Genomic DNA, 56,995 nt, shown 5'->3' with positions numbered 1-56,995 from the left:
AGATCAACACCGGTGGCTTGCTGGAATATCTCGGCGGACAGGTGCGGAGCGCCGCCGGTGCCCGAGCTGGCAAACGTGTGCTTGCCCGGTTCCGCGCGCGCCAGCGTCACCAGTCCGGCGACGTCCTTGGCGGGCAATCCCGTTGGCACGACCAACACGAAAGGCAGGTCTGAAAACAGCGAAACGGGCGCGAACGCGGTGGCGGGGTCCGAATGCAGCTTATAGATCCACGGGTTGATGGCAAGCATGCCGGAATTGGCGAACAGCAACGTGTAGCCGTCGGCCGGCGACCGCGCCACGAGGTCGGCGGCGATCTGCCCGCCCGCGCCCGGGCGGTTGTCGACCACCACCGAAGACGCCAGCTTGTCGCCCAACGCGGCGGCCAGCAGGCGAGCCGAAATGTCGGTGCCCCCGCCCGGTGAGAACGGGACGATCAGGTTGATCGGGCGCTCGGGATATCCGGCGGCGCTGGCGTTCCAGGGCAATGCGGCGGTGGCGGCCAGGGCCAGCGCCGCGGCGATGAGCCGGACGCGTTGTCGGGCGATGGGGGTTGTCTCCATGTCTCTCTTCTCTTTTTAGGCGTGGGGGCGGCAGCTGCCGCGAATGAAACGTGCTGCGAAAATGCTCCTTTTGATCCTGCGGGCCGGCTTTGCGGCCTTGTCGCCGAGTATAAAAACGGCTACCGATAGATAGCCGTTCGAGCTATAAATAGCATTGATCAATTCAAGGATTGAATCGATGGAATTTCGTCAGCTGGAGTGCTTCATCGCGGTGGCAGAAGAGCTGCATTTCGGCCGCGCGGCCGAACGGCTATGCATGACGCAGCCGCCCCTGTCTCGGCAGATCCAGTTGCTGGAGCAAGACCTGGGCGTGACGCTGTTTGAACGCAATAGCCGGCAGGTGCTGCTTAGCGCGGCGGGCAGGCGGTTCCTGCGCGACGCGCGCCATCTGCTGGAGTTCTCGGCGCGCGCGGCTGCGACGGCAAGGCGCACCTCGGGTGGCGATGCCGGCCATATCACGCTGGGTTTCACTGCCGTTGCATCCTATCGGCTGATGCCGTCGATGATCATGTTGGCGCGCAAGCTGCTGGCGGGCGTCGAGATCCAGCTTCGTGAAACGGTCAGCACCGATCTGGCGCGGCTGCTGCTGGCGCGCGAACTCGACGTCATCCTGGCGCGCAGCGTGCCGCAGCAGGCAGGAATCGAATCCCGGCTGATCGAACGCGAACCGCTGGTGCTGGCGTTGCCCGCGGGCTCCCCCTTGTGCGAACACGACACGGTGCCGCTGCGTCTATTGCAGGGGCAGCCTTTCGTGCTGTATTCGCCGCGCGAAGGGAAGTACTTCTATGACCGCATCGTGGGCGCCTTCGGGCTGGCCGATGTGCAGCCGGACTATGTGCAGCGGGCAGGGCAAACGCACACCTTGCTGGCGCTCGTGCGGGCGGGGTTGGGCGTGGGCATCGTGCCGGATTCGGCGCGGGAGCTGCGGTTTGAAGGCGTGGAGTTTCGTCCCATTGGTCAGCGCAATCTGTATGCCGACATGTATCTGGCCTGGCATGCGCAGCACGACAACCCGGCGCTGGACGCCTTTCTTCAACGGGTGGTGGATGCCCCGGCGAAGTGATTGCGCCTGGGGCGGCCGCCACGGCCGCGGCGGCATCACATCTGCATCTTCTTCTTGCCCAGCAAGGTCAGCGCCAGACTTCTGCCCGTGCGCATGAACGGGTAGAGCGCGTTCGACAGGCACGGGTTGCGGAAAACGGCGGCGTTGACGCTGTTGAACAGGTCGTTGCCGGTGCTGATCAACGCCAGCCGGTTGATGCAGTCGGCGCCCCAATAGTCCTGGCCGTCCAGATGCAGCAGCATGCCCTGGTTCAAGTCGTAGCCTTGCGCCTTGTAGGCCACCGCCATATCCGGGTGGTCGCGCATATTCAGCAGATCGATCGGGCCCACGGCTTTTTGCAGTTGCAGCATCCGCACGTAATTCGAGCAGAAGGGGCAGTCTCCGTCATACAGCAGGAAGTTCTTGGCGATGGACATGGCGCACCCTATAGATTGCGCGGGCGTGGAAAGCCCGCCCGTCTTTACCGATTAAAGCGCATTTCGCCCATCATAAAAAAGTGCCGGTGCGCCGTGTCCAGGGGCCAGGCCTCAGGCTTCGGGCCCCGGGCCGCGCAGGCCCTCGGCCGCTTGCGGGCGTTGGCCGCCAGCGCTACGGTCCTGGGCCCGCCAGCCTGCGCGAAGTTCGGCGATGTGGCGCAGCGCCCTCTGCGACATTTTCCACCAGCCGAACGGCCGCGGATCCGCCAACATGCTCATCGCGCGGGCATAGTCCAAGGTCAGTCCCGGCGTCCAGGCCATCGTGATGGCGCGCTTGCGGATCTGCGAGGCCACCCAAAGCTCGGGCGTCAGCAGTAGCCGGATCAGGACGCCCCATCCCGCGCGGCGGCCGTGCAGGCGTCCGACCACGCCATCCAGCGCGGCGTCAAGCGCGCGCGCCACCGAACTTGAGCAATTGCGGTGGGTCAGGTTGTACGTGCTGTCCTGCCGGTATTCCTCCCAGAACGCGGCCAGCTTTTCCGCGTCGTAATTCCGGATGCGCACGCGCGTCGTCGACGGGCACCAGGCCTTGGATTCGGTCGCGTAATCGGGCTGGTATACGCCGGGAATGTCGTTGTCGGGCGTCGCGCGCAGCAGGTTGCCGAACTCGTCGGGCGACCGGTCGATTTCTTCCTTGGGATACAGGCTGATGTAGATGCCTTCGGGGGACTCCATTGCCGCATGGCCGGTGGAGATCACGCCATTCACGTCGACGGCGGCGATATACCGGTCGACGAGCGGATAGTTGCGCGTTTGCGCCTTGGCCGACCCGGACGGCGTCCAGACGTGCACGGTAAGGGCACGTTCGGAATCGGCGGGCGGACCATCCCAGACAGGCGCTGGCGCCGCGGGTTCGGCGGGCAGATAGTCAGACGAGTCATTGGCGGCAAACGCCGGGTTGGAAGCCAGGTATTTGACGCGCCGCGCCAGCCACAGCAATTTCAACCCTGCAATGGCCAGGAACAGCCCCAGGCAATACGGCACCGTGCCCACGTAGTTCGTGGGGTAGGGCTGGAAGAAGAAAATAGCCAGCAGGATTTCCGCCACCCCGGCGCCGAAAGCGTAGCGCCAACGGTCGTATCGCACGACATAGGCGGCCAGGCATTGCAGCACGCCGTCCATCAGGAACAGCGCGCCGAAAATCATCGACAGCACAAAGTGCCCGTGATGGTGCCCGATCAGAATCAAGGTGCCCGCCAGCAGCACGAAAACGCCCTTGGTGTAGCGCAGGACGCGCTGGCCGCCCACGCCGGAAGAGGCGATCAACAGCGTCGCCAGCCCTTCAATGATGAAGAGGACGGCAAAGGCGTTCAGGGGAAAGTACAGGGCGTCATCAAGAGCATCGATAAAGACAGCGACGCCCGCCACCAGGAAGACGATGCCGAGGACGAAGAGCGCGCGCCAACGCTTGCGCAGATAGGGGACGCCCAAAAGCAGCAATACAAGTTGTGGCATGCCAGCGATCCAGAGAGTGGGAAAGTAAATACGAACTCAACGCAATGGTACCGAAACCCGCCGGATTATGAACACGTTAATGCGATCCTCCCTGTTTGGCATGGCATCCATTTGTGGCCACGGCAGGGCCGCCCAACGGCGCGGCCTGCAACGCTTCGGCTTAAGCCGAAGCTGCCCAGGCCAGGGTCATTGCGTAGGCCCGCACGTCCTGCGGCCACGTGGCAATGCACTGCGCAAAGCGTTCACGGTCTTCCGCATAGAGTGCGCGGGTCGCATCTTCGAAACCTGTCAGGTTGCCGGCAATGCTGGACATGAACCGATAAGCCGCTTCCTGTCGTTGGCGCTGTTGGTCGCGGGCGTCGTTCTCGCGGCGCGCCTGTTCCACCAGTTTGCGCAACGCCACGGACGCGCCGCCGGGCTGCGCGCCCAGCCAGTCCCAATGCCGAGGAAGTAGGGTCACTTCCCGGGGCACCACACCCAGTTTCGGCCGGCCCCGCCCGCGCGGCGCGGCGTCCGCCACATCGGCCGCGTCAGCGGCGTTGGGTTCGGCGGTCGGCGTGTCTGCATTCGGTGGCGGAGTGTGGCGCGCGATGATCTGCGCGTCGTCGCCGCTCAGGTCCAGGTCCGTTTGCAGGCCGGTGCCGTCTTGAAACACCAACAACCCGTGGCTGTTCTGGTGGGCCAGCGCGCGTTTGACGGCCAGCGCCACGTCGGCCAAAGACCCGGCGGCCAACATGCGGTGGCCTTCGAATGCCGTGTAGCGGGGAGAAGAGGCGATGACGTTCATGGTAATTAGGGGTCCGATGCTCAAGCCGAGAAAGAAGTAGGTGCGAAGAAGAGGAATGGATTATGATCCGGGTAAAAACATCTGTCAATATTACCCGGGTAAAATAATTTGTACCGCGCGCAAAGCGAGGCCCATAAAACGGGGTCGGATGGGCAGGCGATTTGCAGCTTTCTCCAGCGCGCCGGACTGCAAAAATTCCGTACAAACCTAGGGTGAACACCTAGTCAAAACATGCAGGCGGCGTATAATCTTGCTTTGCGCCCGGAGTTACCCATGCGTCTCGTTCAAAAAGCGCTCACCTTCGACGATGTGTTGTTGGTGCCTGCGTATTCCGAGGTGTTGCCGCGCGACACCTCCCTGGCCACGCGCCTGACTCGCAATATCAGCCTGAATATCCCCCTTGTGTCCGCCGCCATGGACACCGTCACCGAATCGCGTCTGGCCATCGCCATGGCGCAAGAGGGCGGCATCGGGATCATTCACAAGAATTTGTCCGCCGATGCCCAAGCCCGTGAAGTGGCTCGCGTCAAGCGCCACGAATTCGGCATCGTGATCGATCCGGTCACCGTCACCCCCCAGATGAAAGTGCGCGACGCCATTGCGTTGCAGCGCCAGCATGGCATCTCGGGTCTGCCGGTGGTCGAAGGCCGCAAGCTGGTCGGCATCGTGACCAACCGCGATCTGCGTTTTGAAGAAAACCTGGATCAGCCCCTGCGCAACATCATGACGCCGCAGGAACGCCTGGTCACCATGAAGGAAGGCGCCACGCTGGACGAAGCGCAGGCCCTGATGCACAAGCACCGTCTGGAACGCGTGCTGATCGTGAACGACGGCTTTGAACTGCGTGGCCTGGCCACCGTCAAGGACATCGTCAAGAACACCGAACACCCGATGGCCAGCAAAGACGGCCAAGGCCAGTTGCGTGTTGGCGCAGCGGTAGGCGTGGGCGCCGGCACCGAAGAGCGCGTGGAAAAGCTGGTTGCGGCAGGCGTCGACGTCCTGATCGTCGACACGGCCCACGGCCACTCCAAGGGCGTGCTCGAAGGCGTGCGCTGGGTCAAGCAGAACTATCCCAAGGTTGAAGTCATTGGCGGCAACATCGCCACCGCCGCCGCCGCGCGCGCGCTGGTCGAGTACGGCGCCGACGGCGTGAAGGTCGGTATTGGCCCCGGTTCCATCTGCACCACGCGCATCGTCGCGGGTGTGGGCGTGCCGCAGATCCATGCCATCTCCGAAGTCGCCAAGGCGCTGGAAGGCACGGGCGTTCCGCTGATTGCCGACGGCGGCATCCGCTATTCGGGCGACGTCGCCAAGGCGCTGGCCGCCGGCGCATTCGCCTGCATGATGGGCGGCATGTTCGCCGGCACGGAAGAAGCGCCGGGCGAAGTCGTGTTGTTCCAGGGCCGCTCGTACAAGTCGTACCGCGGCATGGGCAGCCTGGGCGCCATGACGGACGGCTCCGCCGACCGCTACTTCCAGGATCCGTCCAACAACGCCGACAAGCTGGTTCCGGAAGGCATCGAAGGCCGCGTCCCCTACAAGGGCAGCGTGCTGGCCATCATCTTCCAACTGGTCGGTGGCATCCGCGCCTCGATGGGCTATTGCGGCGCCGCAACCATCGATGACATGCGCACCAAGGCCGAATTCGTGGAGATCACCTCCGCCGGCGTGCGCGAGTCCCACGTACACGACGTGCAGATCACCAAGGAAGCGCCCAACTACCGCGCCGACTGATCCACACAGTCAACTACAATGTCATGCATTACGCACCGGCAGAATCGCAAAATCTTGTAGCGGTTCTGCCGGTGCGGTTTTATTTCCAACGGGTAGAGTCTCCATGCACCAGCGCATCCTCATTCTTGACTACGGTTCGCAAGTCACCCAGCTGATCGCCCGCCGCGTGCGCGAAGCTGGCGTCTATTCTGAAGTCCACCCCGGCGACGTCGACGACGCCTTCGTGCGTGAACAGATGGCGCAAGGCCTGAAGGGCATCATCCTGTCCGGCAGCCACGCTTCGGCCTACGAAGAAGGCTCCATGCGCGTGCCGCACGCCGTGTTCGAGCTGGGCGTGCCCGTGCTGGGCATCTGCTACGGCATGCAGTCCATGGCGCAGCAACTGGGCGGCGTGGTCAGCTTTTCCGACCACCGCGAATTCGGCTACGCCGAAGTGCGCGCCCACGGCCACACCAAGCTGCTGGAAGGCCTGGCAGACTTCGACACGCCTGAAGGCCACGGCATGCTGAAGGTCTGGATGAGCCACGGCGACAAGGTCACCGAGCTGCCCCCGGGCTTCAAGCTGATGGCGTCCACGCCGTCGTGTCCCATCGCCGGCATGGCCGACGAAGACCGCCGCTTCTACGCCGTTCAGTTCCACCCCGAAGTCACGCACACCGTCCAAGGCAAGGCCATGCTGGCCCGCTTCGTGAACGAGATCTGCGAATGCCAGGGCGACTGGAACATGCCCGACTACGTCTCCGAGGCCGTTGCCCGCATCCGCGAGCAAGTCGGCACCGACGAAGTCATCCTGGGCCTGTCCGGCGGCGTGGATTCGTCCGTTGCCGCCGCGCTGATCCACAAGGCCATCGGCGACCAGCTCACCTGCGTGTTCGTCGACCACGGCCTGTTGCGCCTGGACGAAGGCAAGCAGGTCATGCAGACCTTCGCTGAAAACATGGGCGTGAAGATCATTCACGTCGATGCCACCGCGCAATTCATGGGCAAGCTGGCCGGCGTTGCCGACCCCGAAGCCAAGCGCAAGATCATCGGCCGCGAATTCGTCGAAGTGTTCCAGGAACAAGCCGGCAAGCAGCAAAGCGCCAAGTGGCTGGCCCAGGGCACGATCTACCCCGACGTCATCGAATCTGCTGGCGCCAAGACGGGCAAGGCTACGTCGATCAAGTCGCACCACAACGTGGGCGGCCTGCCGGACACGCTGAACCTGCAACTGCTGGAACCCCTGCGCGAACTGTTCAAGGACGAAGTCCGCGAATTGGGTGTTGCGTTGGGCCTGCCGCCGCAGATGGTGTATCGCCATCCGTTCCCCGGTCCGGGTCTGGGCGTTCGGATTCTGGGCGAAGTGAAGCATGAATATGCTGAACTGCTGCGCCGTGCCGATGCGATCTTCATTGAAGAACTGCGCAATACCAAGGACGAGGCCAGCGGCCTGACCTGGTACGAGCTGACGTCGCAAGCGTTCGCCGTGTTCCTGCCGGTGAAGTCGGTGGGCGTGATGGGCGATGGGCGGACGTATGAGTACGTTGTTGCGCTGCGTGCCGTGCAGACGTTTGACTTCATGACGGCCGATTGGGCGCCGCTGCCGCACCCGCTGCTGGCTCGCGTTTCTTCGCGGATTATTAATGAAGTGCGCGGGATTAACCGCGTGGTTTATGACGTCTCGAGCAAGCCGCCGGCGACGATCGAGTGGGAGTGATCTGACGTCCTTCGATGACTATCGCCAGCTATCGAAAAATCGTCGTAACGTATTGATCCGTTAGGGAAAAACGTCACGGCATCTATCGGTGGCTATCGCCGGCTAGCAAAACAAGTTGACGGTAGCGCTGGCGGTAAGAATCGAGGCCGGATTAAGACACTCTCGTTCACTATTGAGATTTTTACCGTCCTTGACGGTAAAAATCTCGCCCAGCAGCTCTCTATCCCATCTCTCAACGAGCGCTATCGATTTATCGTCGCAGCGTACGCGGCCCAGTCAAGCCGCATCAACTGTCCCACGGCGCTTGATGCCAGCGATCAAACAAAAAGTCGCTGAACGCCGTTAGCCGACGAGGCACGGGCTCTCGCCGCGCCCTCACAATGCTGATCTTCGATGGCGTGGCTTCCCATTCCGGCAACACGCGCACCAGCCGGCCGTCGCGCAGTTCCTCGTGGATGTCCCAGCTCTCGCGCAGCGAGATACCCAACCCAGCCAGGCACCACGCGTGCAGCACGTCACCGCTGTCGCTGCACAGCGTGCCGCTGACTGCAATAGGCTTCTCCCGGCGGCCTTTCCGCAGCGGCCAGGTGCTTTGCAGCAGGCCCGGATACGCGAACACCAGACAGTTGTGCCGCTCCAGTTCTTCCGGTTGCGCGGGTTGTTCGTGCGCTTTCAGGTAGGCCGGAGAGGCAGCCAGGATGCGCCGGTTGTCGGCCACGCGCCGCGCCACCAGCCGCGAATCCGCCAACTCGCCCATGCGGATCGCCAGGTCGAGGTCGCCGCTATACAGATCCTGCACCTGATCGGACAGGCGCAGGTCGAAGCCGACGCGGGGATGCAGGCGGCAGAAATCGTGGATCGCCGGGGCGACGAACTTGCGCCCGAACGGCGTGGGCGCGGTCAGACGGATGGTGCCGCTCAGTTCCTGGCTTGCCCCGGTCGCCAGTTCCTGCACTTCTTCCAACACCGACAGGGCAACCCGTGCGCGCTCGGCGATGGCGCGGCCTTCGCCGGTGATTCGCAAGTTACGGGTGTTGCGCTCGAACAGCGTGGTGCCCAACGCCTGTTCAAGCCGGGCGATCTGCTTGCTGACCGTCTTAGGCGCGAGGTGCAGGTCGCGTGCGGTGGCGGAAAAGCTCTGGCGCTCCACCACGTGCACGAACACCACCAGGTCATCTAGGTTGCGCAGGGCCATTTGGGTCATTCCGGGGAAAGTGTTTGTCTATTTTGGTCATTTAAAGGATATACCCGATTCACCAGAATGAGGTTTCTTACCTCGCATGCCGCAACGCGCACGCCTCCGCCGGAGGCGCTCGGCGGTGTGCTTGACTCGCTTGCAGGAGCCTCCGATGACCCAACGCATCCTTTTCGTCCTGACCCGCCACGACCGCAAGGGACCGGCCGGCACCGCCGACGCCGCGCTCAGCGGTTCCTATCTGTCCGAGGTCACGCATCCGCATCGCGTGTTGGCCGAAAAGCGAGCCTGAACGATGAGTCCACGTATGCCGTTCGTCATCTACGTCTTCGCGCTTTGCGCGTTCGCCCTGGGCTTTACCGAGTTCGTCACCATCGGCCTGGTGTCCACTATTTCCGCCGATCTGCATGCCAGCGTTAGCCAGGTCGGCACGGCGGTTACGGCCTATGCGCTGGGTGCGGTGATTGGTGCGCCGGGCCTGACTGCGCTGGCGACCCGCTGGCCGCGCAAGCGGCTGCTGCTGGTGGCGATGGGGCTGTTCACGCTGGGCAATGCGGTGGTCAGCTTGTCGGATGCACTGACGCCCATGCTAATTGCCCGCTTTGCTTCGGGCCTGGGGCATGGGGTGTTTCTCGCCGTGGCATCCAGCGTGGCAACCCAACTGGCGGGGCGGCATCGTGCCGGTGCAGCGGTGGCCGTGGTGTTCGGCGGCCTGACGCTGGCCCTGGCGCTGGGGGTGCCACTTGGCACCTACCTGGGCAGCGTGTTGAGCTGGCAGGTGATCTTCATGGCAGTAGCCGCGAGCGGCCTGATTGGCTTTCTGGGTCTGCTGGCCCTGATGCCGACGGATCGGGACGACGCCTCAGCGCAGGCCAACGCGAAGGATGGCCTGATAGCGATGTTCAATCCGCGCCTGCTGGCCGGGGCCGGCATCACCGTGTTGGCGTATGCGGGGTCGTTCGCGCTCTACACCTACATTTCGCCGATTCTGCGGCAGGTGACGAACGTCAGCGAGGGCACGGCCAGCCTGTTGATGCTGAGCTACGGCGTGATGGCCGCTATCGGCAACATCTGGGGCGGACGCCTGACCGACCGCAAGGGCGCGGACTTCGCCGTGATGACCGTGCTGGTCGGCCTGGCTGTCGTGCTGTTGGCGATCTGGGCATCGGCGCCATCGTTGCCGTTGATGGTGTTGTTGACGGGCCTGTTGGGTGCGCTGACCTATGCGGCGGTGCCTGCCTTGCAGGCGCGGGTGATCGGGCTGTCGCACATCCACGCGCCGCGGGCACCGGCAGTGGCGGCTGGGCTAAACATCGCCGGCTTCAATGGCGGCATCGCGCTGGGGGCGCTGCTGGGTGGTGCCAGCCTGGAAGCGATGGGGCTGACCAGTACGGCCTGGGTCGGTGCGGTGGCCGTGGGGTTGGGGATTGTCTGGATGGGTTCATCGAAGGTCTGGACGAGTGAGTTGGGATGATCGCGCTGGGTACGCCATCAGATCGAGTCGTTGGGCGTGCTTATTGTTTGGGCCCGTTCACTCCTGTTCAGCCCCCTCAATCAGCATGGCTCGCAATCGCTGACGTTGTCTCTCCAGCGCCGCTATCTGTTTCTCCAATATCGCCAGCCGCTTGCGCTTCGCCTCCGTGATATCCGCGCATGCCTTCGCCCCTTCGATCAGCAACATGCAATCCGGAAAGCTGCGAATTTCTTCCAAGCTGAAGCCGGCGGCGATCAAACGCTGGATCTGTTTAACCTGCGTGACGGCCACCGCCTCGAATGCGCGGTATCCATTCTGGGCACGCGTCGACGCAAGTAAGCCGTGCTGATCGTAGTGACGAATCGCGCGTACGCTGACGCCGGTTGCTTGCGCCAAAGCGCCGATCTTCAGCAGGGTGGTGGACTCGGTCTGGTTCATGAACTGAACCTTATCACCAGCGCTTGACCATGACACTAATGTCAGGCTTTAGCCTGGGCTCTTTCCCTTTGAAGGAGCTTCAACATGTTGTCTTTCAATCTCTTTACCCAATGGCGCAAGGGTTTTGCCGCTGTGGTCTTGATGGCTGCATCCGCGCTGGCGCAGGCCGGCGTGGAACCGTACACCGTGACGGCGCCTGATGGGGTGCGCATCGCGGTACAAGAGGCCGGCGACCCGAACGGCCAGCCCATCATTTTCATTCATGGACTGCTGGGCAGCCATCTCAGTTGGGACAAGCAGGTCAACAGCCCGGAGTTGCAGCGCTATCGCCTGATTACGTTCGATATGCGCGGGCATGGCTTGTCCGGCCAGCCGGAGCGTGCGGATGCCTACCGTGATGGGCGACGTTGGGCGGATGACCTGGCAGCGGTGATCGCCGGCTCGGGAGCCCGCCAGCCTGTCCTGGTGGGGTGGTCGCTGGGCGCCGCCGTGACCACGAATTACCTGGCTGCCTATGGTGACGAGCAAATCGCCGGGGCGGTATATGTTGGAGGCGTTATCGAGCTGACACCGGAGCAAATCGTGCCGCATCCAGAGGTGTACCGAGGAATGGCATCGCCGGACCTCAAGACGCATCTCGATGCCGAGCGTGAATTTGTGGCGCTGTGCTTTGCCAACCCACCTGACGCACTGACGTTCCAGCGTTTGCTGGCGAATGCGGCCATGGCCTCACAGAACATGCAGAACGCCGTGCATGGCATGTCGCTGGATGCGCCCAAGGGCTTGGGAGCCATGCACAAGCCGCTGTTGCTGATCTATGGCGCGCGTGACGCCTTGGTTCAAGCCCAACCGTCCTTCAACCGCGCCAAGGCCCTGAACGCCGGCGCCATCGGCAGGTTCTACCCAAAGGCGGGGCACTCGCCCTTTCTGGAGGAGACGCAGCGCTTCAATCGCGATCTGTCGGCCTTTGTGGATGCGGCGACACCGCGTTAGCCCTTCATCGGCGTACTAGAAAAATCAACGCTGGCATGTTTTATAGCAGTCGATATAAAATCCCCTGACATTGCACGGCGTCTGCAACGCAAGTGCCTCCGTCAACCAGCTTGCCCCAGGGGTGGTCTCCGTATGACGCAATTTGCCGACCCCAGCCAGGACGCCGCCATCGGACCCGCTCCCGTATCCCAATTCCGACGACCGTCCCGCCAAACCCTTCGCGGGCTTGGCTGGGCGGCTCTTAGCGTACTGATCTTCGCCGGTTGGTTCGTGGTGACGCGCTTTAGCGTGACGCGGGAATTGCGCTTGTGGGATGTCACCGCGTTGCGGTTCGGCATCGGGGCCGTCATTCTCTTTCCAGTGCTGCTGCGTGGCGCAAGGCGCATTTCCGCCAAGCAGTGGGCAGAAGGGCTGCTATACGCCTGCCTGTGGGGCATGCCCTTCGTCCTGGCGGTCGCACTGGGCCTGCAGCTCACGTCCGCTGGCCGGGCAGCGGCGGTTACGCCGACGCTGATGCCCGTCTTCGTCGGGCTATTTGCCTGGGTTTTCCTGAAAGAACGGCCGGGCAGGGGGCGGTGGCTCGGCTATCTGGCCATCGTCATCGGGCTGGTGTGCATGGTTGCTGGCGGAGCTTCGGCCCACGGCGTCGCGAATCCGGTGGGGTTGCTGGCCCTGGTCACTGCCGCCGCGATGTGGGCCGTGTATACGCTGCTGTTTCGGCGTAGTGCGTTGACGCCGGTGCAGGCGGCGGCGCTGATCTGCTTCTGGTCGGCCGTGCTGTTCCTGCCGGTCTACCTGTTTGCCGGACTTAGCCGTCTTGCCTTGGCGTCGCCCGGCGAAATTTGTTTGCAGGCTTTCTATCAGGGCGTCTTGATGAGCGGCGTGGCCATCGTGTCCTTCAACAGATCCGTCGCGCTGTTGGGGTCATCCGCCGCGACGGCCATCATTGCCTTGATACCGGCGGTTGCCGCGCTTGCCGCCATTCCCGTTCTGGGTGAGCTGCCGTCGTGGGAAGAGGGCGTTGCGCTTCTTGCCGTCGTCGGCGGCGTGCTTATGGCAGCCCGTCCCAAGCGCCAGGTAGCAGTCCCATCGACCACCACGACAGCGAGACAACAGCCATGATCCGTTTCTACTTTCATCCGACGCCTAACCCTGCCAAGATCGCGCTCTTTCTGGAAGAGACAGGGTTGGCATACGAAGCCGTGCCCGTCGACACCAGCAAAGGCGAACAGCACGCGCCGGCGTTTCGGGCCATCAATCCGAATGGCAAAGTGCCGGCCATCGTTGACACCGATGGCCCTGGCGGCAAGGAAGCGCGCGTCTTTGACTCGACCGCCATCCTGATCTATCTGGCCGACAAGACCGGCCAGCTTGCGGGCACGCCCGAGGATCGGCCCGAATTGTTGTCGTGGCTGCTGTTCATTGCCTCGGGGCTGGGGCCGTTCTCGGGCCAGGCGGTGCACTTTCAGTTTGCCGCACCCGCTGGCCTGGACTACGCCGTTAATCGTTATCGCCGGGAGGCCGAGCGGCACTATCAGGTGCTGGACCAGCATCTGGCGGGACGCGAGTTCATCGTCGGCAACAGCTTCACGATTGCGGATATTTCGGCGTGGGGCTGGCTTGACCGGGCCTCGCGCGTGCGCAAAGGCGCCGAAGATCCGCTGGCGCCGTTTTCGGAACTGAAACGCTGGTTTGCCAGCGTGGATGCACGCCCAGCCGTCGCGCGCGCTCGGGCGCTTAGTAAAAGCCACCACTGGAAAACGGTGAACGACGACGAGACCAAGCGCGCGTTGTTCCCGTCGAATTTTCCTCCTGCGTCGGCGCAGGAAAGTTGATATGGCGCGCCCGAAAGCGTTTGATGAAGCGGCGGCGCTCGATGCCGCCATCGAGTGCTTCTGGTCGCGCGGCTATGAAGCGACCTCGGTTCGCGATCTGGCCGCTGCGATGGGTATCGTGGGTCCCAGCCTGTACAACACGTTTGGAGACAAGCGCGCGTTGTACCAGCGGGCGCTTGCCCATTATGTCGAACGCGGATTTTGTGAACGGGTCAGGCGCTTCGAGTCCCAGCTGGCGCCTCGGGCGGCTATCGGTGCATTCTTTGACGAGATCATCGAATTGTCGCTGGCGGACGAGCAGCGCAAGGGCTGCATGATCGTGAATTCGGCGCTGGAGCTGGCGCCGCACGATGCCGAGTTTCGCGAGGCGCTGGCGCTTGTGCTGCGGGATATGGAAGGCTTTTTCCTGCGCTGCGTGAGGGCGGGTCAAGAGGCAGGCACCATCAACGCCGGGCAGTCGGCGGAGGATCTTGCGCGCATGCTGCTCGGCTTGCTGATGGGCCTGCGCGTACTGGCGCGGGCACGGCCAGAAGCGGAACTGCTGCGCGGCTTGGTGCGGCCCGCGCTGGCTTTGCTTGATGATGCCAGCGCCGGAAAACTAGGGTTATCCGGGATTCTTTATGCTTAAACTTTTGTGAAGAATAAGCGCCAGATGCAGGGCACCGCCGTGATGAGGTATCAAGGCGGTTCACCGGGGTGCGGCACCTGACGCACCGTACGCAGGATCGCGCGGTGGCGCCCCAAAGGAGAATCGCATGCTGCTGCGTAGACATTGCCTTGCCATGATGATGCTGGCGCTGGCTGGTTGGGCAACGGGCAGCCAAGCGCAAACGGCGCCTCAGGCCTGGCCCACCAAGCCGGTGCGCCTGGTCGTGGGGTTGGCCCCTGGCGGGCTGGTCGACGTGCTGGCACGCACGGTACAGCCGCATTTGGCCGAGGCCTTGAAGCAGACCGTTATCGTGGAGAATCGGGGCGGCGCGGGCGGCAACCTGGCGGGCGCCGAGGTCGTGCGCAACGGCGGGGACAACCATACCTTCCTGCTCAATCCATCGACCACCGAATCGGTCAACCCGTTGATGTTCGCCAGCATGCCATTCGATCCGCAGCGGGACCTGCGGCCGGTCGCCTTGTTGGCCAACAGCCAGTTGTTCCTGTTCGTCCGGTCTTCGCTGGGCGTCGATACGCTTGAAGCGTTCGTCGAATACGCCCGCAAGCAGCCCAATCCGCTCAACTACGGGTCGGCCGGCAATGGCACGACGCCGCATCTGGCTGGCGAGCTGCTCAAGCAGGCTACCGGCATGCAGGCCACCCATGCGCCATATCGCGGCGTGGCGCCGGCGATACAAGACCTGGCCGCGGGTCAGATAGACTTTGCGTTTGGACCGGCCACGGTCTTTCCCATGGTGCAAGCGGGCAAGCTGAAGGTGCTGGCGGTGGCAAGCCGGCAACGGGCTGCCGTGGCGCCCGACATACGAACCTTTTCCGAGGCCGGCATTGACGGCGTTTTCGCGGACAGCCTGTTCGGCGTGTATGCCGCCGCCGGCACCCGCGATGATGTGGTCAATCGCATGAACGGCGAAATCAACAAGGTGCTGGCACGGCCGGCGATCAAGGCGCGGTTCCTGGATGCCGGCGCCGAGGCGCTACCGCTAAGCGTGGCCGACTACACCGCGCGTGTGCAGGACGAGAAGAAATTGTTCGCCCCATTGATAAAGTCGTTGGGGCTGAAGGAACAGTAGATGGAACAACGATAAAACCACTGCCTGCGCCCCGCATGCCCGCGAAGTCAGACTGCAATTTCGCCGATGCCAGCGAAAATCTGCAGTCTGACACCATCGTGTTAGCTCAGCATCAGCCCAACAGTTCCTTCCGAACAATCTCCGCGCCTTCGCTCAGCGCCAGCAATTTGCCGTGCGCAATGGCGCGCGACAACGGCGCCATGCCGCAGTTCGTGCACGGATACAGCTTGTCGGCATCCACGAACTGCAGCGCCTTTCTCAGCGTATTGGCCACTTCTTCCGGCGTTTCAACCTTGTCGCTGGCTACGTCGATGGCGCCGACCATCACCTTTTTGCCGCGAACGAGTTCGAGCAGATCGATCGGCACGTGCGAGTTGTGGCATTCCAGCGAGATGATGTCGATACTGGATTGTTGCAGCTTGGGGAACGATTCCTCGTACTGACGCCATTCCGAACCCAGGGTCTTCTTCCAGTCGGTATTGGCCTTGATGCCGTAGCCATAGCAGATGTGCACGGCGGTTTCGCACTTCAGGCCTTCGATTGCGCGTTCCAGGGTGGCGATGCCCCAATCATTCACTTCGTCGAAGAAGACGTTGAAGGCCGGCTCATCGAACTGGATGATGTCCACGCCTGCGGCTTCCAGTTCGCGGGCTTCCTGGTTCAGGATCTTGGCGAATTCCCAGGCCAGCTTTTCGCGGCTCTTGTAGTGGGCGTCGTACAGCGTGTCAATCATCGTCATGGGACCCGGCAGCGCCCATTTGATAGGTTGCTTGGTCTGCTGACGCAGGAACTTGGCGTCTTCGACGAACACCGGTTTTTGGCGGCTGACGGCGCCCACCACGGTCGGCACGCTGGCGTCATAGCGATCACGGATTCGAACGGTTTCGCGCTTTTCGAAATCGACGCCGTCGAGATGCTCGATGAACGTCGTGACGAAGTGCTGACGGGTTTGCTCGCCGTCGCTGACGATATCGATGCCGGCGTGCTGTTGTTCTTGCAGCGCCAGGCGCAAAGCGTCTTGTTTGCCCTCGATCAGCGCTTCGTCTTGCAGTTTCCAAGGCGACCAGAGTTTTTCAGGCTGTGCCAGCCACGAAGGCTTGGGCAGGCTGCCGGCGGTGGAGGTGGGCAGTAGTTTTTTCATGATCAGGCGGTCTCGTGTGTTTTTTAGGTGATCAGTGCGCGTAGCTGGCGGCCCAGCTTTCCAGCACGTGCTTGTAGGGCTTGATGAAGTGCTCTTCCGTGAACTTTCCCTGCTTCACGGCGAGCTGGCTGCGCTCATCGCGGTCATAGACAATCTGCGTCACCGAGTAGTCCTGATTATTCAGGCTCGGTTGATAGACCTTCCCCGCGGCGGAATTGGCGTTGTAGATCTCGGGACGGTAGATCTTCTGGAACGTTTCCATCGTGCTGATGATGCTGATCAGCTCAAGGTTCGTGTAGTGGCCAAGCAGGTCGCCCTGAAAGTAAAAGGCCAACGGCGCGGCGCTGCCCGGGGGCATGAAGTAACGGACCTGCAAGCCCATTTTTCCGAAGTACTGGTCCGTCGGCGAAAATTCGCTTTGCTGATATTCAACGCCCAGGATGGGGTGCTGATTTTCAGTGCGCAGGTACGTCTTGCTGCTTGACGCGCTGATGCAGATGACAGGCGGCTTGCTGAACCGCTCTTGGTAAGCGCTGGAACCGACAAAGTGCTTGAACAGCTTGCCGTGCAAGTCGCCGAAATCGTCAGGCGAGCTGAAGGTGGCTTTGTTCCTGTTGTGCTCTTGCAAAAGCACGCTGAAGTCGTAGTCGCGCACGTACGAAGAGAAGTTATTCCCGACGATCCCTTCGATGCGTTCGTTGTTGTGGCGGTCAACGATATTGGTTTTCAAGATTTCAATCAGCGGAAACAGATCACTGCCGCCGTTGGCGGCGATGTTCATTTCAACGGAGATGATCTCGAGTTCGACCGTGTAGCGATCCGCCTTGGGGTTGTCCCAATGCGCCAGATTATTGAAGCGCCTGTCGATCATCTTCAGCGTGTTGCGAAGATTTTCCTGGCGACTCGCGCCCCGCGCCAGATTGGCAAAGTTGGTCGTTATGCGAGTGCCGTCCGAGGGCTGATAATTTTCATCAAAAGGAATGCTCTTGATGTTGAATGTGAACGCGTTGCTCATGGGGTGTGCTGATTTTGGCGAAAGAAATGCGGAGTCCGGCTGCCGCTTGGCGACGGACGCTATCGCCGCTGCGGGCGGCGGCTGAATTGGCTTTGCGTCAGGCTGCTACCGCTTCTTCTGCGGCGGCGGTGCTTGGATGGCGCATCAGTTCGATTAAGGGCAATGCCCGTTGGACCGCCAGTCTGGCCCGTTCGATCAGGGCCTCGTCGTGCAAGCGGTAGTCGGCAAAATCCTTGTCGGTCGCGTAGACGCCCAGCGGCAATGTGCGCGCCTGGAAGAAGCTGAACAGCGGCCGCAGTTGGTGATCGATGATCAGGGCATGGCGTTCGCTGCCGCCGGTGGCGGCCAACAAGACGGGCTTGTCGATCAAGGCGTCGTGATGGATAAAGTCGAAGAAGTGCTTGAACAGTCCCGTGTAGGAGCCCCGATAGACCGGGGTTGTCACCACCACGATGTCAGCTTGCTCGACGACGCCAAGTTCCCACTCCACCGCGTCGGGCAATTGAGAGCGCCAGACCGCGCCAGCAAGTTGCGGGGCGAGCTGACCCAGTTCGACCAGGTGTTGTTCGCACGGGATTGCTTCGGCAATCAGGTCCAGCAGGTGCTCTGCCAGGGCCGCAGATTTGGAGGGGCGCTGCAGTCCTCCGGAAACGGCGACTAGACGGAGTGGACGTGTCATTTTTGTGCTTCACATGAATGGATCTACGCGCTGCCGCATCTGTTTTTTTGTGCAGTTGCAGCAACAAGCCGGGATCGCATACTAGGGTAGGGTGATGATGAAGTAAAATGGTTTTATTTCACAAATCCATGAGCGGAATTCATCTGAATGCTTGAACGCATCCACCTCAGCATCGTCCAGCAGGTCGAGAAGCAGGGGTCGTTGACGGCCGCCGCGGGCGTGCTGAATCTGACCCAGTCGGCCTTGAGCCACAGCATGAAGAAGCTGGAGCAGCAACTGGGCACCGACGTCTGGCTGCGCGAAGGCCGAAGCCTGCGCCTGACGCAGGCAGGCCAATACCTGCTGGCGGTGGCGAACCGCGTGCTGCCGCAACTGGATCTGGCCGAAGAGCGGCTGGGCCAGTTCGCGCAGGGCGAGCGCGGCGCGCTGCGTATCGGCATGGAATGCCACCCGTGCTATCAGTGGCTGCTTAAGGTGGTTTCACCTTATCTGACCGCATGGCCCGACGTGGACGTGGACGTCAAACAGAAATTTCAGTTCGGCGGGATCGGCGCGCTTTTCGGTTACGAGATCGACTTGCTGGTCACGCCCGACCCGCTGTTCAAGCCGGGGCTGAAGTTCGAGCCCGTGTTCGACTACGAGCAGGTGCTGGTTGTCGCCAAGGGCCATGCCCTGGCAGCGGCCGCGTACGTGAAGCCCCAGCAGTTGACCCAGGAAGTGCTCATCAGCTATCCCGTGGACATCGAGCGTTTGGACATCTACAACCAGTTCTTGTTGCCGGCCGGTGTTACGCCGAAGCGCCACAAAGCGATTGAAACCACCGACATCATGGTGCAGATGGTGGCCAGCGGACGCGGCGTGGCCGCTCTGCCGCGCTGGCTGGTCGAGGAATATGCGGCCAGGATGGACGTGGTGCCGGTGCGGCTGGGTGCGCGCGGCATCGCGAAGCAGATCTTTCTTGGGGCACGCGAGACAGACACCGCCATCGACTACGTGCGGGCCTTCATCGAACTGGCTCGCCATTCAGCTACCGCTACTGCCGTTGCGCAAGACGCCAATGGATGAACCCCATCGTCGAACGCAACCCGCGTGCCGGGCCATTCGGCGTGCTATTCGGCGTGCCATTCGGCGTGCCTTTCAGCGATGCCCTTGATTCATTTCATTACCCCCAAATCCCCCGGCCACATCACCGACGCCTATTCGTTGGAAGTCAGCGTGAAGGACATCCCGGCGCTGACCTTAGCGGCGCCGCGGATATTGCCGGGGTCGACCATTTCCATTCCCTACCTGCCGGGCCAGGACAACGACGCCCGCTTGGCCGCGGCGCGTGCCGTGCGCGGACTGGGCTTGGCGCCGATGCCGCACCTTTCCGCACGCCGCATCGCCTCGCTTGCCGAGCTTGAATCCTTCGTCAAGCGCGCGGTCGCCGAGGCCGGCGTTGACCGCTGCTTTGTGATCGGGGGTGATCTGTCGACCCCGATGGGGCCGTTTTCCGACAGTTCCTCGCTGATCGAAACAGGTGTGTTCGAGCGCTCCGGCATCCAGGTTCTGGGCGTGGGAGGGCATCCGGAAGGCCATCCGGTCATGAACGCCGCCGACCGGTGGGATGTGCTTGAACGCAAGTGCCACAACATCGGCAGGCGCGGCATGACGCCGTTGATCGTCACGCAGTTTGGATTCGACGCCGACATCGTGTTGGCTTGGTTGAAAACGCTGCGCGAGCGCGGCATTGAACATCCTGTGCGCGTGGGTGTGCCGGGTCCCGCGGGTATCGCGGTGCTTGCTCGGTATGCCTCGTTGTGCGGCGTCAGCGCATGCGCGTCAATGTGGTCCAAGTACGGCATCTCTCTTGGCAAGCTGTTCGGCACGGCCGGGCCGGATATTTTTGTGGATCGCCTGGCCGCCGGACTGACGCCAGCACATGGAAAGGTAAGCCTGCATTTCTTTCCATTCGGAGGCGTCGCACAGTCCGTGAAATGGATCGCGCAGTATCGCGCTCGCGCCGAGCGTCCGCGCGACGAGACGATTGATCATTTGTATTGATGTACCATCGTCCAGCCACTTCCGAAAGAAAAAAGGAAAAAATCTGATGCGCTTAAAGGCTTTTGCTCTCTGCTTGATGACCGGATTTGCGACGTCTGCCGTCGCACAAGACAGCACCCAATCCTTGCAGCATGCCTTGAAGCAGATACCGCAGGCGGTGCTGAGCACACCTGAAGCGATGCAGATATTCTTTGTTGACACGCAGGCCTGGCGAGGGCTTGAGAAAGCCGGCCCGTCAGCGGACGGCATGCGCAGATTGACCATGGGGCAATGGATCAGCCCGCTTCAATCGATGGGGTACGGTCTGGACCAATGGTCGGCGAACGCGAAAATCCCTTTTGATGAACTTTCGTATTTCGCCGCATTCGGCCAGCCGCCCGGCAATATCACCTATTGGGGGCTGAAGGATTCGAAATCCTTGGGAACGTTGGTTGATCATCTTAAGCAGGCCGATTTCTCGGCGGTTGATGGCGACGTTCCAGGCGTTCTCGCGAATGGCGAGGCCAATAAGATGGATATGAAAAAGGCCAATCCAAGAGACCCTTGGAGAGGCACGATGGGCAAGGCGAGCTTTGTTCTGCCTTTGGATACCGCGTTGGTTCAAGCGGCGGCCCCCACGGGTATGAAATTACTGGCGAAACCGTCGCCGTCGGTTGCGGACAGTGAAGTCGTTGGCGCGTCCGTCGCCGGGTTGAAGGACGCCGTTTCTTCTGGCCGTGGCCAAATTGTGCAAGCTGCGGTCATCTCACCTGTGTTGGGTCTTGAAGGCGTCGATCCGGCAAAGGTCCTACCCGCTAACCCCCAAGACATCGAAGCCGCGAAACGCAATCTTCAGGCGGCGGTTGAATCGAGCTGGCGCGGTATTCCTCCTTACTTCTCCGGCATCATCGCGGACGCTCAGATCAACAACCTGCCCGCTGTGGTGATTTCCCTGGCTTACGCAGATTGCGCCACGGCCAAGCAGGCCGTCGACGGCATCGACGCTGCGTGGAAAGAAAGCATGGCTGCCGCGGTGCAAGCCAAGGTCTCGGGGCGTACCGTCCAGGCCGGCAACATGTGTGCCGCAGTTGTCAGCATGGTGTCGCCCAAGGCAGAGAACGCGGGTAACCCGATTCTGTCGCTGGTGATGGATCGCTATATGCAGCGCGACTTCAGGGTGCTGCAAATAGGTTCGCCGCGCTGATCGGGGCAAAGCCGCAGATTCCACACCGGCGGGGCCGGGAGGCTTGACTCCAATATTGAACATTGTCTAAGATTGGACAATGTTCAATAAGGTGTCTGTCGTGTCTGATCGAGCCCTGCGTAAACAGCAACAAACCCGCGACCATCTGGCTCAGGCGGCAATCGGGCTGTTCGACCAGAACGGCTATGCCGCCACGACCATGGACCAGATCTCGACGGCGGCGGACGTCGCTCGGGGAACCCTGTACAACCATTTCGCGGACAAGGACGCGATCGTGGCGTATTGGGTAGACGCCCAGCTTGCGCAGGGCATCCCGCAGTTGCTGCACCACATCATGACGCTATCGTCGTTCGAAGAACGGGTGACAGGCGTATTCGAGGCGTCGGCCCAGTGGTGGCAAGGCCACTGGGTCTATATCGCTCCCTATCTCAGGCATCGATTCCAACAGGTACAGAGCGACGACGCGGCATCTGGCTCCGACATGCTTGCCGTTTACGAACGGTTGATTGCCGACGCGCAGGACGCACAAGAGATTACTGCGGCCACGCCCGCGCCCCAGTTGGCGCGCTATTTGCATTTTTTGTATCTCGGCGCAGTGATGCACGCGCTGGGCAACGCCGGCGTTTCGCTGTCGCATGAACTCAAGCAGGCGGCCGCGTTTTTCCTGGCGGGCTGTCGTGCGCCATCCGCCATCCCGACGCATGCGGACCGGCCCGCACGGCGCCGTCCACCCAAGACCAAGGCCTGATCGATCATGTCGCTAAGACCGCTATTGCAGATGTTGTGGAATGGGCAACTTTTTCCTGCCTTGGCCACCAATGCACTGTACAAACCGTTCTACAAGCTGAGCTTTCTGGCGGCGCTGAAAACGTCCGGGCTGATGGACAAACTCGCCCAAGGACCTGTCCCACTTCAGCAGTTGGCCGGGGCCGGCGCAGCCGATGGCAAAGCGGCCGAGGCCCTGCAGGCCTGGCTGCGGATGGGATGCCGGTTAGGGTTGTTGGAACTGGGGCGCGATGGCTACAAGCTGAAACGGCTGGCCAGGAAATTGGCGCGGCCTGAAAACGATGCCGCTTTGGCGTTGGCCCAAGAGGCGGCCAGCATGCATCACCGCTTGATCACCGAAACGCCTGCGAAGCTTCGCGACGGCAAGCTGTGGGACCTGGACAATCAGGACGGCGAGTTGACCGCCCGGTCATCCCGCGCGCTAGAGCCTTTTTTGGTCGAAGCCATCACGCGCTTCATGCCGCGAAATGCGCCGTGCAGTCTGCTGGAAGTGGGTTGCGGTTCGGCCGTCTACATTCGGCATGCTGCCCGCCATAACCCCAGACTAACGGCGATGGGGCTGGAATTACAGCCCCGAGTTGCGCAGGTCGCGCAAGAGAACATCACGGCATGGGGCCTGCAAGACCGCGTCACCATCGCCACGGGCGACATCCGCCATATGGAAGCCGGCCAGACCTTTGACTGGGTCACGCTGTACAACAATATCTACTACTTTCCAGTGGATGAGCGCGTGGCGCTCCTGGCCAGGATCAGGCAATTGCTCAAGCCACACGGCGCGTTGCTATTGGCGACCTGCTGCCAGGGCGGCAACCCCGGCATGGAAGCGCTGAATTTGTGGGGCGCGTCCAATCGGCATGGCGGGCGGCTGCCGGGTGTTGATGAAATGCAGCAACAACTGCGAGAGGCCGGCTATTCGCATGTAGAGACGATGCGGCTGATTCCCGGTGACCGCTTTTTCGCCTTCCGCGCCGCCGTCCAGGCCTAGGCCTCGAACAACGCCCGCTCATCGTCGAATACCTGGATCAGGTAGTCGACGACGGCGCGGATCGGCAGGTCCTTGCGGTCCTGCCGCCGAGTCAGCAGCATGATCTCGCGCGGTGGCGGGGCTTGTTCCAGCTTGCAGGGCGCAAGACCTGGCGTCGTGCGTCCGATGTAATGAGGCAGCAGCGCAATGCCGACGCCCGATTGGGCGGCCGTGGCTTGGCCCACTTGGTTATTGGCTCGAAATGCCACGCGCGATTTTGGAAAATGCCGAGCCAGCCACGCCGCTTCCGGCAGATACGCGTTGGCCTCGTCGAACCCTACGAACACAGGCAAGGCGCCTTCTTCGATCCGTCCGCAAAGCGTCGGTTCGCCGTAGAAACCGAACGCCATTTGCCCTAGCGGCTTTGCAATGAAATCGCCGTCTTGGGGGCGGCCCAGGCGTACCGCGATGTCGGTGACGTGCCGCTCAAGGCTGACCGAGCGCAAATCGGTGGCCAGGTCGATGTCGATGCCGGGATGCCGAAGCGGGAGGTTGGCCAGCCTGCCCACCAGAAAGCCCTGCGACAGCGCAGGTGGCGCATTGACCCGGACCAAGCCACGCGGTGCGCCGTCCGGACCTCCTCTTCCAAGGGTATGGACGGCGGTCTCCATGTCGCTGGCCGCCGCCATGGCCTGCGTTCCCGCAGGGGTCAATACATATCCCTCGGGCCGCCGTTCGACCAGCTTTTCTCCAAGGCTGGCTTCCAGCGATTGGAGGCGGCGCGAGATCGTCGAGTGGTTGGTCGATAGCGCCCGTGCCGCCGCGGAAAGGCTGCCGTAGCGGCCCAGCGCAAGAAATACGCGGATGTCCTGCCAGTCGGGCTCTGTGCGTTTTTTATCAGCCATTGATCAAGAATAGCGGATTTTCGATCAGCGAAGATGCGCCTAATGTTCATGGCACGTCAACCAGTTTTGTAAGGGAAACACCATGAACCGTGAACAAAAAGTCGCCATTGTCACCGGCGCGTCGCAGGGGCTGGGCGAGGGCATCGCCCGGGCATTTCTCAACCGTGGCTACCGGGTTGTCGGAACGTCCCGGTCGATCAAGCCTTCGGACAATCCCGACTACCTGACCATCGCTGGCGATATCGGCGATCCGGCGACGGGAAGGGAGGTGGTTGCGCAGGCGCTGGCCCGCTTCGGGCGCGTGGACACGCTGATCAACAATGCGGGCATTTTCATTGCCAGTGCATTCACGAACTACACCGCGCAGCAGTATCAGGACATGCTGTCCACCAACTTGAATGGCTTCTTCCATACAACGCAAGTCGCGGTGGAAGCAATGCTCGAGCAGGGCGGCGGCCATATCGTGCAGATCACCACGACATTGGTGGACCATGCGAATTCGAACGTGCCATCGGTGCTGGCTTCATTGACCAAGGGGGGCCTGGCCGCTGCAACGCGCAGTTTGGCGATCGAGTATGCGTCCCGCAATATCCGCGTGAACGCAGTTTCGCCGGGCATCATCAAGACGCCCATGCACGCAGCGGAAACGCACGGCGCGTTGGCGGCATTGCACCCCATGAAGCGATTGGGCGAGGTCGCCGATGTGACGCAGGCGGTACTCTATCTGGAGGACGCCGGTTTCGTGACGGGCGAGATCCTGCATGTCGACGGCGGGCAGGTGGCAGGCGTCTGATCGTCTGGTCGGTAACCCTTATGGCGCAGGCCGAAAATGGAGCATTGAGATGCCTTACGTAAACATCAAAGTCACCCGAGAAGGAACGGAACCCGGTGCGACGGCGACCACGCCGGAGCAGAAGCGGGCGCTGATCAAAGGCGTCAGCGACCTGTTGTTTGACGTCCTGGGAAAGCCGCACGCATCAACCTTCGTCGTCATTGACGAGGTCGATATGGAGAACTGGGGCGTTGGCGGCGTCACCGTGCCTGAATATCGGGCAAAGCACGCCAAGCCCGACTAGGCGCGCTTCACCGAGCCGCCGCGGCCACGGCGGAAATCGCTTGGGACTGCGATTTCCGCCACCATGCCTCACCCGCGTGGGGCGTACTCAGATCCACGCGCTCGCCCATTTCCGGCGTGGTTAACGACACGCCCTTTAAGGCGGCCAGTTCCGCGACGCGTTCGAAAGGCTCCTGCCAGGCATGCATTGCCAGGTCGAAGGTGCCGTTATGAATCGGCAGCAACCATCGGCCGCGCAGGTCCAAATGCGCCTGCAGCGTCTGTTCCGGCTGCATATGCACGTAGGCCCAGCGCTTGTCGTAGGCGCCGGTTTCCATCAGCGTCAGGTCGAACGGGCCAAAGGCGTCGCCAATGGCCTTGAATCCGTCGAAATACCCGGTATCGCCGCTGAAGAACACGCGCAGATCGGTGTCTTGGATCACCCATGACGCCCACAGGCTGCGGTCGCTGTCGGTCAAGCCTCGGCCCGAGAAGTGCTGGGCGGGTGTAGCCGTCAGCCGCAATCCCTCGACCTCGGTCGACTGCCACCAGTCCAGTTGTTCCACTTGTTTCGCGTCAATGCCCCAGGCGATCAATTGATCGCCAACCCCCAGCGGCGTGATGAAGCGGCCGGTCTTGGCGGCCAGTTGCATGACGGCGGCATGGTCAAGGTGATCGTAGTGGTTGTGGGACAAGATGATCCCGGCAATCGGCGGCAGATCTTCGATGGCGATGGGGGGCGCATGAAAGCGTGCGGGGCCCGCCCATTGCACGGGTGACGCGCGTTTGGAGAAAACCGGGTCGGTCAGCCAGTACTTGCCGCGCAGCTTCAAAAGTACGGTGGAATGGCCAAGTCGATACAGGCTGCGGTCGGGGGCGGCTTCAAGTTGGGCGCGATCCAGGGCGCGCACCGGAATCGGTTGGTTGGGCACGGTGCCGGTCGGCTTGTCGAACAGGAAAGCCCAGGTCAGTTTCAGTCCCTGCCAAAAGCCCATGGGCGGGCGCGGCGATACATTGGCGAAGCGCCCGTCTCGGTGCTGGGGCGAATCCGGATAGCTGGGAGGGGTGCAATGGACGTAGGCAGTAGTGGCGGTCACGGCAAGAATTCCAGGCAGGAGGAGGGCAAGGGCAAAGACGTGGAGACGCTTCATGGAAGCCATCAAAAATGTAGACTGCACAGTGTAGTTTTGTTCGGATAAAAAGTACACCGTGCGGTGTAAAATGTGATTTCCTTGTCTTAGGCCGCCCCATGTCGACTTCGTCACAACGCCTGACTGATCGCAAACGCGAGGCCATCATGCGCGCGGCGGTCGATGAATTCCGCACGGCGGGATACGAGGCCACCAGCATGGACCGCATTGCTGCCGCCGCGGGTGTGTCCAAGCGCACCGTCTACAACCATTTCCCCAGCAAAGAAGCGCTGTTTGGGCAGATGCTCGAGCAGTTGTGGGATAGCAGCGCGGACAGCGTCGATATGGCCTATCGCGCCGACCTGCCGTTGGATCAGCAGCTGAAGCAGCTGCTGAAGCAGAAGCTGGAATTACTGAGCGATCCGAGCTTCATCGATCTGGCGCGCGTGGCGTTGGCCGAGATCATTCATTCTCCCGAGCGGGCGCAGCGCATCGTGTGCCGCATGGGGGAAAAGGAAAGCGGCGTAACCGTCTGGATCCAGGCGGCTATCGCGGACGGGCGTCTCATCGAAGTCGACCCCGACTTTGCCGGCCATCAGTTGCAGGGGCTTGTGAAGAGCTTCGCGTTTTGGCCGCAGGTCACGTTGGGGCAGCCGCCGTTAAGCCCCGAAGCACGCAAGCGCGTGGCGGATTCGGCGGTGGCGATGTTCCTGGGCTGCTACGCGCGCGCGCAGTAGGGGCCGCGTCACATCGGCAAACCTCAAGGTAGACCTCAAGGTAAACCTCAAGGTAAACCTCAAGGCAAGCCGGTCTATCCTTGGCGCATGATGCTCAAGGCCACGGCCTCGGCGATCTTGATGCCATCCACGCCGGCCGACAGAATGCCGCCCGCGTAGCCGGCGCCTTCGCCCGCCGGGAACAGGCCTTTGGTGTTAATGCTCTGCAGCGTCTCGTTGTCGCGCTTGATGCGAATCGGTGAAGACGTACGCGTTTCCACGCCCGTCAGCACGGCGTCGTGCATGCCGTAGCCCTTGATGGTCTTGTCGAAGGCGGGCAGCGCCTCGCGGATGGCAGTGATGGCAAAGTCGGGCAGGGCGGTAGCCAGGTCGGTCAGGTGCACGCTCGGCGTATAGGACGGAAGCACCGAGCCAAACGCCGTCGACGCCTTGCCCGCGATGAAGTCCCCAACCAGCTGGCCAGGCGCGCTGTAATCACCGCCTCCCAGTTCAAAGGCCCGCGATTCCAGGGCGCGCTGAAAGTCCACGCCGGCCAGCACGTGTTCCGGGTAGTCCTGCTCGGGCGAAATCCCCACCACGATGCCCGCGTTGGCATTGCGCTCGTTGCGCGAGTACTGGCTCATGCCATTGGTGACGACACGATTGGGTTCGGAGGTGGCGGCCACCACCGTGCCGCCCGGGCACATGCAAAAGCTATACACCGACCGCCCGTTGCTGGCGTGGTGCACCAGCTTGTAATCCGCGGCGCCCAGAATCGGGTGACCGGCGTTCGGGCCAAAACGTGCCTTGTCGATCAGCGATTGCGGGTGTTCGATCCGGAAGCCGACCGAGAATGGCTTGGCTTCCATGAACACGCCTTGGTCGTGCAGCATCTGGAAGGTGTCGCGCGCACTATGGCCGATGGCCAATACGACGTGATCGGCTTCGATGTGCTCGCCGTTGGCAAGGGTCACGCCCGTGATCTGGCCGTTTTCGCGCTGCAGGGTTTCCACTTTGCTGGAGAACCGGACTTCACCCCCCAGTTTTGTGATGGTGTCGCGCATGACTTCCACCATGCCCACCAGGCGGAACGTGCCGATGTGCGGTTTGCTGACGTACAGGATTTCTTCCGGGGCGCCGGCCAGCACGAATTCCTTCAGCACCTTTTCGCCGTAGTGCTTCGGGTCTTTGATCTGGCTGTAGAGCTTGCCGTCCGAGAAAGTCCCCGCGCCGCCTTCGCCAAATTGCACGTTCGATTCTGGGTTAAGGACGCGTTTGCGCCACAGGCCCCACGTGTCTTTGGTGCGCTCGCGCACTGCCTTGCCGCGCTCCAGGATGATGGGCTTGAAACCCATCTGCGCCAGCACCAGGCCGGCAAACAGACCACAGGGTCCCGTGCCGATCACGATAGGGCGCTTGGCCAGGTTGCCGGGCGCTTGGGCGACGAACTTGTATTCGGTGTCGGGCGTCGGCTTGACGTGGCGGTCGTCATGAAATCGCTTGAGCAGCGCCGCTTCATTTTCGACGTCGATATCCAGCGTGTAGGTCAGCAGGATATTGTGCTTTTTACGTGCATCGTAGCTGCGCAAAAAGATGGTGAAGCCGTGCAGATCGCTGGCCGGAACACCCAGTTTTTTCAGAATCGCGGCGGGCAATTCTTCGGGGGTGTGGTTCAACGGCAGCTTGATTTCAGACAGTCGCAACATGCTTGGGTCCAGATGGATGGGCGATCACAACGTCGCCAAACCTGGAATTGTACTGGACGGCGGGGAGGGGGCCGCACCGCGGCTCGTCATCCCATAAGTCAGCGTCATGGCCCTGCGCCAGCGGTCATTCCGCGACTCACGGCGCTGGGAGTCGGCCACAACGGTCCGGTGCAAACAATCACATAGGTGGTTGCGCGCGTGACGCCGCGCTTCTCTGAGGAAATTCGGACTACTACGAACCGATTATGTTCGGTTTCCTACGGACCTGATGCGGCGCAATTACTAAAGTGATGCCTGTCCACCGCATGTGTTGCGGCGGCGAAACCCCGACGGAAATACAGCGCTTGCACTGAATAACCCGGTGCTCGCGCCACGGACGCCTGTCGGCTGCGAACGCCTTGATGGCGATAGCAGTTAATCCATCAGTCTCAGGAATCAAAAATGAAACGTAGTACTTTCGCATCCTTCTCCGCAGCCGGCGCGTTGATGGTGGCTTTGGCGCCGGGCGTGTCGCATGCGCAATGGGATGGCCAGGTCAAGTTCGTGGGCAAGGTCAGCGATACGACTTGCCTGATCAACGGCAACGCTCCGGGTATCAACAATATTCTGGAAGTGCCGCTGGGCGAGCACACCCCCGGCTTCTTCACGGCCGTCAATACGCCTACCACTGCCGTGTCTTTCGATATCAGCTTGACCGATGACGGCACGAGCGCATGCGCAGTCGGGAAGCAGGCCAGCGTTGCCTTCGACAACGATGCCACTAACGTCGATAAGACGTCGGGCAACTTGAAGATCACCAGCACGTCTCCCGCCACCGGCATCCAGATCCAGATCAATGATGCAGGCAATGGAAAGAACGGCAAGATCCGTCTTGGCAGCGCACAAGCCGAGCCCCAAAAAGTAAGGCTGGAAACTTCCGGCGGCGTCCTCACCTACTCGGCCAATTATGTTTCCACCGCCGGTAGCGTCACCGCCGGTACGGCAAACTCGATTATTCCGTTCATGGTGTCGTACCAGTAATCGGCCGTTGAGCCATTAGGAGGTGTAACCATGACGCTAGTAGTGCGTAGGATTTGTCTTGCTGTAATGGCTGGCGTCATGACCTGGGCTGCTTGCGCCAGTTCGGCGCAGGCGGCTTTGGTGCTGATGGGAACAAGAGTGATATATCCGTCGGATGCCAAGGATGTCACGATTCGGGCGCGGAATGCGGGTTCTGAACCCATGCTGACACAGGTCTGGATTGACGACGGTGGCGTGGGTATCGCGCCGGCCAATATGGTGGTGCCATTCACGGTGTCGCCGGTCCTTACCCGAATTGACCCAAACTCCAGTGCCGTCATTCGGTTGATGTACACGAATGGTCATTTGCCGGACGACCGGGAAACTCTCTTTTATCTCAACGTGCTAGAGGCACCGCCCCGCAGCGACTCCACCTCATCGGCGATCTTCAGCTTCAGAACCCGTATCAAGTTGTTCTTCCGCCCAGCCTCTCTTCGGGACGGCGTGGAAGCTGCAGCGACAAAGCTTGAATGGAGGCTGGTTCAATCAGGAGCGGGCACCGCGCTAGAGGTCAAGAACCCCACGCCGTACCACGTTTCCATGGCGTCCATCCAATCGGTGATGGGCGGAAAGGCAACGCCTTTGGGTGGCGGCATGGTCGTGCCCTATGGCGTCGAGCGCTTCAAACTGCCTAAGGGCACCACCGCCGCAGTCGGCAAGATGCGCGTCGACTACGAAGTCATCAACGACTACGGCGGCCGGCATACGTTGGAGCGCGCGCTGTCGCACTAGGCGCCTTCGGCGGCCAATCGCGGCTGCCAATCAATTCAGCATTTGTATTTGGACATGGGAATGTACGCTTCACTGCGGGGAAAGACACGTCTGGCGCTTGGCCAACGTAGGAGCGAAGGTTGCTGTGGCGGCGCACGGTCCCGATGGAAACCCAGGCTGTTGTTCTTGGCGTTGGCTACCGTGTTTGGCTCCGGCGCGCCTGCTCAGGAGTCGAAGCGGGTTGTGCAATTCGATCCGCAGATTCTGATGCCCGGGGTTGGGGGCGCCACGATTGATCTTTCCCGCTTCGAGCGCAGCGGCTATGTTGCGCCGGGCCAATATCGGTTGGAACTGTACGTCAACGGCAAGTGGCGCGGCACGCAGGACATCGAATACCGCGGCACGCAGGTCCTTGGGGGTCAGCCCTGCTACAACGTCGGCTTTCTGCAGCGTGCCGGCCTAGATATTCAACTAAGCGCCCGCTATGCCGCCGAGCAGGGCCGCGTGCCGCTGGGCGATGACCTGGTCTGCGAGGACCTGGACCGATTCGTACCGGGCGTGATCGTCAAGACCGACATGGGCGAACAGCGGCTCTACCTGACCGTGCCCAAGTTATACCTGCACTCGGAACTGGCGGACAACTACGTGGACCCCCGCTATTGGGATAGTGGCGTCACGGCCGGCAGGTTGAACTACAACGCCAACATCAACACGATGGAAAGCAACGGGCGTCGCCATACGCGCGGCTATGCCGGGTTGAATGCGGGCCTGAACCTTGGTGCTTGGCGCCTGCGCCACAACGGTTCGCTGACCTGGGCCTCGAATGGCGTGGGCGCGGATTATCAGCGCGGGCAGACCTATGTCACGACCGACCTTCCTGCGTGGCGTTCGCAGTTGCTGATCGGTGAAACCTCCACGGGCGGTGACTTCTTCGACGCGGTTTCGTATCGTGGCGTGAACGTAAGCAGCGACGAACGCATGCTGCCGCAAAGCTTGCGCAACTATGCGCCCGTGATCCGGGGCACGGCGGCTACCAACGCGTCGGTGTCGGTCTTTCAGCGAGGCTTCCTGATCTATGAAACCACCGTGCCCCCCGGACCGTTCGCCATCGACAGCCTGCAGGCCGCGGGCTTTGGCGGCGACCTGGATGTCAAGATCGTCGAAGCCAATGGCGAAGAGCACACATTTGTCGTGCCGTTTGCAACGGGCGTTGAGCTGTTGCGCCCCGGCACCATGCGATATTCGGTCTCGTTCGGGCGTGCGATGTCATCTGCCAGCCGCAGCAGCGGGCAGAATATTTTTGAAGGTGTCATCAGGCGCGGTCTGAGCGACATGGTGACGGGATACGGCGGCTTGGCGGCCAGCCAATATTACGGATCGGTCATGGGCGGGGCGGCGATCAATACGTCCCTGGGCGCATTTGGCGGCGATATCACCGTTGCCAGCGCCGATCTTCCGCACCAAGGCAGGATTTCCGGTTCCAGCTATCGGTTTGCCTATAGCAAGAACCTGCCGAACAGCGGCACCAACTTTTCATTGCTGGCGTATCGGTATTCCACCAGTGGGTTCGTGGGGTTCAACGAAGCCATCGCAATGCGTGACGCGGGCCAGATCACCCGATATGGCGATTTTGGGCGGCCGCGCAACCGGTTCGACCTCAACGCCAGCCAAGACCTGGGCTCGTCGTTCGGTACGGTGTATGCCAGCGGATCGGCAACGCAATACTGGAAGCGTTCCGGCAGTGCACTGAGCTACAGCATGGGGTACACGAACCGATGGCGCGACGTGACGTACTCGCTCAGCTTGCAACGCGTGCAAAGCATGTGGCCGGGCAGCTCGGTGTATTCGGCCGGCCGCGACAAGAGCACGGTCGTGGCGTTCAACATCTCCATCCCATTGGGCCGTGCCGTCAGCGCGCCGGTTCTGACGACCTTCGTGAATCACGACAGCCGCAGCGGGACGGACATCTCGACAGGTGTCTCGGGCTATCTGGATCAGGGCGGCGACCTGTCCTATTCCCTGTCTGCGTCGCGTGATACGCGCGGCGGCGCCAATTCCGGCAGCGGCAACCTGGACTATCGGGCGTCTGCGGCGAACGTGGGCCTTAGCGCGTCTCAGGGCAGCGGCTACCGCCAAGGGTCCTTGCGCGCCAGCGGCAGCGTGCTGGCCCACCAGGGCGGCGTGACCTTTGCGTCCATGCTGGGCGAAACCGTGGGCTTGCTGCATGCGCCCGATGCGGAAGACGCCCGGGTGGGATTCAGCCAGAACAAGGTCGATAGCCGTGGCTACGCGTTGGTCACGAGCCTGTCGCCTTATCAGCTCAATACCGTGGAACTCAACCCCGGGGACATGTCGGATGACGTCGAACTGTTGAATAGCTCACGCAGCGTGGCGCCCCGTGCGGGCGCTGTCGTGCTGCTGTCTTATCCCACGCGGCGGGCGCGGCCCGTGCTGATTGACAGCCGCCTGCCGAATGGCGACACCTTGCCCTTCGGAGCGGATGTGTTCGATACCGCTACGGGAGATTCCATTGGCGGTGTGGGCCAGGGCAGCCGCATCGTGATGCGGGCGCAACAAGATCAGGGTTCAGTCCGAGTCGAGTGGGGAGGCAAGCCGGATCAGCAATGCGTGATCGACTATCAGCTGCCTGAGCGCGCCAAGGGCCAAAAACAAGACGGATACGACACGCTGGAACTGCCCTGCAGGTCAGTGCCGGCCAAGGCGGCTCCGATGTCCCCATTGGCGGGCCGATGAGCATTCATCGCCGATGTGCTTCCGTGTGCGGATGGCTGGCCCGGCTCTGCCTGATGGCGACGGCAGCCATGCCGCCGGCGGCATGGGCCGACCTGGCCGTGACGGGCACGCGTTTCGTCTACCCCGAGGGCGAAAAAGAAATCGTCGTGTCGCTGCGCAATACCGGCAATGATCCCATCCTGGTGCAGACGTGGCTGGATCGCGGTGGGTCCGAGTCGGACCTGAGCCGTCTGCAAGTGCCCTTTGTGCTGATGCCGCCACTATTCAGAGTGGACCCAGGCCAGCGCAAGACGCTGCAATTGCGATACACCGGCGAACCCTTGCCGCCGGACAGGGAAACCGTGTTCTGGATCAACCTCCGGCACGCGCCCGCCAACCACGACGCCCAGCAACGGTTGCAGGTGGTGTTGAGCTACGTGATGAAAGTCCTGTACCGCCCGAAAGGCCTGGCCGGCGCGGCCAAAGATGCGCCTGCCCTGGTGCGCTGGACGTACCACCGGGGCGCAGGGCAAAGCCCTGCATACCTTCAGGCCGAGAACCCCACACCCTATGCCGTGTCACTGACGACGCTAAGCCTGCGCAATGGCCCCATCCCCATCACGTGGACGGGCCTGACCATTTTGCCCAAAACAACGGAACGATTTGCGCTGCCTGCCGGTTCGACCCCGCAGCTAGCCAGTGGCGCCGGCCTGGAGTTCGAGGCGGTCGATGACCTGGGGCTGGTGATGCCTGGCGAGGCAACGCTTCAGTCCGTCTCGCCGTAATTGTGTGATCAAGCGCGCCTCGTGCCTAGAGAAAGGGGCGCAACATTGGAGAAATTCAGCTATGCGTGACGGTTCGGTTTTTAGAGCATTCGGAAGAGGGGCGAGTCGGCTTGCGTGGGGGGGCGCGCTGTTCTTTTTCGCGATGGCAGCGGCTCAGGCACAGTCCACGCTTGCCTACTACTATCTTGAGCAGTGCAAACTTTTTCAATTTGGTGAAGGAGGACATGGCGGTTCATCGCCATGGAGTAAGACCGGATTGGACACGTCAACGGTAAACAACGTTATCGCAACTCGGACGCTGTCGATTACGTTGACCAGCAAGTACGGGTATGTTGCCGAGATTGGTGCCAATCCGAACTTGATCGTGGGCGCGCGTTGGGCCGGTGCGCCTTATTTCGCGACGGCGACAATTCCGACTAATGTGAAGGGGCTGGGTATCCGAATATCCAGTGCCTTGAACGTGGGAGCGCTTGTAAAACCGCAGATAGAGGGGCAGTTCCTGACATTATTCTCCACCAAAATTATTACAGCCCGCGAAAAGCCGATCGGCAAGCCCGAAACTTATTTGAATTCTATATTTGCTGAGTTGGTGGTGACGGGGCCGGTTGCTCCCGGCCAACATATCGTGAACGGTATAGATCCAGATTGGCCTGCTATCGACTTTGAAGTGGTGGCGGTACAACGAACGGCTGCCGAGTCGCCAGTAATGGGCGCGCCGATGGAGTCCAGTGCTTCAGATGGACAGGCGCCTCAGGGGAGGCTCGTATGCAACGCCACCGCCAAATATAGCGTGGTGGACATCCTGACGTTCGGTGGAGGTGCCCCGGAAGTCGAGGCGAAGTGTACGGTGGATGCCAAGTTTGCCGGAGGGTTTTCGTTGCCAATGGGAGACTACGGCCCGGGCGATTTTCGCACCAACGGGGCGGCCAGCAAGGAAGTTCCATTTGCTGTATCCGTCCATACGTGCGGAGCGGGCGCCAAGCCGAAGATTGCGTTCAACGCGCAGTACGGGTTGATTCCGGGCACCAACGTTCTCCAACTAAAAAACCATGGGGAAGCGACGACCGCGAAAAACCTGGGTGTCATTCTGACTCGGCAAGGCGGGGACCCTCGCAATCCGTTGAACATTGGTCAAGGTGGGGCGGTGGGAACAAGATACGATTTCGACAATATTCCTGGAGGAGGTGTGAGCGCGAATGGTAGTGCAGAGATAAATCTTGGTGCCCGGTATCAGCGGGTAGACCAAACTCAGGCCGGCGTCACCGGCGGCAATGCGGACAGCCAAGTAAACTTTAAAATCTACTACGATTGACTCGATTCGAACGCGAGTCAGAGCGTAAAGTCAACGGTTTTGATCTAGCGAAAAAACGGCTGCCGTATATCTACGGCAGCCGTTGTTCATTGCGACCGGGCTAATCCCGGTCAAGCGGACGGATCTATAGCGTTAATTGGCCATGTCGATAGATCCATAATTGGTGCCGGCTATCGGCACCAATCCAGCCTGGCCGGTTACGGAATTGCCGCGCATCGTGCTGTAGTTGATGCCGACCAGCCCGCCGAATGTCTGGTTCTTGCCGTAACGGAAGTCCACTTGGCTAGCGGTTTTAGAATAGGTGACCGCCCCTTGGTTCATGCCGATCAGGCCTCCCAGCGTCATCCCGGTTCCATAGTAATAAGATGAGCCGAGTTGCTGGCCCGTAACGATGCCCGTGGATGTGGAATGCTCGATCTCGCCGCCGGTTTGGTTTTGAGCAACCAAGCCGCCAATGGTCGCGTAGTTGTGGCCGATGACCGAACCGGTGGCGATGCCGCCGGAAATCCTGCCGGTGTTCACGCCCACCAGACCGCCGGTCATGCTGTATTGCCCACCTTGGGTAAGGCTGGTCGAGCTGGAAGTTTGGATGGACCCGTTATTGTGGCCTGCCAGACCGCCCACTGTGGCGTAGTTGGCAGCGCTAACTCTCCCCACCCGCGAGACGCTATAGTTGATTTGGCCGTTATTGACGCCCACAAGGCCGCCCACGCGGGTACCGGCGTTAGCCATGACGGAGGAAAGGCTTGCGCCGCTCGCCTCCCCGTTTTCAATGGACCCGCCAACGCCGTTGTTGCCGACCAAGCCACCGATATTTCCGGCATATTGCCGATCTTCTACTACGCCGCTGGCAACAACGTCTCGAATCTGACCGCCGTTATTCGCGCCGATCAAACCGCCCGTGTTCGAGCCATTGGATGTGGACACCCTGCCGTACGCGCTGGACTCGGAGATGGGGCCGCCATTATTCACGCCGACCAAACCACCCACGGAACCGCCCGCCGTGGCTGCGACGGAACCGCTACTTTCAGTCCGAGTGAGATAGCCGTTATTGATTCCGATCAGGCCTCCCACGTTGCTGGAAGCGCCGGCGGACACTGCGCCGGTGCTGCGTACGTTGGTCAGCATTCCATTGCGGTTCGATCCAACAAGCCCGCCCACGTTGAGATTCGCACTGCTGGTGGTGACTGCGGAAGCGCTGTGCGAAGACTCGATGATGCCATGGTTGGCGCCTACCAGGCCGCCGATGCCACCGACCTCGTTGCGCTGCATCGTACCGCTGACGGTGCCATTGGCTTGGCTAGCGACAATTCGGGCCCCATCACCAAGGTTGGTCCCCACCAGACCGCCCATGCTCTCGGTATATGTGCCGCTACGTACGACGCCTGAGTATGAGGAATTGCTGATAATTCCATTTGAGTTGGTGCCAACCAAACCGCCGGTGACGTTGGATCGGTAACTGTTGCCATTGACGGTAGACGCGGACACATTGACGTTGTCAATCAAGCCGGTGTTGTAACCAGCCAGCGCTCCGATGGACATGGAAGCAATGTTGACAGACGGCGAGGTGACCGTCATTGATGCCAGGTTCAGATTGCGGATAACGCCTGCGGACGACGAGAACAAGCCAACGTTGCCTCCGCCACTGGAGACGGCAAAGCCCGTCAAGGAATGGCCCATCCCGTCGAACGTGCCATTGAACGTGCCGTAGGCGCCGCCAATGGATTGGAATGTTCCGGTACCCCGCAGGTCAGTTCCCAGTACGTAGAAACCATAGAGATTGTTATTGACCGCTTGTAGGGCCGCCTGGTTCTGAATGATGTTGTGCAGGATGTTGTTGGAAAGGAAGGTGGCGCCAACGCCGCTTAGCGTGATATTGGCTTTGGGATCCTTCAGTACGTAGTGGGCGGTAGCCGGCTTGCCCGTAGAACCTCCCGTTCCTGCGGCGGCAGTTGTGGTGTTCAGCGTGATGCGGGAGTTCGGTCCGCTAAGAATAATCCTGTCGCCAATGTCGATGCGTTCATCGGCCAGCAGGTTCAGGGTGGCGCCCGTGCCAGTCGTGGAGACTGCGCCGTTCAGAGCGGTCTTGCCCCCGCCGCCGTGCTGGGCATTCAACGTCAGGCTATTGCCGGTGTTCCAATTCACCGGCGCGTTCACCACGACATCGCCGACGGAGCTGGCCAGCTCGATATTGGTGTTGACGAGGTTACGATTCAGCGTATCGGCGTGAATGGTCGGAGCATAAATGGCAGCCGTGTTTTCGACATTGACGTCGCTGCTGGTGAGCTTGAAGGTGCCGATGTAACCGTTGATGGCGCGGGTGTCGAGGTTGGTGCCCAGGCGAACGCCAACGTGTTCACCGGAGGCCTCGATGGCGCCGCCGTTGCCGTAGGAGGTCAGGGCGTTGGCGCTTAGCCTGCCCGCGACTTCCACAACGCCCTTTGCTCCCCCGTCCAGCACGATCTTGCCAGGCACATTGTTCAGAGTCTTGGCTTCGATGACGCCGCTGTTGTTGACGACTGTCGTGAGGGGCGAGGCGTTGCTGCTGCTGCCTTTGAGCAGGACTTGTCCCCCGTCTGCGCGGATCGTGCCGCTGTTCTGTGCCAAGGCATTGGCAGACGCGGCGTTGATTTCCAGCTTGACCAGACCGCTGCCCATGCTGACCGTGATTTTGCTGCCACCAGCCAGGGCGGCGGTGCCGCCGTTGGCCTGGATCGAGCCGGTGTTGATGGCTTGGGTGCCAAGCAGTAACACATCGCCGCTTTGGGCGGTGATCAGCGCGCCATTGTTATAGACGCTATTGGTAGTGACTCCTTCAAATACGAATTCGCCGCTGGTGTTGTTGTAGAAACTTGTAGGATCCGTCATCAAGGTCGATGCGACCAGGCCCCCGACATTGACGTTGGCCCCGGCGCTGAATACAACACCTTGCGGGTTGACGATGAAGATCTTGCCTTGGGCGGCGAGATTACCGCCGATCGACGTGGGGGAAGCGCCAGAAACGTAGTTCAGCGCCATGTCGCTGGTCCGCTGGTTGAAGGTAACGCGTTCGCCGGCGTCGACGCCGAAGCTATCCCATTTGATGACCGCCTTGGGCGTGGTCTGGTTAATGACCGTTTCGGCGCCATTTGCCCAGATCTGGGCCGTGCCATGCGTGACCGTGCCGCCCGTGGGCAGCGCATGGGCCGTTGGCATCAACATCGACAGCCCGAGCACGACGGCGGCCATGGCGCCGGCGCGGACGCCCGAGCAGCTGGACTTGCCGCGTTGTTTGGCGGTTTCGCCTGCGACGCTCCAGCATCCCTTGGATTCATTCCATATGACGGTGTAGGACTTGTTCATTGTGCCTTCTGCTAAGTAGCGCGTTGGCGTAAGCCGACGCGGGGTTGAAAAACTCTTTGGGCCTCCGGATCAGAAGAGGCGGGTGGCCTGGAACCACAACCGCGGTTCGCGCTTGGGGCCTTCTTGTTGGTAGTTGTTTTGTTCCAGCGGCCATGCGGCCGTCAGCGTGACTTGGTGCTGGCGGCCGGTTTGGATCAGGCTGATGCCCATGGCGGATAGCTGCTGACTGTTGCGCCCGCTGGCCCACGGGCGCTTGCTGAGGCGCACGGCGCCTTTGTCGAAGAAGGCGGCAAGCTGCAGGCCGGGAAAGGGCAGGTAGCGCAAGTCCAGGCTGCCTTGCCAGCCTTCGTCGCCGCTGGCGGCGCCGTTGGCGAAGGCGCGCACACCAAAGGGGCCGCCCAGGCTGAATTTCTCTGAGCTGTCCAGGTTCTTCGATGCCAGTTGGGCATTGAATTGCGCGGACAGCATGAAAGGGCCGGGCAGGTTCTGCATGCGTAGCAAGGTGATGTTGGCCTTGCCGAACCTGCCCGCCGCGCGGCTGTACAGGCGGTCGCCTTGGCGGCTGTTGGGGTCGCGTAGCTGTAGCGAACCGATGCCATAGGACAGGTACATCGCGCTGCGGCCGCCTCCAAGAAGGCCATCGTCGCGGCTGCCGTTCAGCGACGCCGTCCACAGGCCGACGTGCTTGCGGTTGACGATTTCAAACAAATCCATGGCGTCGCGCATGCTTTTGTCGTCATACTGCAGCTGGGCCTGTAGCGTGAAATTGCGGCTGCGCAAGAGCGGCTGTTGCACGAACAGACTGACGATCGAGGCCTTGCCGTGCGCGTCAAGGATGTCGAAGTCCCGGCCCAGGCGGTAGCTCATGTTGGAGACGCTGGCGCCTAATCGTGTCAGACTGGATCCGACGGGTACCTGGTAAGCCACGCGGTAGTAGCGCTGCTTCTTGTCGCTGGTCAGCAGACGCAGGTTCAACTGGTCGCCCAGGCGTAAGGGGCTGTTCACATCCAGGGTGCCGGCCAGGCGGAATTCACCGGTGTAGTACCCGCCGAAGTTGTCGGCGTCCAGGCTGCCCGCCATCAAGGGGGCGGGCTCCGCATCGATGAGCAATTCCGTCGAGCCGGGGGCCTTGCCTGGCCGCAGCGTGCCTTGGACTTGGACGCCGGGGATGTCGTTGACGAGCATCAGGCGGTTGTCCAGCGCTTCCAGGTGCACCGCGTCGCCTTGGCGCAACGGGGAAAGCGCCCGGAGTAAGACCGAGTCATTGACGCGAGTCTGGTTGTTCAACGTCACGCCGTCGTAGACGCCTTCCTGGATGGCGATCTGGACCACGCCGTCCACGATGTCTTGCGGCGGCAGGTAGGCGCGGGCCAGCAGATAGCCGCGGTCTTGATAGAACTTGGTGATGCGATCGGTGGCGGCGCGCAGCCCATCCAGGTTTTGTTCAGTGCCTGGAAGGTCCGCCAGCAGTTGCAGGAGTTCCGTATCATCGAAAACCTGATTGCCGCGGAGTTGAAATTTGGTGACCGGCACGCCGGGGCCTTCGGATCGGCCGGTGGCCGAGGGCAGCGAGGACGGGGCGGTTACGTCGAGGCTCGGCTGCGAAGCCGGCGGCGTGAAGGCGGGAAGTGTTGACTCAAGCTCTCTGAGCGCCCGGCCGGCGTCGGGGATTTGGGCGAAGGTAGGGATCGGTGGTAGCGCCAGCATCAGGCTGACCGTCAGCTGCCAGCGCAAGCCTGCGGTGGGGGAATATGGCGGCAGGGTGCAAGCACGGCCAGGACGGATCCGCCGGCGCATTGCCGCCATTGCATTGTGGAATATCACTTGGTTCTACCCGCTGTGTGCAGCGGCCCTTTATTGATTTTGTTGTCATCGTCGTGAGCCGCTCGGGAGCGCGTTTTCCCAGAGTGCGTGATGCCCGGTGAGCGCATGGGACACAATGCGGGGCTCGGCTTTTTTTCCGGCATCGGGCGTGTCGCGATGCCGAGGCCACGGAGAATGACTATAGGTTTTTGTAGGACTAAGAGAACTAGGAAAGATACGAAATTGGTGGGGTAGTTATTCGAAACTGAGTTCGTTTAATTAATGGCCTGACTGGTAATTGTTATAAAAATGAATGGATTGGTCTCGCTTTTGTCGTAAAGTGGTCAAGGCTTGCCCGTTCTGCGGCGAAGCCGTAGTGTGGAACTGGTCCTGTTTTTAGTATGTGTTGCCGGCCAGATCGTTGTGTCCCAATATGCTGAAAGCGTGGCTCTCGTCTACAATAAATTCGAACGAGTGGGTTCCTCCCTTGATATGGAAGAGTGTGTTGGCGTCTGAAACCGATATATATGTCGCGCTTGTCGATGATCACCCCGCAGTGTCGCTGGGTGTGGTGTCGGTACTAAGCGAGAGACCCGAGTTCGTGATGGTGGGACAAGCCACGGACTCGACGGGCCTGGTGGATTTACTGAACGAAAATCCATGTGATGTGCTGATTTCCGACTTCTCGATGCCGGGAGGGAAATACGGCGACGGTCTGGCGCTTGTGGCTTATCTGGAACGCAACTATCCGACGCTGCGTACCGTTATTTACACCATGTTCGATAGCCCGATAATGGTATGGGCGATGGTGCGCCAGAATGTCCTGGGAATCGTCAGTAAATGCGATTCCCCTACCCATTTGATTAGTGCGGTGCGGGCGGTCCATGCCGGGCGGCAGTATTATTCGCCAGTTATAAAGGAACTGTTGTTGAATAATATGCAGATGGGCGGAGAAAGCCGCCTGACGCCACGCGAGGCGGAAGTGGTTCGATTATTCTGCGCAGGCGGCACCATTACCCATATTGCCGAGATGGTGCATCGGAGCGTGCAAACGATCAGCACCCAGAAGCGCAGCGCAATGAGAAAATTGGGCGTGACAACAGATGCCGATTTAATCCGCCATGTGCTGGGCAATGGGGTACATACGTCCATGGACATGGCCAGCGCGATAGGCCTGCGGCCACCAGGCTAACGCTGGGCGGGCTCGCCGCCCGAGTTGTGGGCGGCATTGGCCTATTTGCGTGCTAGAAGAATTCGTCCAGCAGGCAATAGAAGTTGATGCGCTGCGTATCGGGCGTAATGCCATATTCGCGAAAGAACGCGGCAACCCATTCCTTGCCGACATTGCGGGCGATGCTTCGCGCCGCCAGCGCCAGGTCTTGAAAGCGGTCGGCGATGCCCAGACGGCCGCAATCGATGAACCCCGTGAACTGGTGGCCGTCGACCATGAGGTTGGGAAGGCAGGCGTCGCCATGCGTGACCACCAGATCGTCTGCCGGGGGGCGGCTAGATAGCAGTTCGGCCAATACCTGGTTGGCCGATTGCCCCAGCCGTTCATCGTCGAAATCCGCTTCGTCGACCAATCCGGCGTGGACGTGGCGCTGCGCCTGCGCAATCCGCGCTTCCAGCCGGTGGTCGAACGGGCAGGCTGCAATGGGCAGGCGGTGCAAGTCGCGCAATGCCGTCGCCAACACGCCGATGACTTGCGCGGGAGGCAGGGCGGCGCTGGCCAGGTCGGCACCGCGAAGCGCCGTCATCAGAAGCCAGTGGCGGCCGCCTTCCATCGCGGTGTCCAGTACGTGCGGGGCGGGTTGGCCAACCTGCTGCAGCCAGCGAAGCCGGTCGATCTCGTCCGGCAGCTCGGTTTCCGCACTTGCAAGTTCCGACTTTAGAAAAAGATCAGGCTGCTTGGGGCGCCGCACGCGGAACACGTCCGCGCGGGACTCGCCGATGGATTGCGGTTCCAGGGATGCGTGGGCGAAGTCTTCGCGCCATTTGGCGGGAAGGGCGATGCTGTGGCTTTCCGTTGCGTTGGACGATTCCATTGGCTTACCGATTCACGTGGGGGCTCAGAAGCGAGCTTCGACATGATAATCAGCTGGGCCAACGCGTGGCGTTACCCGTGGCTGGATTCGCTTTCGTATTGCTGCCATGCTTCGCGCGCGCTGGCACCCTGGTGGATCATTGCCATCAGTGCGCGCACTACCGCCGAGGGGGAAGCGTGCTGGTAGACGTTGCGTCCGTACACGAGGCCCACCGCGCCTTGATCCAGCAGTTCCCATGACCGGCCGAAGACACGTTGCAGGTCTTCGCGGCCGCCTCCCCGCACCAACACCGGGCAACGCGCCGCCTGGACCACGCGATGGAAGTCGCGGGTCTCGGTGGTGGGGTCGGCCTTGATGATGTCGGCGCCCATTTCGCGCGCCAGGCGGACCAGCGTCACGATTTTTTCGGCGTCGCCGTCCACCATGTAGCCGCCGCGGGCGGAGTGGGGCGCCATGACGAGCGGTTCGATCATCAGCGGCATGCCATAACGATCGCAGTCGGCGCGCACGCGTGCGATGTTCGACACGCATTGGCGGAACAGGTCGGGTTCGTCGGGCAGCATGAACAGGTTGACGACGACGCAGGCGGCGTCCATCTGCACGGCCGGCAATACCGGATCTTGCGTGTTCTGCAATACGGCCCACATCACGCGGTGCGTGGTGGCGTTGTAGGGGTTGCCCATGTCCAGGCGCATGACCAACGCGGGTTTATCGCGCCCCGGGCGTTGCTGTAGCAGACCGGCCTGGCCGTAATTGAGCTGGATGGCGTCGGGGCGCGCCGCTACCAGTTGATCCATGACGGCGGGCATGTCCTCCAGGCCGTCGAGGAATCCGGGTTCGTTGCAGACGCCGTGGTCGACGGCGATGTCCAGGCAGCGGCCGGCGGTTAGCAGGCGGTTCAGGCGCGCTTCTTTGTTATGCGTCATGAAGAGGTTTCCTTGTCCTTTCAGTCCAGCGTTTCAAGATGGAGGGCGGCGGCCGTGTCGATGGCGGCAAGGGCGGTCGGGTCCAGCGTGAGGTTCGCGGCACCGGCGTTTTGGACTGCTTGCGCAGGCGTGCGGGCGCCGCACAAGGCGGTGCTGACCCCGCCTTTGCGAGTGGTCCAGGCAATCATCAGTTGCGCGTAAGAGCAATCCAGGCGCTGCCGCAATGGTGCCAATGCGTCAAAGAAGGCCTTCAGCCGCACGCGGTTGGCGGCGGAGAAGCGCGGGTTGCCGGCGCGCTGGTCGTCGCCTGTGAATTGCCGGTCGGGGTCGAGCGGGCCAGCCAAGAGGCCGAGGGCCAGCGAGGAGTAGCCAAGCGAGGCCACGCCGTGTTCCCGGCACGGAGGCAGCAGCGTGGACTCGATGTCGCGGTCGATCAGGCTGTAGCGTTCCTGGATGGCGTCCACCGGGCCATGGCGCAGGTATTCGGCCAGCGTTTCGGGCGCGGCGTTGCTGATGCCGATGGCACGGATCTTGCCCTGGCGCTTCAGGTCCAGCAGCGCGCCCATGGTTTCCGCGACGGGGGTGCCGCTGTCCTGCCAATGCGTGATGTAGAGGTCGATGTAGTCGGTTTGCAGGCGGGCCAGGCTCTGTTCCACTTCATGGAAGATGGACGCGCGCCCCAGGTGGCGGTGCACCGGTTTGCCGTCTTCGTCGAAGAAGTGCGTACCCTGTTGCGTGTGCCATACCAACCCGCACTTGGTCGCGATGACGGCCTGATGCCGGCGTCCTTGCAGGGCGGTGCCGACCAGGCGTTCGGCGTGCCCCAGGCCGTAGGCGGGCGCGGTGTCGATCAGGCGCACGCCGGCGTCCACGGACGCGCGGATGGCGTCGATGGCCGCCGCATCGTCGCCGCCGCCCCACATCCATCCGCCCATGGCCCAGGTGCCCAGGCCGACGGTTTCGCATTCGATGCCGGATGCGCCCAGAGTGGTGATGTTCATCGGTGTCCTTTCTTGACGTTCATAAGATGGTCGACGGTGACGGCGGCCAACAGGATCAGGCCTTTGACCACGTCCTGCCAGTAGGGCGAGACATCCAGCAGGATCAGGGAACTGGTCACGACCGACAGCAGGGCCAGCCCCAGCACGGCGCCCAGGACCGTGCCGGAGCCGCCTTTCAAGCTGGCGCCGCCGATCACCACGGCGGCGATCACGTTCAGTTCCATGCCCATGCCGAAGGTGGGCGTGGCGGCGCCGAAGCGGGCGGTGTAGACGACGCCCGCCAGCCCCGCCAGCGTTGAACACAGCACGGTGACCCAGAACTTCACCCGGCCCGTGCGGATGCCGGAATACAGCGCGGCCTTTTCATTGCTGCCGGTGTAGAACACTTTGCGCAGCAGCGCGGCGCGGCGCAGGGCGAAGTCGCTGACGATGACGATGGCGGTGAAGATCAGGATCACGGCGGGGATGCCGCCAATGACGCCCTGGCCGATGAACTTGAACTGCGCGGGCAGCGAAAACAGCGACTGCGGCGTGCCTTGCGTGATGGCCAGCGACAAGCCGCGCACGATCACCATGAAAGCCAGCGACGCGATGAAATGGCTGAGCCCGATGCGCGTCACGCACAGGCCGATCAGCGCGCCCACGACGCCGCTTGCCGCGATGGCCGCCAGGCTGGCGGTCCACGGGTCGACGCCCATCAGGAACAGCTTGCCGGTGATTACCATGGCCATGCAGACGACCGAGCCCACCGATAGGTCGATGCCGCCTACGATCACCAGCAGGGTCATGCCGACCACGACAATGCCTTCGATGGAGAACGACAGCAGCATCGCGCGGATGTTCTCCCAGGTCAGGAAGTGTGGCGACGCGAAGCTCATGCCGATGGCGAGCAACGCGATGATCAGCAGCAGGCCGGCCTCGCGCATGCTGGCCAACCGGTGCCGCAACGGTAGCCCGGTGGCGGGGCGCGCAGCGGCCAGGCTGCCGTCGGGCGCCAGGACGGCGTCGGTCGCGGAGGAAGGTTTGAGTTCGGACATCAGATCGTCTCCTGGGCGCTGAGGCCAGAGGCCAGTCTCAGCAGCCGCTCTTCGGTCATTTCGCTGGCGGCCAGTTCGCCGGCCAGCCGGCCGTCGCGGATCACCAGCGCGCGGTCGCACAGGCCGATGATCTCCGGCAGTTCGGACGAGATCACGATCACGCCCACGCCCTGGCTGGCCAGGTCTCGCAAGATGTGGTGGATCTCGGATTTGGCGCCGACGTCCACGCCGCGCGTGGGTTCGTCCATCAGCAGGACGGCGGGATGCGTCGCCAGCAGCTTGGCGATCGCTACCTTCTGCTGATTGCCCCCCGACAGGCTGGCGGCGTCGATGGCCACGCCGTTGGACTTGAGTTTGAGCCGGGCGCCCAGCTCGGTGGCCAGACGCCGTTCCGCGCGCCTGCGCAGCAGGCCGAAGCGCGAACTGATACGCGCCAGCGCCATGGAAGATATGTTCTGCTCGATGGGCAGTTCCAGAAATAGTCCGGCGGCCTTGCGGTCTTCGCTGAGGTAGGCGATGCCATGGCGCAGGGCGTCGCCATAGCGGCGTATTCGCAGGGGTTTGCCGCGTAGCCGCACCTCGCCGCGGCGCGCGCGCCGCAGGCCGCACAAGGTCTCGGCCAGTTCGCTGCGCCCCGCGCCCATCAGGCCGGAGATGCCCAGGATCTCGCCGCGTTTGAGCGTGAAGGAGACGCCGTGCACGCAAAGGCCGTCGGCGAGGCCGTCGACCTCCAGCAAGGGCGTGGCGTCTTCGCCCGCTGCCTGTTTTGGCGGGTAGTAGCAACCCAGGTCGCGCCCGACCATGCTGCGTACCAGCGCATCGGGCGTCAGGCCGGAAAGCGGGGCGCAGAGTACGTCGCGGCCATCGCGCAGGACGGTGACGCGGTCGCAGTGCTGGAAGATCTCGGCCATGCGGTGGCTGATGTAGATGATGCCGATGCCTTGCGCTTTCAGGTCATGCAGCACGCGGAATAGGGCGGCCGATTCGACCTCGGTCAGCGCCGCCGTGGGTTCGTCCAGGATCAGGACTTTGCAATCCAGCGTCAGCGCCTTCGCGATTTCGACCAGTTGCTGGCTGGAGATGCCGAGGTCGTCCACGCGCAGACCCGGATCGATCTGCTGGCCCAGTCGCGCCAGCGCCTGGGCCGCGCGCGTGTTCAAGCTGGCGAAGTCCATCCAGGCGCGGGGCCGGGTGGCGATTTCGGGCATGAAGATGTTCTCGGCGACCGTGGCGTCGCCGCACAGCGCGATTTCCTGGTGGACCAGGCCGATGCCCAGCCGCATGGCGTGGGCGGGGCCGTCGATGACCACGCGCTCGCCATTCAAGCGGATATCGCCTTCGTCTGGCGCGTGGATGCCATCGATGATCTTCATCAGCGTCGACTTGCCGGCGCCGTTCTCGCCGCACAGGGCGTGGATTTCGCCCCGCTGCAGCGAGAAATGCACGCCGGCCAGCGCGCGCGACGCCCCGAAACGCTTGGCGATGCCGTGCAGTTCCAGCAGGGGCGGTTGCGCGGTCATTCGTTGATGCCCTTGGTGCCGCGGCGCGCCAGGTATTTGTCCCAGTAGAAATCGTCGGCGTTGGCTTTGCTGACGATGGACAGGCCGTTGTCCAGGAAGGGCACGGCCATCGGGTTGGTGCCGTTGCGCTTGGCGTCGTTCATGGGGTCGATCAATTGCTGGTTGCGCGCCAGAAACAGCAGCATCATGCCCATATAGCCCTGCACGCCCTGGTTCGGATTGACGGACCCGTAGACTTCGCCCGACTTGATCATGTCCAGGATCTTGGCGTTCACATCGCAGCACAGCACCTTGATGTTCTTCTTGGTCTCGATGCTGGCCTGCGCCGCACCCAGGGCGGAGTTGGCTTCCGGCATGAACAGCGCGGCCAGGCCCGGATTGGCCTGCGCCAGGCTCAAGGTGGCTTGATACGCCTTGTTGGGATCCTGGTTGCTGGCCGCGCGGCCCACCAGCTTCATGCCCGGGTGCTTGGTCTTCATGCGGTTGATGAAGGCCGCGATGCGGCGGTCATGGTTGTCTTGCCCCGGATTCTCCAGCACGGCGTAATCGCCCTTGCCGTTCAATGCGGCGGCGATCGCATCGGCGGCCTGCGCGCCTTCGCGTTCGTTGTCGGACGTGACGAACGACACCCGCTTGGAATTGGGGGAGTCCGCGGCGAAGGTGACCACGGGAATGCCCATCGCCGCGGCGCGGTTGATGGGTTCAATGAACGGGTCGGGGTTCATCGGATGCAGCAGAATGCCAGCGGGCTTGCGGGCGAGCTCCTGTTCGAACGAGGCCAATTGTTTGTTGACGTCGTACTCGGGCGTGCCCGAGTAGCGCGTTTTGACGCCCAGCGTCTGGCCAAGCTGCTTCATCATTTCATAGACCGGGAACCAGTACTCCACCCCGGACACCATGACGTTCATGACATAGACGTCGGTGGTGGCGCCTTTCAGGCCCGTGCCCGGCGAGGCCGTCGCGCTTTGCGCAAAGGCATTGGCTCCTGCCAGGCTGGCGCCCGCAGCAGCTACGGTCTTCAAGAAATCTCTTCTCATGTTGCGCTCCTTTTCCTCGCATTGATCCATTGCCTGTTGGCGTGGATACCCGGTGGTGGGCCTGAATTGGCTCAACTCGTTGTTATGACATCGACTGAACTATATGGCAGCGGAATTATTTCTTTTACTAGGGGAAACACTGCTATCCTGCGGAAAATATCTGTAGACAATGTCATAACATGAAAGCAGACATCTTCCTGGGTATCGACATGGGGTCCACGGGCTTGAAGGCAGTTGCCTTCGAAGCCGGGACGGGAGCCACGCTGGCTGCGTCGGGTAGCGCAATGCCGTACCGGCATCTACCTGGCGGAGGCTGCGAGCTGCGGGCGGACGCCATCGACGCCGCGTTGGTGCACGCCTTGCGTGGCGTGGCCGAACAGCTGGGGCCGCGCACGGCCCAGTTGCGCGCGCTGTGCTGCACCGGGCATGGCGCGGGGCTGTACGCGCTGGACGAGCGGGGCGCGCTGCTGGCCGAGCGTGCCGTGGCTTCCACCGATCAGCGGGCGGCGGGCCGCGCGCGACGGCTGGCGCAGCAGTATGGGGATGCCTTGTATCAAGAGGTGGGCTGCCGGCCATGGGCGGGTCAGCCGAGCCTGGTCGCGGCGGAACTGTTTGGCGCGGATGGCGGCGGGCAGCAGGCGATACGCCGCCTGTTGTTCGCCAAGGACTATCTGGGGTTTTTGCTTAGCGGAGAGATCGCGACCGACGCCAGTGATGTCAGCACCGCTGGCCTGCTGAACCTGGAAGCCGGGACGTGGTCGAGGTTGGCGTTCGAGGCGGCCGGTTTGGCGGCATTGATGCCGAGCGCGTTACCGCCGATCGTGCCCACGGGGACGGTGATCGGGCACCTGTTGCCCGCGCGCGCAGCGGCCTGCGGATTGCCCGCCGGCCTGCCCATCGCCATGGGGGCGATCGATCTGCTGGCCTCGCTGTCTGCCGTGGGCGCCGTGAAAAGCGGCCATGCCGTTGCGGTGTTCGGGACCTGGTGCGTGAACGCGGTGGTGGCGCCCGCGCACGAGCCCAAACCGGAAGTCGGCGCGATCGTGCGCTACGGCCCGGCGGCGTCGCGGCTCTATCTTGAGAACAGCCCGTCATCCATGGCGAATGTGGCGTGGCTGGCGCGCACGCTGCAGTTCGACGACGCGGCCGCCGCGGTGGGTGGGGCGATGTCGGTGCCGTTGGGCGCCGAGGGCCTGCGCTTCCTGCCGTTCATCAACGGGGGCGGCGTGGCGGCCGGCGCCGCGGCGGGGTTCATTGGGCTGAAAGGGCATCACGGCCGCGCGCACATGGCCCGGGCGGTGATCGACGGGGTGGCGGCATTGCATGCCTGGCACCTGAAGCGTCTGGCTGCGCGTGGCCTGGGCGTGCCGGGGCGGGTGGCCGCCTTGGGCGGCGGGGCGCGTGATCCGCGGCTGGTGCGATTGCTGGCGGACTTCATGGGGCATCCGGTGGAGCGTTGCGGCGATGATGAGACCGGGGCGCGGGGGGCGGCTGGTTATGCCGCGATGTCGCAAGGGGCTTGCGCGGATGAGGTCTTGCCGGTGCGGTGCGTGGCAGAAGCGCCTGACGCCGCGGCCTTGCAGGCCCATGCGGCGTTCTATACGGAATTTGAAATGCTGATCGGCAATATGGCGCCGGTGTTCGGGCAATTGGCGGGGCGTGCGCCATGACGACGGACACCTTGCCCTATGTGCGCCCATCGGCGTTGGCGGGCCGCCATTTTTCAACGGTGATCGTGGGTGCCGGCATCAACGGCGTGGGCGTGTTCCGCGATTTGTCCTTGCAGGGCGTGGACTGCCTGATCGTCGACAAGGGCGACTTCGCGGCCGGCGCCAGCAGCGCGCCGTCGCGGATGATCCATGGCGGTCTGCGCTACCTGGAAAGCGGCGCGTTCGCACTGGTGGCCGAAGCCACCCGCGAACGCAATCTGTTGCTGCGCAATGCGCCGCATCTGGTGCGTCCGCTGGAAACCGTCGTGCCATTGTCCAGCCGGTTCGGCGGTTTGCTGGGCAGCATGTTGCGTTTTGCGGGCTTCACTGCGTCGCCCGGTGCGCGCGGCGTATTCGTGGTGGCGCTGGGCCTGCGTTTGTATGACCGGTTGGGGCGGCGCCAGCGCGTGATGCCCGAGCATCGCATCGCCCGGGCGTCGGCCGCGGACGGCGCCTTGTTTCGGGATACGGTCGGCTGGACGGCCACCTATTTCGACGCCTGGATCAGCCATCCTGAATGGTTGATCCAGGAACTGATGGCCGACGCGCATGCGGACCAGCCGGCTTCGTTGGCCGCCAATTATTGCAATGTGACCGCTTGCCGCGGCAAGACGTTGAGCCTGCGCGATGAGATTACCGGGGAGACCGCCGAGGTCACCGCGGACGCCGTGGTCAATGCCACGGGCGCCTGGCTGGACCGGTCGGCGGGCGTGCTTGAAGGGGCGGGTTCCCGCGTCATGGGCACGAAGGGGTCGCACCTGATCCTGGACCATCCCGCGCTGCGCGCGGCGCTGGATGGGCGCATGGTGTATTTCGAGGCGTCGGACGGCCGCGTCTGCATCGTTTATCCCTTCATGGACCGCGTGCTGGTCGGTTCCACCGACATTCCGGTCGACGATCCTGACCAGGCGGCAACCGAACCCGCCGAGATCGATTACCTGCTGGACGTGTTGGGCGAGGTCTTTCCGCGGTTGCGTTTTGCGCGGGGGGACGTGGTCTACACTTACGTCGGCGTGCGCCCGCTGGCGTACTCCGATGCGGACAAGCCTGGCCAGATATCGCGCGATCACGCCGTGGTGCTAGACCCGCCGAACGCGGTGCGTGATGTGCCGCTGGTGTGTCTGGTGGGCGGTAAATGGACCACGTTCCGTTCGCTGGCGGAAATGGCCGCGAACCAGGTACTGACGCAACTGGGCCGGCCGCGCCTGCGCCTGACCGAGACACTGGCCATCGGCGGCGGCGCGGACATGCCTGCGGACGGGAAAGCCAGGGAACAACGGGTCGATATGATCCAGCGCCGGTCCGGCTTGCCACGCGAGCGCATCGACGAACTGATGGGTCGCTACGGTTCGCGCGCGGGCGCGCTGGCGCGGTCCTTTGCCCGCGCGGGCGATGTTCCGCTGCGCCATGCGCCGGATTATTCCGAAGCCGAGATCCGCACGCTGTGCCAAGAGACCGGCGTGCAGCATCTGGCCGATCTGGTGATCCGACGGACCCTGCTGGCGATACGCGGCCGCGTGACCGACGGCTTGCTGGCCGAACTGGCCGATCTGGCCGCGGCGGCGCTGGGCTGGACAGACACGCGCCGGCGCGACGAATGGCTGGCTTGCGCCGCTATCCTGCGCGACCGGCATTTTGTAGATATTGATTCGACTTCTAGCCTTATCACGACATGAGCAGCCCCATTCCGACCCAAGACGTATTGGACCGCAGCGCCGGCGCCCCGCTCTGGACACAGTTCCGCGATGTGGTGCGCAGCAAGATCCTCCAGGGCGAGCTTGCCGTGGGGGCCAAGCTGCCCACCGAGGCCGAATTCGGCGAACAGTACGGCATTTCCCGCATCGTCGTCAGGGAGGCGTTGGCGGACCTGGTGCGCAATGGCCTGATCTACAAGATCCGCGGGCAGGGCGCTTTCGTGTCGGCGCGCGAACGCGACGAAGATTTCGTGTCGACGGTGCTGGGCTTTTCGGACGAAATGGCCCGCAAGGGCCGTACGGTGCGCACCCAAGTGCTGGTGCAGGAGCTGCGCGCGCCCACCGCGCAGGAAGCCTCGGCGTTGGCGCTGGCGGATACGGACATGGTGGTGGGGCTTAAGCGGCTGCGCAGTGTGGATGGCGAATTGCAGCTGCTGGTGGAAACCGCCGTGCCGGCGGATCTGGCGCCCGGCCTGCACCGCACGCGCCTGGAAAACCGTTCGCTGTATGACGTGCTGCGCCGGCAGTACGGATTGCGCATCGTGCGCGCCGAGCGTTGGATCGATGCGGTGGCGCCCGACGCGCCAACGTGCGAACTATTGGGCATGGCCAGCGCGGAACCGCTGTTGCGCATTGAGTCCATTGCGTACGGATCGAATGGACGGCCGCTGGAATACTACCGGGCTTTGCACCGGTGCAAGTCCAGCCGGCTGCACGTCCAGACGACGACCTAGGCCCGGCCTGGATCAGAATACATTCAGCGCTCGCGCCACCCATAACGCCAGTCCGATGGCGATGCCGATCAGCAGCGTGCGTCGCAATCCCCCACCCGGGCGTACCGCGCCTGGCGATACGGACGGGTCGGCGGCGGCCATGCGCACGGCATCGTCCGCGGGGGCGGACGGCATCGCGCCCGAGGCTTCCCGGTCCGGGTGGTCGGTCTCTATCGTGAATGCCGGCTTGCCTGAGGCGTCGGGTAGATCCTTGACGTCGACACCGGCGTTTTTCAGCATATCCCACAGGCCGCCCAGGTCGTTGCCGCTGCGCAGCGCGTCGATGCGTTCGCGATCGGCGCGCGGAACCTCGTCCAGGCTGTCGTACTTGCGGCCGTTCACCGTGACCGCGCCGTCCTTGATCTGGACTTTGAAGACTTCGCCGTTTTCAAGACCCGAGTAATTCCATTCCTGGCTGACGCTGACGCCGTCCATCCTGCTGTCCAGCAGGTCTTCGATGTGGACGCGCTGCTCGGGCGTGAGATCCGTGGTGGTGCTCCAGCTGCGCGTGGTTGTCGAACTGCGCCAAGTCTTCGTCTTGTCGTTCATGGGGAGGGATCCGTTGCTGTTCCTGCCGCGAAATATACAGAATCCGTTAATCCGCTTGTCAGGAAAGTCCGATTTTTCGGACTTCTTACATTGTCCTTAATGCAAAAGATATTTTCATGTCAAGAAAATTGAACTGATATGGTCTTTAGAGCAGATCAGATGGGCGAAAAGGCGCATAATGCCGGCACCTTCTCTTACGTCCCTTTTCAAGAGCAGGTCCAATTTTCTGTAAGCAAAGAGCGTGTTGTCACTAGCTCGGCAGTTCGTGTTTCCAGGTTTCATGTTCGGTAGCGCGCTAGGACAACTTGGAGTATTCACGGAGATGTCTATGACAGAAGATGCAAAGCCGCGCCGGCGGTTTCTGCAAGCGCTGGCCATTGTGCCGGCGTCGACGTTGGCGGTAGGCGGCTTGACCACGGCCTGTACCAGCGGCGATGACGGCAAAACCGCCCAGGCGGCCAAGCCCTACGCACCCACCTATTTCACCCAGCCCGAATGGACCTTCATCGTGGCGGCCGTGGATCATCTGATCCCCGCCGACGATTACGGCCCGGGCGCCATTGCCGCTGGCGTGCCCGAGTTCATCGACCGCCAGATGGAAACGCCTTTCGGCCACGGCAAGCTCTGGTACATGGAGGGTCCGTTCCATACGGATCAGGTGCCGGAACTGGGTTACCAGCTGAATCAGAATCCCCGCCAGGTCTACCGCCACGGCATCGAGGCCTGCAACGCCTGGTGCGTGAAGACGCATGGCAAGGTATACGCCGAGCTGGACAAGGCGCTGCAGGAACAGATCCTGAAGGATCTCCAGGGCGGCAAGATCCGGTTTGATACCGTGCCCGCCACGACGTTCTTCAGCTTCCTCTTGTCCAACACCAAGGAAGGGTTCTTTGCCGATCCGATCTACGGCGGCAACAAGAACATGGTGGGTTGGAAGATGGTGGGCTTTCCCGGCGCGCGCGCCGACTATATGGACTGGGTCGACCAGCCCAATGTGAAGTACCCCTATGGCCCCGTGTCGATCTCTGGGGAGAAGGGTTAATCATGGCGATCAAAAAAGACAAAGTGGATGCAGTGCTGGTCGGGTTTGGCTGGACCGGCGCGATTCTGGGCCAGGAGCTGACCGAAGCCGGCCTGCACGTGTTGGCGCTGGAACGCGGCGGCATGCAGGACACGCCGAAGGACGCCGAGTACCCCAAGGTGGTCGACGAGCTGGCGTACTCCGTGCGCGGCAAGCTGTTTCAGGACCTGTCCAAGGAAACCGTGACGATCCGCCATGGCGTGGACGACGTGGCCGTGCCGTACCGCCAGAATGGCTCGTTCCTGCTGGGCACGGGCGTGGGCGGGGCGGGTTTCCATTGGAACGGCATGCACTACCGCGTGTTGCCGGAAGAGCTGGAACTGCGCACGCGCTATGAAACGCGCTACGGCAAGAAATTCATCCCGGAAGGCATGACCATCCAGGATTTCGGCGTGACCTACGACGAACTGGAACCGTATTTCTCGAAGTTCGAGTACGTGTGCGGGACGTCCGGCAAGGCGGGCAACCTGAACGGCAAGATCGTCGAAGGCGGCAACCCGCTGGAAGGCAAACGCAGCAAGGAATTCCCGTTGCCCGCGCTGCCCAACACCTATGGCGCGCAGCTGTTCGAGAAGGCCGCGCGCGAGGTCGGCTTCAATCCGTATCCCGCGCCTGCCGCCAATGCGTCCGGCCCGTACACCAACCCTTATGGCGTGCGTCTGGGACCCTGCAATTTCTGCGGTTTCTGCGAAAACTACGGGTGCTACATGTACTCGAAGGCATCGCCGCAGACGACCATCCTGCCGGTGCTGCTGAAGAAGCCGAACTTCGAGCTGCGCACGCACTCGCAGGTGATCAAGGTCAACCTGGATTCCACCGGCAAGAAGGCGGTGGGCGTCACGTACATCGACGCCGAGGGGCGCGAGATCGATCAACCGGCCGACCTGGTGATCTTGTCCGCGTATCAGATGCACAACGTGCGCCTGCTGCTGCTGTCGGGCATCGGCAAACCGTACGACCCGAAGACCAATGAAGGCGTGGTTGGCAAGAACTACGCCTACCAGATGAACGGCGCGGTGAACGTGCTGTTGCCCAAGGGCACCCAGTTGAACCCCTTCGTGGGTACCGGCGCGGGCGGCGTGGGCATGGACGACTTGAACGGCGACCAGTTCGACCACGGCCCGCTGGGCTTCGTGGGCGGCGCCAGCATCCGTCACGTGCGCTACGGCGGCCGCCCGATCAAGCAGACGCCAACGACGCCGGGCACGCCCACCTGGGGCACCGCGTGGAAGGCCGGCGTGCAGGACGCGTACCAGCGCTTCATGACCATCGGTATTTCCGGTTCGGTGATGTCGTACCGCGACGCCTATCTGTCGCTGGACCCGACGTACAAGGACGCCTATGGCCAGCCGTTGCTGCGCATGACGTTCGACTGGCATGACAATGAATTCGACATGCTGGGCTACATGGGCAAGCGCATGGAGACCGTGGCGAAGGCCATGAACCCCGAGAAGCACTTCGTGGCGGTGCGCAAGAAGGGCGCGCGCTATGACACTCGGGTCTATCAGAGCACCCACAACACGGGCGGCGCGATCATGGGATCGAACCCCAAGGAAAGCGTGGTCAACAAGTATCTGCAAAGCTGGGATGTGCCGAACGTGTTCGTGATGGGCGCCTGCGTGTTCCCGCAAAACATGGGCTACAACCCGACGGGGCTGGTGGGCGCCTTGGCCTTTTGGGCCGCACAGGCGATTCGCGACCAGTATCTGAAGAACCCCGGCCCGCTGGTCCAGGCTTAAGGAGACGCACAATGTTGAAGCAAACCATTGTTGCGGCCTTTTCGGCCCTGGTGGCCAGCGCCGCGTTCGCCGCCGACGGCACGCCGGCCGCGGCCGATGCGCAGATGATCAAGCAGGGCGAATACCTGTCGCGCGCGGGCGACTGCATCGCCTGCCATACGGCCAGGGGCGGCAAGCCCTTCGCCGGCGGATTGGGCATCGAATCGCCGCTGGGCACCATCTATTCGACCAACATCACGCCAGACAAAGAGACGGGCATTGGCAATTACACGTACGAAGACTTCGACCTGGCCGTGCGCCACGGCAAGGCGCGCGACGGCCATTCGCTGTATCCGGCCATGCCTTACACGGCGTATGCCAAGGTCACCCCTGATGACGTGAAGGCGCTATATGCCTACTTCATGCATGGCGTGGAACCCGTCAAGCAGGAAAACAAGGACACGGATATTTCGTGGCCCATGTCGATGCGCTGGCCCTTGACCGTGTGGCGCTGGATGTTTGCGCCGGACGTCGTCAGCGGCCCGGCCGCCAGCGACTTGAAGGGCGCCGACCGCGAAGCGCTGTTGCGCGGCCAGTACCTGGTCGAAGGCCTGGGCCATTGCAGCACCTGCCATACGCCGCGTGGCTTTGCCTTGCAGGAAAAAGCGCTGAGCGACACGGATGGCTCGGCCTTCCTGTCGGGCGGCGTGGTCGAAGGCTGGCTGGCCAAGAACCTGCGCGGTGACGTCGCCGACGGGCTGGGCAGCTGGACGAAGGAAGACATCGCCGTATTCCTGAAGTCGGGCCGCAACGGTCATTCGGCGGCGTTCGGCGGCATGGCGCAAGTGGTCGAGGACAGCACGCAACACCTGTCCGACGCCGATTTGAACGCGATTGCGGTGTACCTGAAGAGCTTGCCGCCGGTCAATAAGGACGCGACCAAGCCGTTGGCCTATGACGAGTCCGTGGCGCAAGCGCTACGCACCGGCCGCGACAAGAGCGATGGCGCGATGGCGTTCCTGAACAACTGCGCCGCCTGCCACCGCAGCACCGGCAAGGGTTACACGGAAACGTTCCCGCAGTTGGCGTTGAGCTCGACGGTGAACTCCGCCGATCCTGCCTCGCTGATCCACATCGTGCTGAAGGGGGCGCAGATGCCGGGCACGACGGCGGCGCCGACCGCCTACGCGATGCCGGGCTTCGACTGGCGCATGACCGACAAGGAAGTCGCGGACGTGGTGACTTTCGTGCGGTCCAGCTGGGGCAACAAGGGCGCGGCAGTCAGCGCGTCGGATGTGGCCAAGGTGCGCAAGGACGTGGGGGCGGCCGCGCAACCGGCGAGATAGCGCGCCCGGCGGTTCCACCTGACGGGGGGGGGGGGGGGGGGGGGGGG

General features: G+C 62.4%; 51 protein-coding genes (1 of these 51 running past the window's edge). 30 read left to right on the top strand and 21 right to left on the bottom strand.

Going from position 1 to position 56,995, the window contains the following annotated elements; all coding sequences use genetic code 11:
• Positions 1-560, bottom strand: partial view of a Bug family tripartite tricarboxylate transporter substrate binding protein gene (locus ACE039_RS10180; protein ID WP_310029228.1) — the 5' portion only. 436 nt of this gene lie to the left of the window's left edge; only the first 560 of its 996 coding nucleotides appear in the window; it begins with the start codon at positions 558-560; its stop codon lies beyond the left edge, outside the window.
• Positions 561-738: 178 nt separating this feature from the next.
• Between ACE039_RS10180 and ACE039_RS10175 the strand changes: the two genes are divergently transcribed.
• A complete protein-coding gene (locus ACE039_RS10175) occupies positions 739-1,623 on the top strand; it encodes a LysR family transcriptional regulator (protein ID WP_105556658.1) in 885 nt (294 codons plus the stop codon).
• A 35-nt stretch (positions 1,624-1,658) separates the two neighbouring features.
• Here ACE039_RS10175 and ACE039_RS10170 read toward each other — a convergent pair whose 3' ends face one another.
• The 3 genes from ACE039_RS10170 to ACE039_RS10160 form a co-directional block, all read right to left on the bottom strand.
• Positions 1,659-2,039 (bottom strand): DCC1-like thiol-disulfide oxidoreductase family protein, encoded by a 381-nt coding sequence (locus ACE039_RS10170; RefSeq protein WP_105556659.1) that lies wholly within the window; start codon positions 2,037-2,039, stop codon positions 1,659-1,661.
• Positions 2,040-2,150: 111 nt separating this feature from the next.
• On the bottom strand, positions 2,151-3,554 hold the full coding sequence (locus ACE039_RS10165; protein WP_485822298.1) for an HdeD family acid-resistance protein: 1,404 nt from the start codon (positions 3,552-3,554) through the stop codon (positions 2,151-2,153).
• Between the two features lie 160 nt (positions 3,555-3,714).
• Positions 3,715-4,341, bottom strand: a complete 627-nt coding sequence (locus ACE039_RS10160) for a DUF2239 family protein (RefSeq protein ID WP_485822297.1) — start codon at positions 4,339-4,341, stop codon at positions 3,715-3,717.
• A gap of 273 nt (positions 4,342-4,614) precedes the next feature.
• Between ACE039_RS10160 and guaB the strand changes: the two genes are divergently transcribed.
• Both guaB and guaA read left to right on the top strand, forming a co-directional pair.
• Entirely contained in the window at positions 4,615-6,075 is a 1,461-nt protein-coding gene (guaB, locus tag ACE039_RS10155) for an IMP dehydrogenase (protein ID WP_006224233.1), read from the top strand.
• Between the two features lie 103 nt (positions 6,076-6,178).
• The gene (gene guaA / locus ACE039_RS10150) at positions 6,179-7,771 is read left to right on the top strand and encodes a glutamine-hydrolyzing GMP synthase (protein WP_416029966.1); all 1,593 of its coding nucleotides are present in this window, start codon (positions 6,179-6,181) and stop codon (positions 7,769-7,771) included.
• A gap of 286 nt (positions 7,772-8,057) precedes the next feature.
• Here the strand turns inward: guaA and ACE039_RS10145 are convergent, their stop codons facing one another.
• Positions 8,058-8,966, bottom strand: a complete 909-nt coding sequence (locus ACE039_RS10145) for a LysR family transcriptional regulator (RefSeq protein ID WP_485822296.1) — start codon at positions 8,964-8,966, stop codon at positions 8,058-8,060.
• Positions 8,967-9,120: 154 nt separating this feature from the next.
• Here ACE039_RS10145 and ACE039_RS10140 point away from each other — a divergent pair, with 154 nt between their 5' ends.
• Both ACE039_RS10140 and ACE039_RS10135 read left to right on the top strand, forming a co-directional pair.
• Entirely contained in the window at positions 9,121-9,258 is a 138-nt protein-coding gene (locus ACE039_RS10140) for a hypothetical protein (protein WP_485822295.1), read from the top strand.
• Between the two features lie 15 nt (positions 9,259-9,273).
• Positions 9,274-10,440 carry an MFS transporter gene (locus ACE039_RS10135; protein ID WP_485822294.1) on the top strand — a complete coding sequence of 389 codons (1,167 nt, stop codon included), beginning with the start codon at positions 9,274-9,276 and terminating at the stop codon, positions 10,438-10,440.
• A 57-nt stretch (positions 10,441-10,497) separates the two neighbouring features.
• Here ACE039_RS10135 and ACE039_RS10130 read toward each other — a convergent pair whose 3' ends face one another.
• The gene (locus ACE039_RS10130; protein ID WP_485822293.1) at positions 10,498-10,878 is read right to left on the bottom strand and encodes a MerR family transcriptional regulator; all 381 of its coding nucleotides are present in this window, start codon (positions 10,876-10,878) and stop codon (positions 10,498-10,500) included.
• Between the two features lie 84 nt (positions 10,879-10,962).
• On the opposite strand from ACE039_RS10130, the gene ACE039_RS10125 reads away from it, so the two are divergent.
• From ACE039_RS10125 to ACE039_RS10105, 5 genes are all read left to right on the top strand, one after another.
• The gene (locus ACE039_RS10125; RefSeq protein ID WP_485822292.1) at positions 10,963-11,871 is read left to right on the top strand and encodes an alpha/beta fold hydrolase; all 909 of its coding nucleotides are present in this window, start codon (positions 10,963-10,965) and stop codon (positions 11,869-11,871) included.
• Positions 11,872-12,003: 132 nt separating this feature from the next.
• On the top strand, positions 12,004-12,993 hold the full coding sequence (locus ACE039_RS10120) for a DMT family transporter (protein WP_485822291.1): 990 nt from the start codon (positions 12,004-12,006) through the stop codon (positions 12,991-12,993).
• Positions 12,990-13,706 carry a glutathione S-transferase family protein gene (locus ACE039_RS10115; protein ID WP_485822290.1) on the top strand — a complete coding sequence of 239 codons (717 nt, stop codon included), beginning with the start codon at positions 12,990-12,992 and terminating at the stop codon, positions 13,704-13,706. Before ACE039_RS10120 ends, ACE039_RS10115 begins: the two co-directional genes overlap by 4 nt.
• 1 nt (position 13,707) lies before the next feature.
• Complete coding sequence (locus ACE039_RS10110; protein WP_448713307.1) at positions 13,708-14,334, top strand: TetR/AcrR family transcriptional regulator; 627 nt, start codon at positions 13,708-13,710, stop codon at positions 14,332-14,334.
• 127 nt (positions 14,335-14,461) lie between these two features.
• Positions 14,462-15,445: a Bug family tripartite tricarboxylate transporter substrate binding protein gene (locus ACE039_RS10105; RefSeq protein ID WP_448713306.1), complete on the top strand. Its 984-nt coding sequence runs from the start codon at positions 14,462-14,464 to the stop codon at positions 15,443-15,445.
• 112 nt (positions 15,446-15,557) lie between these two features.
• Here ACE039_RS10105 and ACE039_RS10100 read toward each other — a convergent pair whose 3' ends face one another.
• From ACE039_RS10100 to msuE, 3 genes are all read right to left on the bottom strand, one after another.
• Positions 15,558-16,586, bottom strand: coding sequence for a methionine synthase (locus tag ACE039_RS10100; protein ID WP_448713305.1), 1,029 nt, complete (start codon positions 16,584-16,586; stop codon positions 15,558-15,560).
• A 31-nt stretch (positions 16,587-16,617) separates the two neighbouring features.
• Complete coding sequence (locus tag ACE039_RS10095; protein WP_485822289.1) at positions 16,618-17,601, bottom strand: DUF1852 domain-containing protein; 984 nt, start codon at positions 17,599-17,601, stop codon at positions 16,618-16,620.
• Positions 17,602-17,698: 97 nt separating this feature from the next.
• Complete coding sequence (gene msuE / locus ACE039_RS10090) at positions 17,699-18,280, bottom strand: FMN reductase (RefSeq protein WP_485822288.1); 582 nt, start codon at positions 18,278-18,280, stop codon at positions 17,699-17,701.
• A gap of 147 nt (positions 18,281-18,427) precedes the next feature.
• Between msuE and ACE039_RS10085 the strand changes: the two genes are divergently transcribed.
• The 5 genes from ACE039_RS10085 to ACE039_RS10065 all read left to right on the top strand — a co-directional run bounded on the left by ACE039_RS10085 (position 18,428) and on the right by ACE039_RS10065 (position 23,277).
• Complete coding sequence (locus ACE039_RS10085; protein ID WP_485822287.1) at positions 18,428-19,345, top strand: LysR family transcriptional regulator; 918 nt, start codon at positions 18,428-18,430, stop codon at positions 19,343-19,345.
• 24 nt (positions 19,346-19,369) lie between these two features.
• The gene (locus ACE039_RS10080; RefSeq protein ID WP_485822286.1) at positions 19,370-20,323 is read left to right on the top strand and encodes a methylenetetrahydrofolate reductase; all 954 of its coding nucleotides are present in this window, start codon (positions 19,370-19,372) and stop codon (positions 20,321-20,323) included.
• Positions 20,307-21,506 (top strand): hypothetical protein, encoded by a 1,200-nt coding sequence (locus tag ACE039_RS10075; RefSeq protein ID WP_485822285.1) that lies wholly within the window; start codon positions 20,307-20,309, stop codon positions 21,504-21,506. Before ACE039_RS10080 ends, ACE039_RS10075 begins: the two co-directional genes overlap by 17 nt.
• A gap of 100 nt (positions 21,507-21,606) precedes the next feature.
• Positions 21,607-22,254 carry a TetR/AcrR family transcriptional regulator gene (locus tag ACE039_RS10070; protein ID WP_485822284.1) on the top strand — a complete coding sequence of 216 codons (648 nt, stop codon included), beginning with the start codon at positions 21,607-21,609 and terminating at the stop codon, positions 22,252-22,254.
• Positions 22,255-22,260: 6 nt separating this feature from the next.
• Positions 22,261-23,277 (top strand): SAM-dependent methyltransferase, encoded by a 1,017-nt coding sequence (locus tag ACE039_RS10065; RefSeq protein ID WP_485822283.1) that lies wholly within the window; start codon positions 22,261-22,263, stop codon positions 23,275-23,277.
• Here ACE039_RS10065 and ACE039_RS10060 read toward each other — a convergent pair.
• Positions 23,274-24,161, bottom strand: coding sequence for a LysR family transcriptional regulator (locus ACE039_RS10060; protein ID WP_448713296.1), 888 nt, complete (start codon positions 24,159-24,161; stop codon positions 23,274-23,276). The two genes, ACE039_RS10065 and ACE039_RS10060, sit on opposite strands and share 4 nt — an antisense overlap.
• An 82-nt stretch (positions 24,162-24,243) precedes the next feature.
• On the opposite strand from ACE039_RS10060, the gene ACE039_RS10055 reads away from it, so the two are divergent.
• On the top strand, positions 24,244-24,954 hold the full coding sequence (locus tag ACE039_RS10055; RefSeq protein WP_485822282.1) for an SDR family NAD(P)-dependent oxidoreductase: 711 nt from the start codon (positions 24,244-24,246) through the stop codon (positions 24,952-24,954).
• Positions 24,955-25,003: 49 nt separating this feature from the next.
• Positions 25,004-25,237 (top strand): tautomerase family protein, encoded by a 234-nt coding sequence (locus tag ACE039_RS10050; protein WP_105556681.1) that lies wholly within the window; start codon positions 25,004-25,006, stop codon positions 25,235-25,237.
• Between the two features lie 7 nt (positions 25,238-25,244).
• Here the strand turns inward: ACE039_RS10050 and ACE039_RS10045 are convergent, their stop codons facing one another.
• Positions 25,245-26,366: an MBL fold metallo-hydrolase gene (locus tag ACE039_RS10045; RefSeq protein ID WP_485822328.1), complete on the bottom strand. Its 1,122-nt coding sequence runs from the start codon at positions 26,364-26,366 to the stop codon at positions 25,245-25,247.
• A gap of 98 nt (positions 26,367-26,464) precedes the next feature.
• Between ACE039_RS10045 and ACE039_RS10040 the strand changes: the two genes are divergently transcribed.
• Positions 26,465-27,082: a TetR/AcrR family transcriptional regulator gene (locus tag ACE039_RS10040; RefSeq protein ID WP_485822281.1), complete on the top strand. Its 618-nt coding sequence runs from the start codon at positions 26,465-26,467 to the stop codon at positions 27,080-27,082.
• Positions 27,083-27,156: 74 nt separating this feature from the next.
• Here ACE039_RS10040 and ACE039_RS10035 read toward each other — a convergent pair whose 3' ends face one another.
• Positions 27,157-28,767 carry an NAD(P)/FAD-dependent oxidoreductase gene (locus tag ACE039_RS10035; RefSeq protein WP_485822280.1) on the bottom strand — a complete coding sequence of 537 codons (1,611 nt, stop codon included), beginning with the start codon at positions 28,765-28,767 and terminating at the stop codon, positions 27,157-27,159.
• A 441-nt stretch (positions 28,768-29,208) separates the two neighbouring features.
• Here ACE039_RS10035 and ACE039_RS10030 point away from each other — a divergent pair, with 441 nt between their 5' ends.
• The 5 genes from ACE039_RS10030 (at position 29,209) to ACE039_RS10010 (ending at position 35,367) form a co-directional block, all read left to right on the top strand.
• Positions 29,209-29,787, top strand: a complete 579-nt coding sequence (locus tag ACE039_RS10030; RefSeq protein ID WP_448713291.1) for a fimbrial protein — start codon at positions 29,209-29,211, stop codon at positions 29,785-29,787.
• 78 nt (positions 29,788-29,865) lie between these two features.
• Positions 29,866-30,558, top strand: coding sequence for a fimbria/pilus periplasmic chaperone (locus tag ACE039_RS10025; RefSeq protein ID WP_485822279.1), 693 nt, complete (start codon positions 29,866-29,868; stop codon positions 30,556-30,558).
• Positions 30,559-30,780: 222 nt separating this feature from the next.
• Positions 30,781-33,291, top strand: a complete 2,511-nt coding sequence (locus tag ACE039_RS10020; protein WP_485822278.1) for a fimbria/pilus outer membrane usher protein — start codon at positions 30,781-30,783, stop codon at positions 33,289-33,291.
• A gap of 53 nt (positions 33,292-33,344) precedes the next feature.
• On the top strand, positions 33,345-34,055 hold the full coding sequence (locus tag ACE039_RS10015; RefSeq protein WP_485822277.1) for a fimbrial biogenesis chaperone: 711 nt from the start codon (positions 33,345-33,347) through the stop codon (positions 34,053-34,055).
• A 61-nt stretch (positions 34,056-34,116) separates the two neighbouring features.
• Positions 34,117-35,367: a fimbrial protein gene (locus ACE039_RS10010; protein ID WP_485822276.1), complete on the top strand. Its 1,251-nt coding sequence runs from the start codon at positions 34,117-34,119 to the stop codon at positions 35,365-35,367.
• A gap of 132 nt (positions 35,368-35,499) precedes the next feature.
• Here ACE039_RS10010 and ACE039_RS10005 read toward each other — a convergent pair whose 3' ends face one another.
• Both ACE039_RS10005 and ACE039_RS10000 read right to left on the bottom strand, forming a co-directional pair.
• Positions 35,500-38,709, bottom strand: coding sequence for a two-partner secretion domain-containing protein (locus ACE039_RS10005; protein WP_485822275.1), 3,210 nt, complete (start codon positions 38,707-38,709; stop codon positions 35,500-35,502).
• A 69-nt stretch (positions 38,710-38,778) separates the two neighbouring features.
• The gene (locus tag ACE039_RS10000; protein WP_485822274.1) at positions 38,779-40,242 is read right to left on the bottom strand and encodes a ShlB/FhaC/HecB family hemolysin secretion/activation protein; all 1,464 of its coding nucleotides are present in this window, start codon (positions 40,240-40,242) and stop codon (positions 38,779-38,781) included.
• A gap of 775 nt (positions 40,243-41,017) precedes the next feature.
• On the opposite strand from ACE039_RS10000, the gene ACE039_RS09995 reads away from it, so the two are divergent.
• Complete coding sequence (locus ACE039_RS09995; RefSeq protein ID WP_485822273.1) at positions 41,018-41,704, top strand: response regulator; 687 nt, start codon at positions 41,018-41,020, stop codon at positions 41,702-41,704.
• A gap of 52 nt (positions 41,705-41,756) precedes the next feature.
• On the opposite strand, the gene ACE039_RS09990 is transcribed toward ACE039_RS09995, so the two are convergent.
• From ACE039_RS09990 to ACE039_RS09965, 6 genes are all read right to left on the bottom strand, one after another.
• Positions 41,757-42,557, bottom strand: a complete 801-nt coding sequence (locus ACE039_RS09990) for an APH(3')-II family aminoglycoside O-phosphotransferase (protein ID WP_485822272.1) — start codon at positions 42,555-42,557, stop codon at positions 41,757-41,759.
• Between the two features lie 71 nt (positions 42,558-42,628).
• On the bottom strand, positions 42,629-43,483 hold the full coding sequence (locus ACE039_RS09985; RefSeq protein ID WP_485822271.1) for a class I fructose-bisphosphate aldolase: 855 nt from the start codon (positions 43,481-43,483) through the stop codon (positions 42,629-42,631).
• Positions 43,484-43,503: 20 nt separating this feature from the next.
• A complete protein-coding gene (locus tag ACE039_RS09980; RefSeq protein ID WP_485822270.1) occupies positions 43,504-44,484 on the bottom strand; it encodes an aldo/keto reductase in 981 nt (326 codons plus the stop codon).
• The gene (locus ACE039_RS09975; protein ID WP_485822269.1) at positions 44,481-45,521 is read right to left on the bottom strand and encodes an ABC transporter permease; all 1,041 of its coding nucleotides are present in this window, start codon (positions 45,519-45,521) and stop codon (positions 44,481-44,483) included. Before ACE039_RS09975 ends, ACE039_RS09980 begins: the two co-directional genes overlap by 4 nt.
• Positions 45,521-47,041 (bottom strand): sugar ABC transporter ATP-binding protein, encoded by a 1,521-nt coding sequence (locus tag ACE039_RS09970; protein ID WP_485822268.1) that lies wholly within the window; start codon positions 47,039-47,041, stop codon positions 45,521-45,523. The genes ACE039_RS09975 and ACE039_RS09970 overlap by 1 nt, the downstream gene beginning before the upstream one ends.
• The gene (locus tag ACE039_RS09965; RefSeq protein ID WP_105556891.1) at positions 47,038-48,078 is read right to left on the bottom strand and encodes a substrate-binding domain-containing protein; all 1,041 of its coding nucleotides are present in this window, start codon (positions 48,076-48,078) and stop codon (positions 47,038-47,040) included. Before ACE039_RS09965 ends, ACE039_RS09970 begins: the two co-directional genes overlap by 4 nt.
• A gap of 179 nt (positions 48,079-48,257) precedes the next feature.
• Here ACE039_RS09965 and ACE039_RS09960 point away from each other — a divergent pair, with 179 nt between their 5' ends.
• From ACE039_RS09960 to ACE039_RS09950, 3 genes are read left to right on the top strand one after another with little or no spacing between them, the layout of a single operon-like run.
• Entirely contained in the window at positions 48,258-49,748 is a 1,491-nt protein-coding gene (locus tag ACE039_RS09960) for an FGGY family carbohydrate kinase (protein WP_485822267.1), read from the top strand.
• A complete protein-coding gene (locus tag ACE039_RS09955) occupies positions 49,745-51,463 on the top strand; it encodes a glycerol-3-phosphate dehydrogenase/oxidase (RefSeq protein ID WP_485822266.1) in 1,719 nt (572 codons plus the stop codon). Before ACE039_RS09960 ends, ACE039_RS09955 begins: the two co-directional genes overlap by 4 nt.
• On the top strand, positions 51,460-52,215 hold the full coding sequence (locus ACE039_RS09950) for a GntR family transcriptional regulator (RefSeq protein ID WP_485822265.1): 756 nt from the start codon (positions 51,460-51,462) through the stop codon (positions 52,213-52,215). Before ACE039_RS09955 ends, ACE039_RS09950 begins: the two co-directional genes overlap by 4 nt.
• A gap of 12 nt (positions 52,216-52,227) precedes the next feature.
• Here ACE039_RS09950 and ACE039_RS09945 read toward each other — a convergent pair whose 3' ends face one another.
• Entirely contained in the window at positions 52,228-52,803 is a 576-nt protein-coding gene (locus ACE039_RS09945) for a hypothetical protein (RefSeq protein ID WP_448713276.1), read from the bottom strand.
• 328 nt (positions 52,804-53,131) lie between these two features.
• Here ACE039_RS09945 and ACE039_RS09940 point away from each other — a divergent pair, with 328 nt between their 5' ends.
• The 3 genes from ACE039_RS09940 to ACE039_RS09930 are packed head-to-tail and all read left to right on the top strand — an operon-like array spanning position 53,132 to position 56,948.
• Positions 53,132-53,845: a gluconate 2-dehydrogenase subunit 3 family protein gene (locus ACE039_RS09940; protein ID WP_105556700.1), complete on the top strand. Its 714-nt coding sequence runs from the start codon at positions 53,132-53,134 to the stop codon at positions 53,843-53,845.
• A 2-nt stretch (positions 53,846-53,847) separates the two neighbouring features.
• Positions 53,848-55,623: a GMC family oxidoreductase gene (locus tag ACE039_RS09935; RefSeq protein ID WP_310029184.1), complete on the top strand. Its 1,776-nt coding sequence runs from the start codon at positions 53,848-53,850 to the stop codon at positions 55,621-55,623.
• A gap of 11 nt (positions 55,624-55,634) precedes the next feature.
• Positions 55,635-56,948, top strand: coding sequence for a c-type cytochrome (locus ACE039_RS09930; RefSeq protein WP_105556702.1), 1,314 nt, complete (start codon positions 55,635-55,637; stop codon positions 56,946-56,948).
• The last annotated feature ends 47 nt before the right edge of the window (positions 56,949-56,995 follow it).

This window comes from Achromobacter maghribensis, assembly GCF_057334215.1.
Note: the sequence above shows the minus strand (reverse complement) of the source record. Positions and strands in the feature narration are given on the sequence as shown.

Bases quoted from the DNA above. Each gene is read 5' to 3' on its own strand.
- guaA (WP_416029966.1), top strand. From the start codon at position 6,179: ATGCACCAGCGCATCCTCATTCTTGACTACGGTTCGCAAGTCACCCAG.
- ACE039_RS10065 (WP_485822283.1), top strand. From the start codon at position 22,261: ATGTCGCTAAGACCGCTATTGCAGATGTTGTGGAATGGGCAACTTTTT.
- ACE039_RS10085 (WP_485822287.1), top strand. From the start codon at position 18,428: ATGCTTGAACGCATCCACCTCAGCATCGTCCAGCAGGTCGAGAAGCAG.
- ACE039_RS09955 (WP_485822266.1), top strand. From the start codon at position 49,745: ATGACGACGGACACCTTGCCCTATGTGCGCCCATCGGCGTTGGCGGGC.
- ACE039_RS10130 (WP_485822293.1), bottom strand. From the start codon at position 10,878: ATGAACCAGACCGAGTCCACCACCCTGCTGAAGATCGGCGCTTTGGCG.
- ACE039_RS09935 (WP_310029184.1), top strand. From the start codon at position 53,848: ATGGCGATCAAAAAAGACAAAGTGGATGCAGTGCTGGTCGGGTTTGGC.
- ACE039_RS10035 (WP_485822280.1), bottom strand. From the start codon at position 28,767: ATGTTGCGACTGTCTGAAATCAAGCTGCCGTTGAACCACACCCCCGAA.
- ACE039_RS10105 (WP_448713306.1), top strand. From the start codon at position 14,462: ATGCTGCTGCGTAGACATTGCCTTGCCATGATGATGCTGGCGCTGGCT.
- ACE039_RS10045 (WP_485822328.1), bottom strand. From the start codon at position 26,366: ATGAAGCGTCTCCACGTCTTTGCCCTTGCCCTCCTCCTGCCTGGAATT.
- ACE039_RS10100 (WP_448713305.1), bottom strand. From the start codon at position 16,586: ATGAAAAAACTACTGCCCACCTCCACCGCCGGCAGCCTGCCCAAGCCT.
- ACE039_RS09980 (WP_485822270.1), bottom strand. From the start codon at position 44,484: ATGAACATCACCACTCTGGGCGCATCCGGCATCGAATGCGAAACCGTC.
- ACE039_RS09985 (WP_485822271.1), bottom strand. From the start codon at position 43,483: ATGACGCATAACAAAGAAGCGCGCCTGAACCGCCTGCTAACCGCCGGC.
- ACE039_RS10030 (WP_448713291.1), top strand. From the start codon at position 29,209: ATGAAACGTAGTACTTTCGCATCCTTCTCCGCAGCCGGCGCGTTGATG.
- ACE039_RS09975 (WP_485822269.1), bottom strand. From the start codon at position 45,521: ATGTCCGAACTCAAACCTTCCTCCGCGACCGACGCCGTCCTGGCGCCC.
- ACE039_RS10135 (WP_485822294.1), top strand. From the start codon at position 9,274: ATGCCGTTCGTCATCTACGTCTTCGCGCTTTGCGCGTTCGCCCTGGGC.
- ACE039_RS10095 (WP_485822289.1), bottom strand. From the start codon at position 17,601: ATGAGCAACGCGTTCACATTCAACATCAAGAGCATTCCTTTTGATGAA.
- ACE039_RS10145 (WP_485822296.1), bottom strand. From the start codon at position 8,966: ATGGCCCTGCGCAACCTAGATGACCTGGTGGTGTTCGTGCACGTGGTG.
- ACE039_RS09940 (WP_105556700.1), top strand. From the start codon at position 53,132: ATGACAGAAGATGCAAAGCCGCGCCGGCGGTTTCTGCAAGCGCTGGCC.
- ACE039_RS10005 (WP_485822275.1), bottom strand. From the start codon at position 38,709: ATGAACAAGTCCTACACCGTCATATGGAATGAATCCAAGGGATGCTGG.
- ACE039_RS10015 (WP_485822277.1), top strand. From the start codon at position 33,345: ATGGCGACGGCAGCCATGCCGCCGGCGGCATGGGCCGACCTGGCCGTG.
- ACE039_RS10175 (WP_105556658.1), top strand. From the start codon at position 739: ATGGAATTTCGTCAGCTGGAGTGCTTCATCGCGGTGGCAGAAGAGCTG.
- ACE039_RS10025 (WP_485822279.1), top strand. From the start codon at position 29,866: ATGACCTGGGCTGCTTGCGCCAGTTCGGCGCAGGCGGCTTTGGTGCTG.
- ACE039_RS10170 (WP_105556659.1), bottom strand. From the start codon at position 2,039: ATGTCCATCGCCAAGAACTTCCTGCTGTATGACGGAGACTGCCCCTTC.
- ACE039_RS10040 (WP_485822281.1), top strand. From the start codon at position 26,465: ATGTCGACTTCGTCACAACGCCTGACTGATCGCAAACGCGAGGCCATC.
- ACE039_RS09960 (WP_485822267.1), top strand. From the start codon at position 48,258: ATGAAAGCAGACATCTTCCTGGGTATCGACATGGGGTCCACGGGCTTG.
- ACE039_RS09945 (WP_448713276.1), bottom strand. From the start codon at position 52,803: ATGAACGACAAGACGAAGACTTGGCGCAGTTCGACAACCACGCGCAGC.
- ACE039_RS10115 (WP_485822290.1), top strand. From the start codon at position 12,990: ATGATCCGTTTCTACTTTCATCCGACGCCTAACCCTGCCAAGATCGCG.
- ACE039_RS09990 (WP_485822272.1), bottom strand. From the start codon at position 42,557: ATGGAATCGTCCAACGCAACGGAAAGCCACAGCATCGCCCTTCCCGCC.
- ACE039_RS10050 (WP_105556681.1), top strand. From the start codon at position 25,004: ATGCCTTACGTAAACATCAAAGTCACCCGAGAAGGAACGGAACCCGGT.
- ACE039_RS09930 (WP_105556702.1), top strand. From the start codon at position 55,635: ATGTTGAAGCAAACCATTGTTGCGGCCTTTTCGGCCCTGGTGGCCAGC.
- ACE039_RS10055 (WP_485822282.1), top strand. From the start codon at position 24,244: ATGAACCGTGAACAAAAAGTCGCCATTGTCACCGGCGCGTCGCAGGGG.
- ACE039_RS10110 (WP_448713307.1), top strand. From the start codon at position 13,708: ATGGCGCGCCCGAAAGCGTTTGATGAAGCGGCGGCGCTCGATGCCGCC.
- guaB (WP_006224233.1), top strand. From the start codon at position 4,615: ATGCGTCTCGTTCAAAAAGCGCTCACCTTCGACGATGTGTTGTTGGTG.
- ACE039_RS09965 (WP_105556891.1), bottom strand. From the start codon at position 48,078: ATGAGAAGAGATTTCTTGAAGACCGTAGCTGCTGCGGGCGCCAGCCTG.
- ACE039_RS10165 (WP_485822298.1), bottom strand. From the start codon at position 3,554: ATGCCACAACTTGTATTGCTGCTTTTGGGCGTCCCCTATCTGCGCAAG.
- ACE039_RS10010 (WP_485822276.1), top strand. From the start codon at position 34,117: ATGCGTGACGGTTCGGTTTTTAGAGCATTCGGAAGAGGGGCGAGTCGG.
- msuE (WP_485822288.1), bottom strand. From the start codon at position 18,280: ATGACACGTCCACTCCGTCTAGTCGCCGTTTCCGGAGGACTGCAGCGC.
- ACE039_RS09950 (WP_485822265.1), top strand. From the start codon at position 51,460: ATGAGCAGCCCCATTCCGACCCAAGACGTATTGGACCGCAGCGCCGGC.
- ACE039_RS10120 (WP_485822291.1), top strand. From the start codon at position 12,004: ATGACGCAATTTGCCGACCCCAGCCAGGACGCCGCCATCGGACCCGCT.
- ACE039_RS10060 (WP_448713296.1), bottom strand. From the start codon at position 24,161: ATGGCTGATAAAAAACGCACAGAGCCCGACTGGCAGGACATCCGCGTA.
- ACE039_RS10160 (WP_485822297.1), bottom strand. From the start codon at position 4,341: ATGAACGTCATCGCCTCTTCTCCCCGCTACACGGCATTCGAAGGCCAC.
- ACE039_RS09970 (WP_485822268.1), bottom strand. From the start codon at position 47,041: ATGACCGCGCAACCGCCCCTGCTGGAACTGCACGGCATCGCCAAGCGT.
- ACE039_RS10140 (WP_485822295.1), top strand. From the start codon at position 9,121: ATGACCCAACGCATCCTTTTCGTCCTGACCCGCCACGACCGCAAGGGA.
- ACE039_RS10125 (WP_485822292.1), top strand. From the start codon at position 10,963: ATGTTGTCTTTCAATCTCTTTACCCAATGGCGCAAGGGTTTTGCCGCT.